Source organism: Pseudundibacterium arcticum, assembly GCF_042646465.1.
GTDB classification, from domain to species: Bacteria; Pseudomonadota; Gammaproteobacteria; order Burkholderiales; family Burkholderiaceae_D; genus Undibacterium_A; species Undibacterium_A arcticum.
In genome coordinates, this window is record NZ_JBHRTP010000082.1 from 1 (window position 1) to 56,387 (window position 56,387).

Annotated in this window: 56 protein-coding genes, 1 tRNA gene and 2 pseudogenes (1 of these 59 running past the window's edge); 33 read left to right on the forward strand and 26 right to left on the reverse strand. The window is 60.8% G+C overall.

Features of this window, described 5'->3' with window-relative positions; genetic code table 11:
• Positions 1-133 precede the first annotated feature (133 nt).
• Positions 134-910 (reverse strand): enoyl-CoA hydratase, encoded by a 777-nt coding sequence (locus ACFOFO_RS21630; RefSeq protein ID WP_390327178.1) that lies wholly within the window; start codon positions 908-910, stop codon positions 134-136.
• Between the two features lie 366 nt (positions 911-1,276).
• Here ACFOFO_RS21630 and ACFOFO_RS21635 point away from each other — a divergent pair, with 366 nt between their 5' ends.
• Both ACFOFO_RS21635 and ACFOFO_RS21640 read left to right on the forward strand, forming a co-directional pair.
• Entirely contained in the window at positions 1,277-2,497 is a 1,221-nt protein-coding gene (locus tag ACFOFO_RS21635; protein WP_390327179.1) for an MFS transporter, read from the forward strand.
• A 132-nt stretch (positions 2,498-2,629) separates the two neighbouring features.
• On the forward strand, positions 2,630-3,070 hold the full coding sequence (locus tag ACFOFO_RS21640) for a universal stress protein (protein WP_390327181.1): 441 nt from the start codon (positions 2,630-2,632) through the stop codon (positions 3,068-3,070).
• Positions 3,071-3,096: 26 nt separating this feature from the next.
• On the opposite strand, the gene mltA is transcribed toward ACFOFO_RS21640, so the two are convergent.
• The gene (mltA, locus tag ACFOFO_RS21645) at positions 3,097-4,227 is read right to left on the reverse strand and encodes a murein transglycosylase A (RefSeq protein WP_390327182.1); all 1,131 of its coding nucleotides are present in this window, start codon (positions 4,225-4,227) and stop codon (positions 3,097-3,099) included.
• Positions 4,228-4,289: 62 nt separating this feature from the next.
• Here mltA and ACFOFO_RS21650 point away from each other — a divergent pair, with 62 nt between their 5' ends.
• Positions 4,290-4,451, forward strand: a complete 162-nt coding sequence (locus ACFOFO_RS21650; protein ID WP_390327184.1) for a hypothetical protein — start codon at positions 4,290-4,292, stop codon at positions 4,449-4,451.
• A gap of 24 nt (positions 4,452-4,475) precedes the next feature.
• On the opposite strand, the gene apaG is transcribed toward ACFOFO_RS21650, so the two are convergent.
• On the reverse strand, positions 4,476-4,850 hold the full coding sequence (gene apaG / locus ACFOFO_RS21655) for a Co2+/Mg2+ efflux protein ApaG (RefSeq protein ID WP_390327185.1): 375 nt from the start codon (positions 4,848-4,850) through the stop codon (positions 4,476-4,478).
• Between the two features lie 271 nt (positions 4,851-5,121).
• On the opposite strand from apaG, the gene rpe reads away from it, so the two are divergent.
• The 7 genes from rpe (at position 5,122) to trpC (ending at position 11,120) form a co-directional block, all read left to right on the forward strand.
• Positions 5,122-5,793 (forward strand): ribulose-phosphate 3-epimerase, encoded by a 672-nt coding sequence (gene rpe / locus ACFOFO_RS21660; protein WP_390327187.1) that lies wholly within the window; start codon positions 5,122-5,124, stop codon positions 5,791-5,793.
• A 7-nt stretch (positions 5,794-5,800) separates the two neighbouring features.
• Entirely contained in the window at positions 5,801-6,535 is a 735-nt protein-coding gene (locus ACFOFO_RS21665) for a phosphoglycolate phosphatase (RefSeq protein WP_390332837.1), read from the forward strand.
• Positions 6,536-6,746: 211 nt separating this feature from the next.
• Complete coding sequence (gene trpE, locus ACFOFO_RS21670) at positions 6,747-8,243, forward strand: anthranilate synthase component I (RefSeq protein ID WP_390327189.1); 1,497 nt, start codon at positions 6,747-6,749, stop codon at positions 8,241-8,243.
• Positions 8,244-8,813: an aminodeoxychorismate/anthranilate synthase component II gene (locus tag ACFOFO_RS21675; RefSeq protein WP_390327191.1), complete on the forward strand. Its 570-nt coding sequence runs from the start codon at positions 8,244-8,246 to the stop codon at positions 8,811-8,813.
• Positions 8,776-9,183, forward strand: coding sequence for a hypothetical protein (locus ACFOFO_RS21680; RefSeq protein ID WP_390327192.1), 408 nt, complete (start codon positions 8,776-8,778; stop codon positions 9,181-9,183). Before ACFOFO_RS21675 ends, ACFOFO_RS21680 begins: the two co-directional genes overlap by 38 nt.
• Positions 9,184-9,217: 34 nt before the next feature.
• Positions 9,218-10,255, forward strand: a complete 1,038-nt coding sequence (gene trpD, locus ACFOFO_RS21685) for an anthranilate phosphoribosyltransferase (protein WP_390327194.1) — start codon at positions 9,218-9,220, stop codon at positions 10,253-10,255.
• A gap of 61 nt (positions 10,256-10,316) precedes the next feature.
• Positions 10,317-11,120, forward strand: a complete 804-nt coding sequence (gene trpC / locus ACFOFO_RS21690; RefSeq protein WP_390327196.1) for an indole-3-glycerol phosphate synthase TrpC — start codon at positions 10,317-10,319, stop codon at positions 11,118-11,120.
• 162 nt (positions 11,121-11,282) lie between these two features.
• On the opposite strand, the gene ACFOFO_RS21695 is transcribed toward trpC, so the two are convergent.
• From ACFOFO_RS21695 to ACFOFO_RS21725, 7 genes are all read right to left on the reverse strand, one after another.
• On the reverse strand, positions 11,283-13,160 hold the full coding sequence (locus ACFOFO_RS21695) for a M61 family metallopeptidase (RefSeq protein WP_390327198.1): 1,878 nt from the start codon (positions 13,158-13,160) through the stop codon (positions 11,283-11,285).
• Position 13,161: 1 nt separating this feature from the next.
• Positions 13,162-13,623 carry a DUF3429 domain-containing protein gene (locus ACFOFO_RS21700; protein ID WP_390327199.1) on the reverse strand — a complete coding sequence of 154 codons (462 nt, stop codon included), beginning with the start codon at positions 13,621-13,623 and terminating at the stop codon, positions 13,162-13,164.
• A 107-nt stretch (positions 13,624-13,730) separates the two neighbouring features.
• Positions 13,731-14,351 carry a nucleotidyltransferase family protein gene (locus ACFOFO_RS21705; protein WP_390327201.1) on the reverse strand — a complete coding sequence of 207 codons (621 nt, stop codon included), beginning with the start codon at positions 14,349-14,351 and terminating at the stop codon, positions 13,731-13,733.
• A gap of 46 nt (positions 14,352-14,397) precedes the next feature.
• The gene (locus tag ACFOFO_RS21710; RefSeq protein WP_390327202.1) at positions 14,398-16,620 is read right to left on the reverse strand and encodes a xanthine dehydrogenase family protein molybdopterin-binding subunit; all 2,223 of its coding nucleotides are present in this window, start codon (positions 16,618-16,620) and stop codon (positions 14,398-14,400) included.
• Between the two features lie 91 nt (positions 16,621-16,711).
• Entirely contained in the window at positions 16,712-17,170 is a 459-nt protein-coding gene (locus ACFOFO_RS21715; protein ID WP_390327204.1) for a (2Fe-2S)-binding protein, read from the reverse strand.
• A gap of 354 nt (positions 17,171-17,524) precedes the next feature.
• A complete protein-coding gene (locus ACFOFO_RS21720) occupies positions 17,525-18,262 on the reverse strand; it encodes a DsbC family protein (protein ID WP_390327205.1) in 738 nt (245 codons plus the stop codon).
• Positions 18,263-18,316: 54 nt separating this feature from the next.
• Positions 18,317-19,549, reverse strand: coding sequence for an FAD-dependent monooxygenase (locus ACFOFO_RS21725; protein WP_390327207.1), 1,233 nt, complete (start codon positions 19,547-19,549; stop codon positions 18,317-18,319).
• A gap of 139 nt (positions 19,550-19,688) precedes the next feature.
• Here ACFOFO_RS21725 and ACFOFO_RS21730 point away from each other — a divergent pair.
• Both ACFOFO_RS21730 and ACFOFO_RS21735 read left to right on the forward strand, forming a co-directional pair.
• Positions 19,689-19,764 (forward strand) — tRNA-Phe (locus ACFOFO_RS21730).
• Positions 19,765-20,119: 355 nt separating this feature from the next.
• Positions 20,120-20,488, forward strand: a complete 369-nt coding sequence (locus tag ACFOFO_RS21735; protein ID WP_390327209.1) for a cupin domain-containing protein — start codon at positions 20,120-20,122, stop codon at positions 20,486-20,488.
• Between the two features lie 130 nt (positions 20,489-20,618).
• On the opposite strand, the pseudogene ACFOFO_RS21740 reads toward ACFOFO_RS21735, so the two are convergent.
• Positions 20,619-20,711, reverse strand: a pseudogene (locus tag ACFOFO_RS21740) (transposase); the annotation flags it as partial.
• Between the two features lie 230 nt (positions 20,712-20,941).
• On the opposite strand from ACFOFO_RS21740, the gene ACFOFO_RS21745 reads away from it, so the two are divergent.
• The gene (locus tag ACFOFO_RS21745) at positions 20,942-21,307 is read left to right on the forward strand and encodes a hypothetical protein (RefSeq protein ID WP_390327211.1); all 366 of its coding nucleotides are present in this window, start codon (positions 20,942-20,944) and stop codon (positions 21,305-21,307) included.
• Between the two features lie 155 nt (positions 21,308-21,462).
• On the opposite strand, the gene ACFOFO_RS21750 is transcribed toward ACFOFO_RS21745, so the two are convergent.
• The 8 genes from ACFOFO_RS21750 to ACFOFO_RS21785 form a co-directional block, all read right to left on the reverse strand.
• Positions 21,463-21,855: a RidA family protein gene (locus ACFOFO_RS21750; RefSeq protein ID WP_390327213.1), complete on the reverse strand. Its 393-nt coding sequence runs from the start codon at positions 21,853-21,855 to the stop codon at positions 21,463-21,465.
• Positions 21,856-21,893: 38 nt separating this feature from the next.
• A complete protein-coding gene (locus ACFOFO_RS21755) occupies positions 21,894-23,075 on the reverse strand; it encodes an acyl-CoA dehydrogenase family protein (RefSeq protein ID WP_390327215.1) in 1,182 nt (393 codons plus the stop codon).
• A gap of 28 nt (positions 23,076-23,103) precedes the next feature.
• Positions 23,104-23,964 carry an enoyl-CoA hydratase family protein gene (locus ACFOFO_RS21760; RefSeq protein ID WP_390327216.1) on the reverse strand — a complete coding sequence of 287 codons (861 nt, stop codon included), beginning with the start codon at positions 23,962-23,964 and terminating at the stop codon, positions 23,104-23,106.
• Between the two features lie 179 nt (positions 23,965-24,143).
• Positions 24,144-24,743, reverse strand: a complete 600-nt coding sequence (locus ACFOFO_RS21765; protein ID WP_390327218.1) for a MarR family winged helix-turn-helix transcriptional regulator — start codon at positions 24,741-24,743, stop codon at positions 24,144-24,146.
• Between the two features lie 10 nt (positions 24,744-24,753).
• Complete coding sequence (locus ACFOFO_RS21770; protein WP_390327220.1) at positions 24,754-25,536, reverse strand: SDR family NAD(P)-dependent oxidoreductase; 783 nt, start codon at positions 25,534-25,536, stop codon at positions 24,754-24,756.
• A 2-nt stretch (positions 25,537-25,538) separates the two neighbouring features.
• Entirely contained in the window at positions 25,539-27,935 is a 2,397-nt protein-coding gene (locus ACFOFO_RS21775) for a bifunctional salicylyl-CoA 5-hydroxylase/oxidoreductase (RefSeq protein ID WP_390327222.1), read from the reverse strand.
• 95 nt (positions 27,936-28,030) lie between these two features.
• Positions 28,031-29,188, reverse strand: a complete 1,158-nt coding sequence (locus ACFOFO_RS21780; protein ID WP_390332881.1) for an ABC transporter substrate-binding protein — start codon at positions 29,186-29,188, stop codon at positions 28,031-28,033.
• A gap of 99 nt (positions 29,189-29,287) precedes the next feature.
• A complete protein-coding gene (locus ACFOFO_RS21785) occupies positions 29,288-30,901 on the reverse strand; it encodes a benzoate-CoA ligase family protein (protein ID WP_390327224.1) in 1,614 nt (537 codons plus the stop codon).
• A gap of 346 nt (positions 30,902-31,247) precedes the next feature.
• Between ACFOFO_RS21785 and ACFOFO_RS21790 the strand changes: the two genes are divergently transcribed.
• The 10 genes from ACFOFO_RS21790 (at position 31,248) to prfA (ending at position 40,820) form a co-directional block, all read left to right on the forward strand.
• Positions 31,248-32,168, forward strand: coding sequence for a branched-chain amino acid ABC transporter permease (locus ACFOFO_RS21790; RefSeq protein WP_390327226.1), 921 nt, complete (start codon positions 31,248-31,250; stop codon positions 32,166-32,168).
• A gap of 31 nt (positions 32,169-32,199) precedes the next feature.
• Positions 32,200-33,177 carry a branched-chain amino acid ABC transporter permease gene (locus ACFOFO_RS21795; RefSeq protein ID WP_390328255.1) on the forward strand — a complete coding sequence of 326 codons (978 nt, stop codon included), beginning with the start codon at positions 32,200-32,202 and terminating at the stop codon, positions 33,175-33,177.
• Entirely contained in the window at positions 33,174-34,040 is an 867-nt protein-coding gene (locus ACFOFO_RS21800) for an ABC transporter ATP-binding protein (RefSeq protein WP_390332839.1), read from the forward strand. The genes ACFOFO_RS21795 and ACFOFO_RS21800 overlap by 4 nt, the downstream gene beginning before the upstream one ends.
• On the forward strand, positions 34,037-34,750 hold the full coding sequence (locus tag ACFOFO_RS21805; RefSeq protein WP_390327230.1) for an ABC transporter ATP-binding protein: 714 nt from the start codon (positions 34,037-34,039) through the stop codon (positions 34,748-34,750). Before ACFOFO_RS21800 ends, ACFOFO_RS21805 begins: the two co-directional genes overlap by 4 nt.
• Before the next feature lie 555 nt (positions 34,751-35,305).
• A complete protein-coding gene (gene minC, locus ACFOFO_RS21810) occupies positions 35,306-36,064 on the forward strand; it encodes a septum site-determining protein MinC (protein WP_390332841.1) in 759 nt (252 codons plus the stop codon).
• Positions 36,065-36,113: 49 nt separating this feature from the next.
• Positions 36,114-36,929, forward strand: a complete 816-nt coding sequence (gene minD, locus ACFOFO_RS21815; protein WP_390327231.1) for a septum site-determining protein MinD — start codon at positions 36,114-36,116, stop codon at positions 36,927-36,929.
• 1 nt (position 36,930) lies between these two features.
• Positions 36,931-37,194, forward strand: coding sequence for a cell division topological specificity factor MinE (gene minE / locus ACFOFO_RS21820; RefSeq protein ID WP_390327233.1), 264 nt, complete (start codon positions 36,931-36,933; stop codon positions 37,192-37,194).
• Positions 37,195-37,277: 83 nt separating this feature from the next.
• Complete coding sequence (locus ACFOFO_RS21825) at positions 37,278-37,976, forward strand: response regulator transcription factor (protein WP_390327235.1); 699 nt, start codon at positions 37,278-37,280, stop codon at positions 37,974-37,976.
• Positions 37,977-38,324: 348 nt separating this feature from the next.
• Positions 38,325-39,614, forward strand: coding sequence for a glutamyl-tRNA reductase (gene hemA / locus ACFOFO_RS21830; protein ID WP_390327236.1), 1,290 nt, complete (start codon positions 38,325-38,327; stop codon positions 39,612-39,614).
• A gap of 123 nt (positions 39,615-39,737) precedes the next feature.
• The gene (gene prfA / locus ACFOFO_RS21835; protein ID WP_390327237.1) at positions 39,738-40,820 is read left to right on the forward strand and encodes a peptide chain release factor 1; all 1,083 of its coding nucleotides are present in this window, start codon (positions 39,738-39,740) and stop codon (positions 40,818-40,820) included.
• Positions 40,821-40,958: 138 nt separating this feature from the next.
• On the opposite strand, the pseudogene ACFOFO_RS21840 reads toward prfA, so the two are convergent.
• Both ACFOFO_RS21840 and ACFOFO_RS21845 read right to left on the reverse strand, forming a co-directional pair.
• Positions 40,959-41,432 (reverse strand): annotated as a pseudogene (locus tag ACFOFO_RS21840) (GNAT family N-acetyltransferase); the annotation flags it as partial.
• Between the two features lie 288 nt (positions 41,433-41,720).
• Positions 41,721-42,197: a MarR family winged helix-turn-helix transcriptional regulator gene (locus ACFOFO_RS21845; protein ID WP_390332843.1), complete on the reverse strand. Its 477-nt coding sequence runs from the start codon at positions 42,195-42,197 to the stop codon at positions 41,721-41,723.
• Between the two features lie 64 nt (positions 42,198-42,261).
• On the opposite strand from ACFOFO_RS21845, the gene ACFOFO_RS21850 reads away from it, so the two are divergent.
• From ACFOFO_RS21850 to ACFOFO_RS21865, 4 genes are all read left to right on the forward strand, one after another.
• Positions 42,262-42,759 (forward strand): carboxymuconolactone decarboxylase family protein, encoded by a 498-nt coding sequence (locus ACFOFO_RS21850; protein WP_390327240.1) that lies wholly within the window; start codon positions 42,262-42,264, stop codon positions 42,757-42,759.
• Complete coding sequence (locus tag ACFOFO_RS21855) at positions 42,756-43,199, forward strand: GNAT family N-acetyltransferase (protein WP_390327242.1); 444 nt, start codon at positions 42,756-42,758, stop codon at positions 43,197-43,199. Before ACFOFO_RS21850 ends, ACFOFO_RS21855 begins: the two co-directional genes overlap by 4 nt.
• Positions 43,200-43,205: 6 nt before the next feature.
• Positions 43,206-43,829: an FMN-dependent NADH-azoreductase gene (locus ACFOFO_RS21860; RefSeq protein WP_390332845.1), complete on the forward strand. Its 624-nt coding sequence runs from the start codon at positions 43,206-43,208 to the stop codon at positions 43,827-43,829.
• 395 nt (positions 43,830-44,224) lie between these two features.
• On the forward strand, positions 44,225-44,512 hold the full coding sequence (locus ACFOFO_RS21865) for a hypothetical protein (protein ID WP_390322522.1): 288 nt from the start codon (positions 44,225-44,227) through the stop codon (positions 44,510-44,512).
• A 126-nt stretch (positions 44,513-44,638) separates the two neighbouring features.
• On the opposite strand, the gene ACFOFO_RS21870 is transcribed toward ACFOFO_RS21865, so the two are convergent.
• The gene (locus ACFOFO_RS21870) at positions 44,639-45,196 is read right to left on the reverse strand and encodes a hypothetical protein (RefSeq protein ID WP_390332847.1); all 558 of its coding nucleotides are present in this window, start codon (positions 45,194-45,196) and stop codon (positions 44,639-44,641) included.
• A 581-nt stretch (positions 45,197-45,777) separates the two neighbouring features.
• Between ACFOFO_RS21870 and ACFOFO_RS21875 the strand changes: the two genes are divergently transcribed.
• Positions 45,778-46,827 (forward strand): ABC transporter substrate-binding protein, encoded by a 1,050-nt coding sequence (locus ACFOFO_RS21875; protein ID WP_390332850.1) that lies wholly within the window; start codon positions 45,778-45,780, stop codon positions 46,825-46,827.
• 113 nt (positions 46,828-46,940) lie between these two features.
• On the forward strand, positions 46,941-48,362 hold the full coding sequence (locus tag ACFOFO_RS21880; protein ID WP_390327251.1) for a pyridoxal phosphate-dependent decarboxylase family protein: 1,422 nt from the start codon (positions 46,941-46,943) through the stop codon (positions 48,360-48,362).
• 461 nt (positions 48,363-48,823) lie between these two features.
• Here ACFOFO_RS21880 and ACFOFO_RS21885 read toward each other — a convergent pair whose 3' ends face one another.
• Positions 48,824-49,471 carry a hypothetical protein gene (locus ACFOFO_RS21885; protein ID WP_390332852.1) on the reverse strand — a complete coding sequence of 216 codons (648 nt, stop codon included), beginning with the start codon at positions 49,469-49,471 and terminating at the stop codon, positions 48,824-48,826.
• A 480-nt stretch (positions 49,472-49,951) separates the two neighbouring features.
• The gene (locus tag ACFOFO_RS21890) at positions 49,952-50,557 is read right to left on the reverse strand and encodes a DUF4337 domain-containing protein (protein WP_390332854.1); all 606 of its coding nucleotides are present in this window, start codon (positions 50,555-50,557) and stop codon (positions 49,952-49,954) included.
• On the opposite strand from ACFOFO_RS21890, the gene ACFOFO_RS21895 reads away from it, so the two are divergent.
• Positions 50,439-50,702, forward strand: coding sequence for a hypothetical protein (locus ACFOFO_RS21895; RefSeq protein WP_390332885.1), 264 nt, complete (start codon positions 50,439-50,441; stop codon positions 50,700-50,702). The genes ACFOFO_RS21890 and ACFOFO_RS21895 overlap by 119 nt on opposite strands.
• A 46-nt stretch (positions 50,703-50,748) precedes the next feature.
• Entirely contained in the window at positions 50,749-52,650 is a 1,902-nt protein-coding gene (locus ACFOFO_RS21900; protein ID WP_390327254.1) for a SagB/ThcOx family dehydrogenase, read from the forward strand.
• A 142-nt stretch (positions 52,651-52,792) separates the two neighbouring features.
• Here the strand turns inward: ACFOFO_RS21900 and ACFOFO_RS21905 are convergent, their stop codons facing one another.
• A complete protein-coding gene (locus tag ACFOFO_RS21905; RefSeq protein WP_390327256.1) occupies positions 52,793-54,307 on the reverse strand; it encodes an AMP nucleosidase in 1,515 nt (504 codons plus the stop codon).
• Between the two features lie 278 nt (positions 54,308-54,585).
• Here ACFOFO_RS21905 and ACFOFO_RS21910 point away from each other — a divergent pair, with 278 nt between their 5' ends.
• Entirely contained in the window at positions 54,586-55,050 is a 465-nt protein-coding gene (locus ACFOFO_RS21910; RefSeq protein WP_390327257.1) for a disulfide bond formation protein B, read from the forward strand.
• A gap of 40 nt (positions 55,051-55,090) precedes the next feature.
• Positions 55,091-55,942, forward strand: a complete 852-nt coding sequence (gene prmC / locus ACFOFO_RS21915) for a peptide chain release factor N(5)-glutamine methyltransferase (protein ID WP_390327258.1) — start codon at positions 55,091-55,093, stop codon at positions 55,940-55,942.
• Positions 55,943-56,065: 123 nt separating this feature from the next.
• On the opposite strand, the gene ACFOFO_RS21920 is transcribed toward prmC, so the two are convergent.
• Positions 56,066-56,387, reverse strand: the final stretch of a protein-coding gene (locus ACFOFO_RS21920) for a PQQ-dependent sugar dehydrogenase (protein WP_390332856.1). Its footprint extends 755 nt past the window's final position; the window shows 322 of its 1,077 coding nt (coding positions 756-1,077); its start codon lies off the right edge, out of view; its stop codon occupies positions 56,066-56,068.

Genomic DNA, 56,387 nt, shown 5'->3' on the forward strand with positions numbered 1-56,387 from the left:
TTTCTTGCTGCACTGCTTTATTTTTCTGCCGTGCCACCCTGCTTCCGTCTTGCTTTTCCAGGCCGCGCATCGCTGCGCCGGCCGCTTGCACCGGGCGCTGTTTCCGCCCCTGCTCAACGGGAGCCGAACTATATCAAAGGTTGCGGAAGATTGGCAAGCGTTTATCGACGAAAGCTTTCATTCCCTCTTTCTGGTCCTCGGTCGCGAAGGTGCTGTGGAACATGCGGCGCTCGTACTGCACGCCTTCCGCCAGCGTGCTTTCATAGGCGCGATTGATCGATTCCTTGACCATCATTACCACCGGCAGCGACATCGCGGCGATGGTGGCCGCAGCGGCCAGCGCTTCGTCCAGCAATTTGTCGGCCGGCACAATGCGCGACACCAAGCCGGCGCGCTCCGCTTCCGCCGCGTCCATCATGCGTGCGGTCAGGCACATGTCCATCGCCTTCGATTTCGATACCGCGCGCGGCAGGCGTTGCGTACCGCCGGCGCCGGGCATGGTACCGAGCTTGATCTCCGGCTGTCCAAACTTGGCGCTGTCGGCCGCGATGATGAAGTCGCACATCATGGCCAACTCGCAGCCGCCGCCCAGCGCATAGCCTGCGACCGCGGCGATCACCGGCTTGCGAACGTGGCGGATCTGCTCCCAGTTGCGCGTGATGTAGTCGCCCTTGAACGCGTCCATATAGGTGTAATTGGCCATCGCGCCGATATCGGCGCCGGCAGCGAACGCTTTTTCGCTGCCGGTGATGACTATGCAGCCGATGTTTTCGTCGGCATCGAATTTGAGCATCGCGTCGCCGAGCTCATCCATCAACTGATCGTTCAACGCATTCAGGGCCTTGGGCCGGTTCAGGCGGATCAGCCCTACTTTGCCGTTGGTTTCGACGAGGATGTTTTCATATTGCATGCGGCCTCCTGGCAACTGATGGTGAGCAAAAGAATAATTGTATCCGCTAGCCGGCATTTGGCGTCCATTCGCACCGAAATTGACTGACCAGGAGCCTGTTTTTAATTACAATCAACGCTCGCAAAGCATGGAGCAACCGCGGCATCGCAACGGCGCCCGCCGCACCCTTGCCACATATACTCCATTAAACACATTCAGTATCCGCACGAAATTATTAGATAATTTAGGCATACTCCAAAAGAGTATGCCTAATGCGGCAAAGAACCGACACTCTGGCCCCTTTGTCTTCACCTTGATTACCTATCGAGCGCCATCATCGCCAGCACCTTCCGCCTTTACCTGTCGCGCAAATTGTCGGCCGATCCGATGTTGCGCAATTACGATTTCCGCCGTTTCTGGTTGACTTGTGCGATTGCCGGTTTCGGCGAACAAATCAGCAATCTCGCGATCCCGCTCACCGCAGTGCTGCTGCTGCACGCGACGCCGAGCCAGATGGGCATGCTGATCGCGTTGCAAATGGCACCGTTTGCACTGTTTGCGTTGCCATCGGGAGTCTGGCTCGATCGCCGTAGCAAGTTCCCGGTCGTGCTGTGGACCGAGTTCCTGTTCGCCTTCGTGCTGGCGATCATTCCGCTAGCCTACTGGCTCGGCTTGCTGTCGATGCCGCTGCTGTATGCGGTCGGCTTCCTGCTCGGCATCGGCTTCGTGCTGGGCGGCAGTGCGGCCCAGGTATTCCTGACCCACCTGGTCGGACGCGAACATCTGATGGACGCGCAGAGCAAGTTCGCCGCCACTGACTCGGTGTCGCGCCTGATTGGGCCCGGCATCGCGGGCCTGCTGGTGCAATGGCTGACTGCGCCGTTTGCCATCTTGATCAATGCCGCCGGATTTCTGCTGTCGTGGTGGAATCTGGGCTATCTGCGCAATCACGATCCGCGTCCGGCACCGTCCGATACGCATCCGCTGCGCGACATGGTCGGCGGCATTGTGATGATTAAAACCCACCCGATATTGTGGCCGCTGGCCTGGGGCACCGCGCTGTGGCACGTGCTGTTTAATGGTTATCAGGCGCTGCAGATCCTGTTTGCGACGCGCGAGCTGGCGATGTCGCCAGGCGTGCTGGGCATGGCGCAGATGCTGGGCGGCTTCGGCGTACTGGCCAGTTCCATGCTGTTGAAGCCACTGTCGAAAAAATTCGGCACCGGCAGCGCGATCCTGATCGCCATCGGCGGCACCGCGTTCGCGTGGCTGATGCTGCCGCTGATTCCGGCGACGCTGCTTGGATCGTCCCTGCTGAGCGCGATCGCCTACGGTGTCGTGATCTTCCTGTTTGATTGCAGCACGATGCTGTATTTCATGCCTTATCTGGCACTGCGCCTGAAGTTGACGCCGGATGCCTATCTCGGGCGCATGGTGTCGACCATGCGCTTTCTGACCGTCGCCGGGGCGCCAATCGGCGCCTTGTCGGCTGGCTGGATCGCGGAACACTTCGGCCTGCGCAATGGTCTGGCGACCGTCGCGGCGGGCGGCGTGATGCTGACCATGGCCATGTTTTGGCTTTCTCCGTTGCGCACCATCCGCGCTTAATTTTCGGATTTGCTTGGCCGGGCATCCACTTTGGCCATCGATATATGTTGCGCGAGCGCAAAAACCAGGCACATCAAAAAGCAGTAGACTGACGTTTCGCAGGCATGCGCTGCACTTCCAGTGGAGCAAATCATGTTCAAGAATATCCTGGTACCGACCGATGGCTCCCCGTTATCCGATATCGCAGTCAATGCGGCCATCGAGTTTGCACAGGCGATGAGCGGTAGCAAGCTGGTGGCGCTGTCGGTCGCCGAGCCTTATCCGTTTTCACCGCTGACCGAAAGCTCGATCGCCGCTGATTCCGGTATCTACGAAGAAAAGATGCGCGAAGTGGCGGAGCAGCGGGTGCAGAAAGTCGCGGATGCGGCCAGGCAGGTGCAAATCCCGTGTGAAACCGTGGTCGCGCAGTCATTTAGTCCCTACGAAGAAATCATCGCCACCGCTAACAAGTTCGGCTGTGACGTGATTTTCATGTCGTCACACGGACGCAAGGGCCTTAACCGCTTTTTCGTCGGCAGCGAGACGCAAAAGGTGTTGGCGCACACCACGATACCGGTCCTGGTGTTCCGCTAACCGACACCCGCGCCCTGCGCCATACCTCAGGTGCCGCTTTTCGGCAGCAGCACCCACATCATTGCGCGTTGCTTCATTCGGCCGGCCTTCTCGCCGGCTTCCGCACCAAAGCCCCAAAAAACATCGGCGCGCACCGCATTTTTGATCGCGCCGCCGGTATCTTGCGCCATGACCAGCCGCTGCAACGGCAATTCACTGGCGGGCAGCGTGCTCGATAAAAATACCGGCACGCCGAGCGGCACATATTGCGGGTCGACCGCAATCGAGCGCTGCGCAGTCAATGCGACGCCGAGTGCGCCTTTCGGGCCCTTTTTCGGGTCCGCCAGTTTTTCTTCCTTGAAAAACACATAGCTCGGATTGGCGTTCAATAACTCCTGCTGTCGCGTCGGGTTGGCGGCCAGCCAGGCCTTGATGCCTTGCGCTGACGCCTGGTCCAGCTTCAATTCGCCCTTGTCGACCAGGTAGCGGCCGATCGATTTATACGGATACCCATTCTGGTCGGCATAGGCCACGCGCACGGTTTCCTTGCTGTCGGCCAGCTGGACCCGGCCCGAGCCCTGCACTTGCAGGAAGAATGCGTCGATCGCATCGTCGACCCACAGCAATTCCTCGCCGGCCAATAGATTGGACTGGCTCATTTGCTCACGCGACGGGTAAGGGACGATCTTGTTGCCGACCTGCCGACCGCGCAGACGCATGCTCTTCAACTCTGGATAGACGCTGGCCAGATCAACTGTCAGCAGATCGTCCGGCACCCGATGCAGAGCGACCTGATAGCGGCCGCCGCGCTTGCGGGCGCCGTGTAGCAGCGGCTCGTAGTAGCCGGTCGCGAGGCCGGTTTCCGAGCCGTCCGGATTGAATACCTGGTAGGGGGCGAAGAATGACTCGAAAAAGGTCCGCACCGCCTTGCCATCGCTGGCATCGACGTCGCGCGCTATGGTGCAGGGTTCGCGCCAATCGGCCTTCTTGATCATCACCTCGCACGATGCCAGAAACGCCGGCCACGCATCGCGCAGCTCATCCTTGTCCCAACCAGGCAAGGCCGCATAGCTGGTCAGGCGCAGTATTTCAGCCGGCTTCGCAATGGGCGGCAGCACCACCGGTGGCTTTATCGTGCCGGGGACAGTGGGTTGCGTGCTGCAGCCGGTCAACGCCATGGCGACGCATACGCAGGATACGAGTAAACTAGTGCGGGTAATTGACATTGAGGATACGTGATATGTGGTTGTTGATGCTGGAAGCCGGCGGCGCTGGCTTGGTGCTGATTTTTATCGTCTGGTGGACCATGTTTGCCAGTCCGAAGCCGTACCATCCGCCGTCACTGAATGATGCGGAAACGCCGCAGCCCGATGATGAGCAGCGGCAGGAGCCGCACCATTAGCAAGGTCGAGTGCGCCGGCAGCAATCAGTGTAGCGTGCGCGGCAGCGACAGCACGAATTCCGGGATTTTCGCCTCGAACCGCTCGCCGTCTTCGGCGACACAGAAATAATCGCCATACATCGACCCTTGCGGCGTCGGCAACGCGGTGCCGCTGGTGTACTCGAACTGCTCGCCCGGCTGCAGCAACGGCTGATGACCGACCACGCCGAGTCCGCGCACCTCTTCAGTGTGATTGGTGGCGTCGGTGATGACCCAATGACGCGAGATCACCTGCACTGCGATATCCCCGCTATTCTTGATAGTGACCGAGTACGTGAACACGTAATTGTCGCGGTCCGGTGCGGATTGTTCCGGCAGATACTGGGTTCTGACAGAGACGGTAAGTTCGTAAGTTGCCATGAATAGCCCTTATATGGAATCCGCGCTCGCTCCCGTCCGCCAGACGCTAACAATGTTGCCGATGTCGGACCTGACAGCGCGTCGATAGTGCTCTGAAATTCTGTAAAAACGGGTGATTCGATATTGCGATTGTATCGAATCATTGCACACAAAATCAGTTCGCGACACAAGGGCGGACATGGATCAGGGGTTAAAATAGCGCACTTTCTGCATTTTTCCCTGCAATTCTTAAACGCTGGTTCTTAGTCGCCATTTCTCTCGAGCAATTTTCATGACCACTTTTCGTATCGCGCCCAGCATCCTGTCCGCCGACTTCGCTCGCCTGGGGGAAGAAGTGCGCAATGTCGTCACCGCCGGCGCCGACATCATCCATTTCGACGTCATGGATAACCATTACGTTCCCAACCTGACCATCGGCCCGCTGGTGTGCCAGGCCATTCGTCCGCATGTGCAAGTGCCGATCGACGTGCATCTGATGGTCAAGCCGGTCGATCGGATCATTCCCGACTTCGCCAAGGCCGGCGCCGATATCATCACCTTCCATCCGGAAGCATCGGAACATATCGACCGTACGCTGCAATTGATTCGCGATAACGGCTGCAAGGCCGGGCTGGTATTCAATCCCGGTACACCATTGCATTTTCTGGAGCACGTCATGGACAAGCTCGACATGATCCTGATCATGTCGGTCAACCCCGGCTTCGGCGGACAATCCTTCATCCCGCAAGCGCTCGACAAGATCGCCGCCGTGCGTCAGCTCATCGACGCGTCCGGCCGCGAGATCCTGCTGGAAGTCGATGGCGGCATCAAGATCGAGAACATCGCCGCGGCAGCCAAGGCGGGTGCCGATACCTTTGTCGCGGGATCGGCGATTTTCGGCCAACCCGATTACAAGGTGGTGATCGATGCGATGCGGCGCGAACTGGCGTCGGCGCGCGCGTGAACGCACCATGAGCGCACCCACCATGAGCGCACCGGAACGCAGGCCGATTGCTGGAATGCTGAGCGGCATCCGCGCCGCCATCATCGATCTGGACGGCACCATGCTCGACACCGCACCCGATTTCCTGGTCGCGATCAATCGCATGCGGGACGAACTCTCGCTCGCGCCGCTGGCGCTGGACTGCATCACGCTGTTCGTCGGCAAGGGTTCGGAAAACCTGATCCGGCGCGTGCTGGCCGTCGATTTCGACGCGCCGCAGGTGGAACAGCATTTCGACGCCGCGCTGGCCTCCTACCAACGTCATTACCACGCGATCAATGGCGATCACAGCAGCATCTATCCCGGTGTCCATGAGGGACTGCGCGCCATGCAAAACAAAGGGCTGCGGCTGGCTTGCGTGACCAACAAGCCAATCGCGTTCGCGCGGCCGCTGCTGGAAAAGGCCGGATTGCGCCACTATTTCGAGCTGGTTTATGGTGGAGATTGCCTGCCGAACAAAAAGCCGCACCCGCTGCCACTGCTGCAGGTATGCCGCGATTTTGCGCTGCAGCCGCGACAGGTGGTGGCGATCGGCGACTCATCGAACGATGCGCAGGCGGCGCGTGCAGCCGGCTGCAAGGTGCTGAACGTACCGTATGGCTACAACCACGGGCAATCTATACAAGAGGTCGATTCCGATGGTATAGTCGACACGCTGCTCGATGCAGCCGCACTGATCTCCATAGATAATTGCGCGTCTTAAATACAACTACAAGCAGCTTCCTCTACACAGATAATGTTTCTCGATAATAAACGCAACCTCGTACAACCGGGCTCGATTGAGGCCTGGCTATGGCGACGCTGGCAAAGCTGGGCTAAGTAACCCGTGATTTGCTGCCGGCTGCTCCTGTGCAATCGGCAACGTTTTTTTAAACCCACACCGCTCGTTCTACAATGACGGCCTGGAGAGAAACATGACTGAACTCGAATTCAAATCGCTGGCCGCGCAGGGCTATAACCGCATCCCGTTGATCGCCGAAGCCCTCGCCGATCTCGAAACCCCGCTCTCGCTGTACCTGAAGCTGGCGCAAACCCAGAACGCGGGCAAGAACACCTTCCTGCTCGAATCGGTGGTTGGCGGCGAGCGATTTGGCCGCTACTCCTTTATCGGCCTGCCGGCCAACACCTTATTGCGCAGCGTCGGTACGCGCTCTGAAGTATTGCGCAGTGGTGAGGTGATTGAGCAGCACCAGGGCAATCCGCTCGAATTCATCGCCGAGTTCCAGGCGCGTTATCACGTCGCCGTGCGCCCCGGCATGCCGCGCTTCTGCGGCGGCCTGGCCGGTTATTTCGGCTACGACACGGTGCGCCATATCGAACACAAGCTGGCCCATTCGATGCCGAAGGATGATCTCGGTCTGCCCGACATCCAGTTGCTGGTCACGGAAGAACTGGCCGTGATCGACAACCTGTCCGGCAAACTGTATCTGATCGTGTATGCCGATCCGACCCAGCCGGAAGCATTCTCCAAGGGACGGCAGCGGCTGCAAGACCTGCGTGCGATGCTGCGCCGCGGCGTCGAGACGCCGGTAACGTCGGCCTCGGTCCGCACCAAAGTCGTTCGCGAGTTTGCCAAGGATGATTACCTGAAGGCGGTCGCACGCGCCCACGAATACGTGATGGCCGGCGACGTGATGCAGGTCCAGATCGGCCAGCGCATCAAGAAGCCCTACGTCGATTCGCCGCTGTCGCTGTACCGCGCATTACGTTCGCTGAATCCGTCGCCATATATGTACTATTATAATTTCGGCGACCTGCAGATCGTCGGCGCCTCGCCCGAGATCCTGGTGCGCAATGAAAGCAGCGCCGACGGCAGCAAGAAGATCACGCTGCGCCCGATTGCCGGCACGCGCCCGCGCGGTGCGACACCGGAACGCGACGAGCAATTGTCGAAGGAATTGCTGGCCGATCCGAAGGAGATTGCCGAGCATGTGATGCTGATCGACCTGGCGCGCAACGACATTGGCCGCATCGCCGAAACCGGCAGCGTGAAAGTCACCGATCGGCTCGTGATCGAAAAGTATTCCCATGTGCAGCACATCGTCTCGAATGTCGAAGGCCGGCTGAAAGCGGGCCTGTCGAATCTCGACGTGCTGAAGGCGACTTTCCCGGCCGGCACCCTGACCGGCGCACCGAAAGTGCGCGCGATGGAAATCATCGACGAACTGGAACCGGTCAAGCGCGGCATCTACGGCGGCGCCTGCGGCTACTTGTCGTTTGGCGGCGAAATGGATGTCGCGATTGCGATCCGCACCGGCGTGATCAAGGACGGCATGCTGTATGTGCAAGCAGCGGCCGGCATCGTCGCCGACTCGATCCCCGAGATGGAATGGCAGGAGACCGAGGCCAAGGCGCGCGCCGTGCTGCGGGCGGCAGAACAGGTGCAGGATGGTCTGGACGGAGAAATTTAAATGCTGCTGATGATCGACAACTATGATTCATTCACCTATAACCTGGTGCAGTATTTCGGCGAGCTGGGCGAAGAGGTGCGCACCTTCCGCAACGACGAAATCACGCTGGAACAGATCGCGGAACTGAAACCGGCGCGCATCTGCATCTCGCCCGGGCCGAAGACGCCGCTGGAAGCAGGCATCTCGGTGCCGCTGCTGCAGCATTTTGCCGGCCAAATACCGATCCTCGGGGTCTGCCTCGGTCACCAGAGCATCGGCGCGGCGTTCGGCGGCAAGGTCATTCGCGCCAAACATGTGATGCACGGCAAGACCTCGCTGATCGCACACACCGGGATTGGCGTGTTCAAGGATTTGCCGAGCCCGTTCACCGTGATTCGCTACCACTCGCTGGCGATCGAACGGGCATCGCTGCCCGATTGCCTGGAAGTGACCGCCTGGACCGACGACGGCGAAATCATGGGCGTGCGCCACAAGCAATTCAATATCCAGGGCGTGCAATTCCATCCTGAATCCATCCTGTCGGAGCACGGCCATGCCTTACTCAAGAATTTCATCGAAGATCGCGTTTAGTTTGCTGTCAGCGGCGCTGGCCGCGGGCGTAGCCCACAGCAGCGTGTTGCAGGACTGCGGTCAGCAGGAAAAGACGGCGTCCGGGTACGACAGCTGCATCGTCGCAGCGCAGCAGCGCTCGTTGCGCGCACTGCGCCTGATCGACAGTGCGATCACTGCGAAATTTCAGTCGAACACGAAAGACAAGCATGCGTTCCGCCAGTACGCCACTACCGAATCGCATTATGTGCGCGAACGCAAGGCGCGCTGCGGCGCTGCGGCCAGCGAAGCGGCAAAGAACCGGATGGACCGTCAGCAGGCACAGCTGGTGTGCGAAGCGGAAGCCAATTTCGCGCATGTCGCCCAGCTCACGCAGCGCTATCCCCAATAAGCAATAGTCATAGCAAGCCCAATCAGGAAACATCATGCCGATCACCCCACAGGAAGCGCTGCTGCGCTGTATCGAACACCGCGAAATTTTTCACGATGAAATGCTGTCGCTGTTCCGCCAGATCATGAAGGGTGAAATGTCGCCACCGATGATGGCGGCGCTGATCATGGGCCTGCGGGTCAAGAAAGAAACCATCGGCGAGATCGCGGCGGCGGCGCAGGTGATGCGCGAATTTTCGACCAAGGTACCGATGGCCGACACCCACAACCTGCTCGACATCGTCGGCACCGGCGGCGACGGCGCCCATACCTTCAATATCTCGACCGCATCGATGTTCGTCGCGGCGGCAGCCGGCGCGCGGGTCGCCAAGCACGGCGGGCGCAGCGTATCCTCGTCGTCCGGCAGCGCCGACGTGCTGGAGGCGCTCGGTGCCGACATCAACCTGAAGCCCGAGCAGGTCGCGCAATCGATCGCACAAACCGGCATCGGCTTCATGTTCGCGCCGAATCATCACGCCGCGATGAAGCACGCGGCGCCGGTGCGCAAGGAGCTGGGCGTGCGCACGATTTTCAATATCCTGGGGCCGCTGACCAACCCGGCCGGTGCCGACAATATCCTGATGGGTGTATTTCATCCCGATCTGGTCGGGATCCAGGTACGGGTATTGCAGCGGCTGGGGACCCAGCGCGCGATGGTAGTCTGGGGCCGCGATAACATGGACGAAGTGTCGCTGGGTGCGGCCACCATGGTCGGTGAACTGGTCAACGGCGAAATCCGCGAGTACGAAATCCATCCGGAAGACTTCGGCCTGCAGATGGTCGCCAGCCGCAACCTGAAGGTCGCAAACGCGGCGGAATCGAAGGAAAAGATTTTCGAGGCCCTGCAGGGAACGCCGGGAGCGGTATTCGATATCGTCGCGCTCAATGCCGGCGCCGCACTGTATGCCGCGGGCAAGGTTGGCTCGATCGGCGACGGCTTGCTGAAGGCGCGCGAAACCATCGCGTCCGGCGCGGCGCGCGCCAAGCTCGACCAGTTCGTGCAAGTCACGCGCCAACTCGGTGGTCAAGCTTAGGGCGTGAAGAGGCGCCATACGCTCCACCAATAATCACGCAGCACTACACCAAGAAGAAAGCATGTCGGACATACTGAATAAAATTCTCGACGTCAAAGTCGACGAAATCGCAGCCGCGAAAAAATACCGTTCACTCAACAGCCTGCGCGACGAGGTCGAACGCGACAAGGATGCGCGTGCGGCGATTCGCGGCTTTGAGGCCAGCCTGCGCAGCACGATCGCTGCCGGCCGGGCCGGGGTGATCGCCGAGGTGAAGAAGGCGTCGCCATCGAAAGGCGTGCTGCGTGCAGATTTCAATCCGGCCAGCATCGCGGCCGATTATGCGACGCATGGTGCGGCCTGTTTATCGGTACTCACCGACGTGCAATTTTTCCAGGGCGCGCCGGAATACCTGCAGCAGGCGCGTGCCGCCTGCGCGATTCCTGCATTGCGCAAGGACTTCATGATCGATCCGTACCAGGTGTACCAGGCACGGGCCTGGGGTGCCGATGCGATTCTGTTGATCGTCGCCGCACTCGATCACGGCCTGATGGCTGAAATGGAAGCCTGTGCGCATGAACTGGGCATGGGCGTGCTGGTCGAGGTGCATGACGGTATCGAACTGGACGCCGCGCTGAAATTGAAGACTGCGCTGCTGGGGATCAACAACCGCAATCTGCGTACCTTTGAGACTTCGCTACAGACCACGCTCGACTTGCTGCCGCGCATTGCGCCGGACAAGCTGGTGGTGACCGAATCGGGCATTCTCGCCGCCGATGACGTGAAGCGCATGCGCGACGCGAACGTGCACGCGTTCCTGGTCGGCGAAGCGTTCATGCGGGCGCCGAGTCCGGGCGCCGAACTGCGCCGTCTGTTTGATCACTGAGATACTTGATTTGCCCGCACGATCGCGTTGAACGGCCAGTTGGGTTGCATCAACCTGACACGCGAGCGGCCCAAACAAGGCATTGCCGCACAGGCGGGAATCGAGGTTGATGAAACATCGACCCGGCTCCCCGCCTGCAGCGAAAAACCTGGCGGCCGGAGTTTAACGCTGCATGCTCGGCCGCGGCAGCAGCTTTACCGCAGCGGCACCGGTTTTCTTGCCTGGCGCCGGCGTGGCCAACGTGAAGCCGAGCGCCGGTGCTTGATCCGCTTGCAGTTTTGCGCTGAAACGCAGCAGCTCGTCGCGCCGAAACGCATGCACCTCGACCGCAGCGCCGACCCGGTAGCGCGACAGCAGCGACTCCAGATTGCCGGATCCGCCGGCCATCGAGACCCGCAGACCATCGAGCGCGACCAGCAGGTCGCCGGCCGACAAACCGGCACGATGCGCCGCGCCGCCTTCATACACATTGGCCAGCTTGCAGTCATTACCATCGCGCACGGTGCGCACATCGAGGCTGGCCTTGGCTGGCGGCCGGTTGTCGCTCAAAGTGACGCCGAACGGCGCCAGCAGCTTGGCCAGCGGCAGATCGCCGGTGCCGTGCACATAGCGCTGGAAGAAGGAGTTCAGTTTGAGGCCGGACACTTCATCGAACACGGCTTCCGCCTCGGCCTCGGTCACGCCGCGCTGCTTCTTGCCGGGTGTATAAAAATCACGGCCATAGCGTTGCCACAGCGCGCGCATCACGTCGTCCAGCGATTTCTTGCCGTCGGTTTTTGCGCGTATCGTCAGATCCAGCGCCAATGCGACCAGCGAGCCCTTGGCGTAATAGCTGACGATCGCGTTCGGCGCATTTTCGTCCTGCCGGTAATACTTGGTCCAGGCGTCAAAGCTCGATTCGGCCACGCTCTGCTTGTTGCGCCCACTGCCGCGCAGCACCGCATTGGCGGTCTTCGCGACCAGCTTGAAATAGGCTGGCTCGTCGATCAGGCCGCTGCGTACCAGCATCAGGTCGTCGTAGTAACTGGTGAAGCCCTCAAACAGCCATAACAACGAGGTGTGGCTTTCACTGTCCAACGCATACGGCGCAAACGCGGCCGGCTTGATACGCTTGACGTTCCAGGTATGAAAATATTCGTGGCTGCACAGGCCGAGGAAAGTGCGATAACCGTCGCTCATCTCGGCCGCAGCCGCCACAGCGGACGCCTTCGCCGGCAGATCGGCGCGCGAACAGATCAGCGCGGTCGATGCGCGATGCTCCAGGCCGCCGTAACCGTCGCCGACCGCCATGGTGAGAAACAGATAGCGATCCATCGGCGCGCGTTTGGTCTTCGGTTCGAAGAACGCGATCTGCGCCTCGCAGATCCGCTTCAGGTCGGCCGTCAGCCGCGCCATGTCGAGGTTCGGCACCCGACCGGTGACCACGATGTCGTGCGGTACGCCATGCGCATTGAAGGTGGCCAGCTCGAATGCGCCGGTCTCGACCGGATGATCGATCAGCTCGTCGTAATTGGCCGCGATGTAGGTGCCAAAACCGTAGCGCTTGGCCTTCAGCTCCGGCAGCGCTGTGGCGACGCGCCAGTTGCGGTAATCGGCGCCATCGGGACGCTGGATATCGATCACATGCGGCGCATCGTCCTGGCCGTGGACGCGCAGGAACACACTGCTGCCGTTGAAAAATCCGTGACTCTGGTCGAGATGGGCGGCGCGCACCGACAGGTCCCACGCATAAACCAGATAATGCAGCATCAGCGCGCCGTCGCACGGTGCGGCCTGCCAGCTGTGCTTGTCGAGCTTGCGCAACGCGACCGCGCGGCCACCGGATTCGGCCTGTATCTGCACGATATTGCGCGCGAATTCACGGATCATGTAGCTGCCGGGGATCCACGCCGGCAAGGAAAATATCTGGCCGTCGGGGTCCGGTGCCGCGACCGTCAGCGTGACTTCGTACAGATGCGCGGCCGGATCCCTGGCGGCGATGCTGTATTGCACTGCATGTTTGGTATCCGCGTTGGTGTAGTCTCTGATAGTCACTCTCATCTCACACTCTCATGTTAGCGGCGATAAACGTCATGGCCAGCGCCGCGACGACCACGCAGGTCAATTGAAAACGCAGCGTCAGAAACCAGTCCGGCATCCGATACCACCGATACAAGCGCTTATCGACCTGATACGCGGCGACAAAACCGAACATCAGCGCTGCGAAGCCGAAACCCATTTCCAGCGAGCGCGCGAACCAGGCCAACGCGGCCGGCACCACGCCCCAGATCATGGCCTTCTTGGTTTGTTCGACCGTAAAATGTTCACTGGCGAGTGCCGCGCCCCAATGGATGCCGCCGAGGAAGGACAGGATCGCGATGCCATAGCCGATCTGCGCGCGAATGCAGACGCCGAGCCAGTCTGGATGCACCAGCCAGCACGCGAGTGACAGGACGACGAAGGGAAGCAGGCCGGCAATGCCGAGGATGCGCGCGAGGCGCTTGTTCAGGAAATGCGTGTTCATCGAGTGAAGCGCCATCGCCGACGCGCGGCCGGGCGCTGATAAAAAACGCATAGTGTAACGGATGTGCGGCGATTGACCGTTGTCGTGCGGACACACCCGACCATCGGCTAGGTCAGATCGGCCGGTGTATCGATATCGTGCAGGATGCCGGGATCATCGACTTCCACTTCGGTCACGGCACATGCCTTGAGCAGGCTGCGCGCGCCCTGATCGCCCTGCAATTGCAGCAGTCGGGGCAGGTGCCGACAGCTGAAACCGACCGGATTGCCGCGTTGACCGTGATGCACCGGGGCGGCGATATCGGCGCCGGCCTCGAGCGCCGCCAGCAAGGCCTGAAGTGTCGCCGGCCGCAGATACGGCATGTCGGCCAACGCGATCAAGCAGCCCTTGGCGTCGGGCGTATGCGCGAGTGCGTGCCGCAGTCCGTGCGCCAGCGACATGGCCATGCCATCACCCGGGTTGGGACAGGTGGTGACCACACACCCCTGGCTCTGTAATATCGCAGCGAGTTGATCTGCACCGGGGCGCAGCACCGCAACCACGGTCGGCACGGCGGCCAGCAAATGGCTGGCGCTGGCACCGGCGACTGTTACCCCGCTCGGCAAGACTTGCAGCAGCTTGTCTTGCAATCCGCTCGGATCGAAACGCGCGCCTTGGCCGGCGGCCAGCAATATGGCCGGGTATTTGGCCATGCGCAGCCGGGCGCCCTGGTCCGTCCGGTCGTTCATTGCGGCCGGCAGACGCAACGCAATGACCGCATCGGCCACACTCCGATCAGGCCGATGCCAGGTCGAACGGCAGCTTGCGCAGACGCTTGCCGCTCAGTTTCGCGATCGCGTTGGCAAATGCCGGCGCCAGCGGCGGCAGGCCAGGCTCGCCCATCCCGGTCGGGGGATCGTTCGACGCGACGATATGCACGTCGACCTGCGGCATGTCGGTCATCCGCGCCATCGTGTACTCGCTGAAATTTTTCTGCTGCACCACGCCATCCTTGAGCGTAATCGCGGCGCCAGGCAAGGTGGTGCCGAGCGCCATCAGGACCGCGCCCTGCACCTGTGCTTCGACCGTCATCGGATTGACCGCGCGATTGCAGTGGACGCCGGCCGTGACCTTGCGCAGTTTCGGCGTGCCATCCTTGATCGACGCCTCAACCACATAGGCCACCACCGAATTGAACGATTCGTGCAGCGCGACGCCCCACGCGTGACCGGCCGGCAAGGCCCTCTTGCCATAGCCGGATTTATCCACCGCCAGATTCAGCGCCGCCAGGTGGCGCGGGTGCTTGTTGCCGATCAGTTGCTTGCGGTAGGCGACCGGATCGATGCCGGCCTGCTGCGCCGCCTCGTCGATCAGGGTTTCCATCACGAACGCGGTGTGGGTCGAACCGACCGAGCGCCACCACAACACCGGCACGTTGACCTCGGCGTTGTGGACCGACAGCTTCATCGGCACCTGATATGGCTCGCCCATGCCTTCGGTCATCGTGCTGTCGATGCCGTTCTTGACCATCATCGACTCGAAGGGCGTGCCTTTCAGGATCGACTGGCCGACGATGGTGTGGTTCCACGCGACGATCTTACCCTTGGCGTCGAGCCCGATTTCGGCGCGGTGCAGGTGTGCCGGCCGGTAATAACCGCCACGGATATCGTCCTCGCGACTCCAGATTACCTTGAGCGGGCCCTGCTTGCCACTGGCGTGGTACGCCTTCGCGACATTGACCGCTTCGACGATGTAATCCGAGGTCGGCACCGCGCGCCGGCCAAAGCCGCCGCCAGCCATCATGGTGTGCAGCGTCACCTGTTCCGGCTTCAGTCCGGCAGTGCGTGCGATCGCGCCCTGGTCGATGGTCTGGAACTGGGTGCCGGCCCAGACCGTGCAGCCGTCCGCCCGCAAGTCGACCACGCAGTTGAGCGGCTCCATCGGCGCGTGTGCCAGATACGGAAATTCGTATTCGGCGACGATTTTCTTTGCGGCCGTGTCCAGTTTCGAGATATCGGCGTCGCGCGCCACGATGCCGGGCTGCCCGGCCAGCGCACGGTAGTTCGCCATTTGCTGGTCGCTGCTGACTTTGCCGAGACCCGTGCTGTCCCAGTCCAGCAGCAGCGCGTCGCGTCCCTGTTTGGCCGGCCAGTAGCCATCGGCGATCACGGCCACACCCTTGCCACCGCGGTCCGTTGCCACCTCCAGCACGTCGACTACGCCGCGGATCGCCTTCGCCTTGCTGGCGTCGATCTTGGTGACCTTGGCGCCGAACACCGGCGGCCGCGCCACCACCGCCACTTTCATGCCTGGCAGATGGTGATCGATACCGAATTCCTGCTTGCCACTGGATTTGGCGCGGGCATCGAGGCGCCGCGTCGGTTTGCCGATAATGCGAAAATTCTTCGCGTCTTTCAGCGCAACCTGGTCCGGCAGCGGCTGCTGCATCGCGGCCTCGGCCAACGCACCGTAGCTGGCTTTTTGGCCCTTCGGCCCGTGTACCACGCCCAACGCAGTCCTGCATTGCGCCGGTTGGACCAGCCATTGCTGGGCGGCGGCGGCGATCAGCATCGCGCGCGCCCGTGCACCGATTTCGCGATACTGCTGATACGAGTGGGCGACCGAACCGGAGCCGCCGGTCATCTGGATCCCGAACAACGGGTCCTTGTAGGCGTCGCCGGCCGGTGCCAGCTCGCCGCGCATCTGCGACCAGTCGACATCGAGCTCTTCGGCGATCAGCATCGGCAGGCTGGTGTGCACGCCCTGGCCGAATTCCAGTCGGTTAACCGCGACCGTGATGGTGTTATCGGGTGCAATGCGCAGGAACGCATTGGGCGTCGACACTGGCTTGGCCGCCGCCTGCGCATTGGCAAACTTGTTCGCGCCCGGCACCACAAAGCCGAGTACCAGACCGCCGCCGAGGACGCCGGACACTTTCATGAAGTTACGGCGCGACAGACCGGTCTTGCCGTTATCGACGAGGCCTTGTGCTGCTGCATTGATCCATTCGATTCGCATGATGCGCTCCTGGTGGGACAAGTGATCGGTCAAACTGGGGAGATAACGGGATGCCTGTGCGTGGACGGCCGCGCTGATCGCGGCGGTCGCTTCAGGCCAGCGCTTTGGCCGCGTCCTTGATCGCCGCGCGTATCCGCTGATAGGTGCCGCAGCGGCAGATATTGCCGCTCATCGCGCCGTCGATATCGGCATCCGATGGATTCCGGTTGGCCTTGAGTAGCGCGGTGGCGCTCATCACCTGGCCGCTCTGGCAATAACCGCATTGCGGTACGTCGTGCTTGACCCAGGCGTCCTGCACCGCTTTGCCAACCTTGTCGGCTTCCATCGCTTCGATGGTGGTGATCTTCTGGCCGCTCGCGGCCGAAATCGGCGTCACGCAGGAGCGGATCGGCTGGCCGTTCAGATGCACGGTGCAGGCGCCACAGAGTGCCGCGCCACAGCCGAACTTGGTGCCGGTCAGATTCAGATTATCGCGCAGCGCCCACAGGATCGGCGTCGATGGATCGGCATCGACTTGCATGTCGCGACCGTTGATATTCAATGTGACCATGTGGACTCCTTGAGGGCCTGCGTTGGCACGCACGGCGAATTGTCGAACCGCCAATATAACGGAATTTTGACGCCGCTGTCAGCACATTGCGGCCAGACAATCGCCCGTTGACCACAGCGCCAAACGGCAGCGACGAAGTGGCGCGCGGACCGCATCGGGATGCCGCTGGTTTGGAATTGGCGGGAGTATAGGGCAAAACAATGTGGGAAGCCCCCGATTTAACTCGGGCTCAAAAAATACTGCGTCCAGTATTTTTATTGCACGCGGACCGAAAAAACAACAGGGAGCGCGCTGCCGATGGCGCCATGCAGGCGGGGTGCCGTCGCAAGCCATGGACGGCACCGGCAACACGGTTTATTTCAGTGAAGCGAATTTCTCTTCCAGCGCGTTGGCGTCGACCGCGCCCGGGATGCGGGTGCCATCGGCGAAGAAGATCGCCGGCGTGCCGGTGATTTTCAGCTTCCGCCCGAGCGCAAACACCTTATCATTCGGCGTGTTGCAACTGGCCGCCGCGGTGGGCGCCGCCTTGCCGTCCAGCATCCAGTCGTCCCACGCCTTGTTGCGATCCGGCGAACACCAGACGTTCTTCGACTTCACTGCGGAATCCTCGGCCAGGATATTGAACAGGAAGGTGTAAATCGTGACGTTGTCGACATCCTTGAGGGTATGGCGGAAGCGCTTGCAGTAACCGCAGTTCGGGTCCTCGAACACCGCGATCACGCGCTTGCCGTTACCCTTGACGGTCTTCAGCGCCGACTCCAGTGGCAGATCCGAGAACTTGATCTTGCTGATCTCGTCGATCCGGGCGCGGGTGAAATCCTTGTGGGTCTTGGCATCGATCACGCGGCCGACGAACAAATACTGCGCTTTATCATCGGTATAGATGATGTCGCCGCCGGTGCGCACCTCATACAGGCCAGAATACGGGGTCTTGGTCACGGACTCGACGATCGCGCCCTCGCCCAGACGCGCCGCGACCAGCTTCCTGATCGCAGCTTCCTGCGTGGTTTCCGCGCTGGCGGCGACCGCAGCGAGCGACAACAGGCCGGCGATGGCATAGTGGGCGGAGCGGGAGGTGAAACCTGTATTCATGGTCTGTTTTCCTTGGTTATTCTTGGTCGTTATTAGTGCCTAGTGCCGCGCGCCCTATCGGAGCTTGCCCAGCGCATGCGAAATCAGCCGCCGCTTTAAGACCGGCATTTTGTCGAGTAAGTTCAATCCGGCGTTGCGCGCCAGCCGCAGCGGCTCGAAATCGGTGCCGAACAAGCGCGCCAGACCGTCGGTCGCCAGCTGCATCAGCAATACCTCTTCCTTGCGCGCCCGCGCATAACGCGCCAGCACCCGCGCATCGCCAGGGTCGCGCTGCGGCTCGCGTTCAGCCACCACCTTGAGCAACGCAGCGACGTCGGCAAAACCCAGATTCATGCCATGCCCGGCCAAGGGGTGCACCACGTGTGCGGCGTCGCCGACCAGCGCCACGCGTGCGGCCGTCATCGCGTGCGGACGGATCAGCATCAAGGGCACCGCCTTGACCACTTCCGGCTGCAGCGCGCTTAACTGTCCCAGCTGCGCGCCGGCCAGCGCTGTCAATCGCTGCGCCAGCTGCGCCGGCGCCTCGCGCAGCAAGGTCTCGGCCAGCGCGTCCGGCGCCGACCACACCAGCGACACGCGCTGCCCCGGCAATGGCAGCAGCGCGACGATGCCCTCGGTCGCGGTAAACCATTGATAGGCGACGCCGTGATGCGGCTTCTCGCAATCGAAATTGGCGACCACTGCGCGCTGGCCGTAAGGCCGGTAATCGAGGCCGATATCGCATTGCCCGCGCACCCAGGATTGGCCACCATCGGCGCCGACCAGCAGCGACGCTCTTAGCATTTCGCCATGCTCGAGCCGCACCGTCGCCGCCGCGCCATCGTGGCACAAGGCGGTCGCGCGACCCGACACCAGCCGCACGTTCGGCGCAAAGCGCAGCGCCGCATCGAGCGCCTGATTCAGATTGCTGTCCTCGACGATCCACGCCAGCGCGCCGACACGCGCACCGTACGCATCGAATCCCAGCGCCCCCGCATGCTGCGCATCGTCGCCGATGACCTGCATCGCATCGACCGCCGCCACCCGCGACGCATCCAGCGCATCCCACACCCGCACCGACGACAGCAAGGCCCGCGCCACATGATTGAGTGCATACACCCGCACATCCCATCCAGCCGCAGCGGCCACTGGCGCGCCCGGCGGACACAGCAAAGTAACGCTGTGCCCGGCCTGCGCAAAACCGAGGGCCGCCACTTTGCCGATCGCGCCATTGCCAACGATGCAAACATCGCTTTGCTGCCGCACCGGATGCGAAACAGCCGGAGAAACCGTGCTTGAACTATTCATTCCTGCATTATAGCGTTTGCAAATACGCCAGTTTGCTATTGAGAATGCGCCCCGCCGCACCGGTCATAATCGGCTTTCGCGAAATCTTCGCAGAAACCCTCTTGCATAATAAATTTCTTTTGCTATAATCTTGCCTCTTGGCCTGGTAGCTCAGTCGGTAGAGCAGAGGATTGAAAATCCTTGTGTCGGTGGTTCGATTCCGCCCCGGGCCACCAAGAATGTACGTTACAGAACGCCAACCTTCACCGGTTGGCGTTTTCGTTTGCGGGATTCGCAGTCCTCGTGTCCGGTCTATTTCCGGTTTGCGGTCGGTTCCAGAAATCTTGCCCCCACTGATCTCTACCCCTTAACGGTTATGCGCGACATTGCGGGCGGTAAGAACTCTTGAGGCGTCTTATCCGGCACTGCGTCTTGCACTCACAATGCGCCGACCTATAATATTTCGTATGAGGTCTAGCCTCAAAGCCGATTTGTTGGTATCAGCGCGTCTGGTCCACCCCTTCTTAACTGCTCAAATACCCTGACTCGCCAATACTATATCCGCCCACCATTTTTTTGGAGGATCATGCCATGAGTGCGACGTTAGAGAAAAAATCTTTGGACAAGCCGGACGAAGTCCGACCATTCAAAGACGGCAAAGGCAAGGTAGCTGTGTTTACACTCGGCAACCACACAATGGGCCGTGCCGAGTTCGAACCTGGTTGGCGCTGGAGTCTGCATGTGAAACCGATAGCAGGAACGGATTCTTGCCAGGCCGCTCATACCGGCATCATCCTTGAGGGTCGGATGGTCGTTAAGATGGATGATGGATCTGAGATGGAATACGGGCCGGGCGACGTCTTTTATATGCCACCTGGGCATGATGCCTGGGTAGTCGGAAACCAGCGTTGTGTGGCGTTCGATGTAACAGGCGTCGCAAAATACGCCAAACCCCAATAAGACGGCTCTTGGCCCTGAATCAGCGGTTCTACAATTCCACCCCTTGAACCATTGTGAAATTCAAGGGCTTGGAGGATCCTTGGGTCGGTGGTTCGATTCCGCCCTGGACCACCAAGAACATCGATGGGTTACGCAACTGCCGCAATTCTGACGGACCTGGCCCGCCATACTTCTTCGTCCAGTTCGAAAACGTCGCATCCGAAATCCCGATTCTGCGGCACACTCCTTCCCTGCCACCTTTTTAATTCTGTGTACGTTAGCGCACAGAAAGAACCTATTTTTCTCTATATCTTTGCAACACGAGTTCTACATATCGCAGGTCAAGCAACGGATTTTCCTGCGTTGCCTACTCAAGCACATCGGCAAATGCACTGATGAACCGATTAGCTTGATCGAGTCCTCGCGCATTGGCGATCGCGCTTCGTCCTTGATTACAATCGGAAAGGATTTACCATGAAAAATATTCGCACTGTTCTGATCGCTGTTTCGGCACTGGTATTAGTCAATGTCGCTCAAGCACAAACGCCACCTGCCACTGACCCTTCTGCCGCCGTTACTGCTCCTAAGGCAACCGATAGCGCGAACGCCGCCTCCTCCGCTGATCCATTTGTACAAAAGCGCCAGGCTGACAGTATCGCCAAAAAGGAATACAAGGCGCGTAAAAAAGCCGCCAAAAAGCAAATGAGCGCGGAACAGAAGGAAGCAAAATCCGAGTTGAAGGCGGAGAAATCAGAATCGACTGATATCCGCAACAAAGCATTAACAGAAACACCAGCGATCAAGTCAACAGGAGAGGCAGCAGAGCCAAAATCCAAATAAGTGTGTCGGCCGCTGGCCGCTAGTGCACTGCTAACGTTCATGTCGCAATGAGCGGCGCTACTGGCCGATGTTTTCCGCTGAGATGATTGAGCAGTCATGGTGCGGTCGGCCGGCGGGATGCATCGCTTGCGTTCCGGCGCCAGACGATATTGCAACTAGACCGGCACGATGGCGGTGACTTCAATTTCGAGCCGGGCCTGGTCTTCTATCAGTCCCGCCACCTGCACCGCGGTCATGGTCGGGTAATGCCGGCCGATGACCTCGCGGTAGGCGATCCCGATTTCCTTGTAGGCAGCGACGTATTCCTTCTTGTCGAGTACATACCAGGTCATGCGCACGATGTGTTCCGGGCCGGCCTCGGCTTCGGCCAGCACCGCGACGATGTTCTGCAGCGCTTGCCGGGTCTGCCCCGCGAAATCGCTGGTATGGAAGCGCCCTTGCGCGTCCCATCCGATCGTGCCGCTGACGCAGATGGTGCGGCCAGTGGCGGCGATGCCGTTGCTGTAGCCCTTGGGGGTGATCCAGCCGGGCGGTTGCAGGATATGCATTTTCTGTGTTCCTCTTATCTGTCAATTCGGCTGCGCGGTCAGGCGCCTTTGGGCTTGGAATCGGATCCACGCAGCAGCTCGCGCGCGATGATCAGCTGTTGCACTTCGCTCGCGCCTTCATAGATCCGCAAGGCGCGGATCTCACGATACAGACGCTCGACCGGCTGTTCGCTGACCACCCCCAGCCCACCGAACATCTGCAGCGCGGCATCGATCACTTGTTGTGCGGTTTCGGTCGCGGTCAGCTTGGCCATCGCCGCTTCCTTGGTGATGCGCTGACCCTGATCGCGCATCCATGCGGCGCGATAAGTCAGCAATGCGGCGGCGTCGATGCCGGTCGCCATTTGCGCCAGCTTGGCCTGGGTCAGCTGGAAGTCGGCCAAGGTCTGACCGAACATCTTGCGCGTGGTCGCGCGCTGCAAAGCCTCGTCCAGCGCACGGCGCGCGAAGCCAAGCGCGGCGGCGGCGACCGAGGTGCGGAAGATATCGAGGGTTGCCATCGCCACCTTGAAACCCTGCCCGGCGTCGCCCAGGCGCTGGCTGGCGGGAATCCGGCAATTGTCGAACTTCAGCCTGGCCAGCGGATGCGGCGCGATCAGATCTATCCGTTCGGCGATCAACAAACCCGGCGTCTCGGCGTCGACGATGAAGGCCGAAATGCCGCGCGCGCCGGGCGCTTCGCCGGACCGTGCGAACAGCACGTAAAAATCGGCAATGCCACCGTTCGAGATCCAGGTCTTCTCGCCGTTCAGGATGACATGCTCGCCATCGACCGTGGCCGCGCACTGCATCGCGGCGACGTCGGAGCCGGCGTCCGGCTCGGACAAGGCGAAGGCGGCGATCGCGGCGCCCTGTGCAACGCGCGGCAGGTAATCGCGCTTCTGCTGCGCGCTGCCGAACAGCGTGATCGCGCCGGAACCGAGTCCCTGCATTGCGAATGCAAAATCGGCCAGGCCGGAATGGCGCGCCAGCGTCTCGCGGATCAGGCACACGGCGCGGGTATCGATGGCATCGCCGCTGGCGCCATAGGCGGTGCCGCCGATCGCGTATTTGAGCCAGCCGGCCGCGCCGAGCTGGCGCACCAGATGGCGGCAGGCGGCGTCGACGTTGTCGTCGTGCTGCTGCGCAATATGCTGGCCGGCCCAGGCGTCCAGCGCCTGCGCCAGTTCACGATGCTGCGCCGCCAGGAACGGCCAGTCGAGGTAGGAGGTATCTGCCATGTCTATTGTCTCAGTCGCCTTAATCGCCTTAATCGCCTTCAAAGACCGGCTTTTGCTTGGCCACGAAGGCATGATAAGCACGGTGGAAATCATTGGTCGCCATGCAGATCGCCTGCGCCTGCGCCTGCGCCTCGGCCTCGATCGCTTCATCGACGCCCATATTCCATTCCTGTTGCAGCATTTTCTTGGTCACGCCGTGTGCAAAATTAGGGCCCTGCGCCAGCTCCAAAGCGAAGCCTTGCGCGTCGGCCTGCAAGGTTTCCGGTGCGCACAGGCGATTCAGAAAACCCCAGCGCTCGGCTTCTTCGCCGCCCAAAGCACGGCCGCTGTACAGCAGCTCGGCGGCACGACCCTGCCCGATCACGCGCGGCAGCAGCGCGCAGGCGCCCATGTCGCAGCCGGCCAACCCGACCCGCGTAAACAGGAAGGCGGTCTTGCTGCGCGCAGTGCCGTAGCGGAGGTCGGACGCCAGCGCCAGCAGCGCGCCGGCGCCGGCGCAGATGCCGTCGATCGCCGCCACGATCGGCTGCGGGCAGGCGCGCATCGCTTTCACCAGATCGCCAGTCATGCGGGTGAACGCCAGCAGGCCGGGCATGTCGAGCTTGGTCAGCGGTCCGATGATGTCGTGCACGTCGCCGCCCGAACAAAAATTGTCGCCGGCGCCGGTCACCACGACCGCCTTGATATCGTCGGCATAGGCCATCGCGCGGAACAGGTCGCGCAGTTCGGCGTAGGAATCAAAGGTCAGCGGATTCTTGCGCTCGGGCCGGTTGAGCGTGACGGTCGCGACGCCAGCGGCGACCTCGAGGCAAAAATGCTGGGCCTGGTAGTCCGACAACTGCTGGCGATTGCCTGGCAGCTGGTGCGGTTGGCCGGGAAGATAACGCATGATATTTCCTTATTGACTTGATTGTTTGCGATTGCTACTGGTGCCGATTTGGTGCCGCTCGCTTGGCGCCGGCAGGATGGGTGAAACCCATCTCGTTGGCGCCGGCCAATGATGGGTTGCACCCATCCTACGGGTGCCGGTTATCCGGCTGTTGTGCTTCTCGACCTTACGCCTTGACCTTACGATTTGTCCTGCGCCTTGTTGTCGCTCAATGCCTGATTCAACTGCCCCTTCATTTGCGACAGCAGCTGCAGCAACTGGCCCTTGTCCTGCACCGCCAAGCCGCCCATCAATTCCACGATCCAGCCCTCGTGTTCTGCCGCCATCTGTTCGAACGCGCGGCGCCCGGCCGGCGTCAGCCTGACGCTGTAGGCCCGGCGGTCGGTCGGGTCGGCGACGCGCACCACCAGCCTTTCCAGTTCCAGCTGGTCGGTCAGGCCGGTAATATTGCCGCCGGTGACCATCATGCGTTTCGACAACTCGCCCATGCGCAGGCCCTTGGGATAGCGCTCCAGTTGCGCCATCAGGTCGAAGCGCGGCAGTGAAATATCGAAGTTGTTGCGCAGACGGGTGCGAATTTCATTCTCGATGATCAGGGTGCAGGACAGCATGCGCAGCCACAGCTTCAGCGACTGGTGATGGTCCTGCGTCAGCCGGGTTTCCCGGTCGACCGACGCTAGCGGCGTGTCGTCCGGGGTATCGACCGCGGTATTGTTCCGGATTGCAGCCAATTTGCGGCCGTTCTTGCCCGTTGCACTTGCCGGGATCTTGTTGCTCATTGCGCCGCCCTCACATCACTTCGCCGCCGGCCACGGCAAGGGCCTGACCGTTCATCGCGCTCGATCCGGGCAGACATAGCCAGACCACCGCGTCGGCGACTTCGTCCGGTTGCACCAGCCGCTTTTGTGGATTGCGCGCCGCCAGTTCGGCGCGCGCCTGCTCGGCGCTGCGGCCAGTCTTGCTGACGATGTTGGCGATTGCGTCATGCACGATGTCAGTCTCGGTATAGCCTGGACACACCGCATTGACGGTCACGCCCTTGCTCGCCACTTCCAGCGCCAGCGCACGCGTCAGGCCCACCACGCCATGCTTGGCGGCGCAGTAGGCAGTCACATAGCCATAGCCGGCCAAGCCGGCGGTACTGGCGACATTGACGATGCGGCCCCAGCCCGCCTGCAGCATCGCAGGCAAGGCCAGCTGGGTGCAATGGAAGGTGCCGTTCAGGTTCACCGCGATCATCTGCTGCCATAGCGCGGCATCGGTCTTGCCGAACGGCGCCGACACGGCTTGGCCGGCATTGTTGATCAAGATGTCGACCGCGCCGAAGGCGTTCACCGCCTGCACCCACGCCGCCTCCAATGCGGCGCGCTCGGTGACGTCGGCGCTCACCGCCTGGATCTGGCCTTGCGCCTGTAACTGCGCGACCGTTTGCTGCAGCGCTGCCAGGCTGCGGCCGAGCACGGTAACCCGCGCGCCCTGCGCCAATAGCGCGCGCACAATCGCGGCGCCAATGCCGCGGCCGCCGCCGGTGACCAGCGCGTGTCGTCCTGCCAGTTGCTGATGGCTGTCCATGCTTAACCCTCCAGCAATTTAGCGGCGATCTGCTGCGGACTCAGGCCGCTGTTGGCGGCGGCGAGCTGCTTTTCCCGCTCCAGATTGCGCTCGAGCTGGTCCTTGCCGGCGCGGTATTGCTTGGGCCACTCGATCTCGTGATAACCAATCTTGGCCGCTTCAGTCAGTGTCCAGGCCGGGTTCGCCAGATGTGGCCGCGCCAGCGCGCACAGATCGGCGCGGCCGGACGCGATGATGCTGTTGACGTGATCGGCCTCGAAAATGGCGCCCACCGCAATGGTGGGGATGCCGACTTCGTTGCGGATACGGTCGGCAAATGGCGTCTGGAACATGCGGCCGTAGACCGGCTTTTGCTGTTTGCTGACCTGGCCGGAAGAGCAGTCGATCATGTCGGCGCCGGCCGCCTTGAACAGGCGCGCAATCGCGACCGCGTCATCCGGCGTGATCCCGCCCTCGACCCAATCGTGGGCCGAGATGCGTATGCTGATCGGCTTGTCCTGGGGCCACACCGCACGCATCGCAGCGAATACTTCGAGCGGGAAACGACAGCGGTTTTCCAGGGAACCGCCGTACTGGTCGGTGCGGTGGTTGGTCAGCGGCGAGATGAAACACGACAGCAGGTAACCATGCGCGCAATGCAGCTCCAGCCAGTCGAATCCGGCCTTGGCCGCCTCCTGTGTGGCCTGCACGAAATCGGCCCGAATACGCAACATGTCCTGCACCGTCGCGGCGCGTGCATGCTGCGATATGCCAGCCAGATATTGCTGCTCCGATGCAGCGACCAGCGGCCAGTTGCCGTCGTCCAGCGGCAGGTCGATGCCGTCCCATTCGGGCCTGGTCGAGCCTTTCGGTCCGGCATGCCCGAGCTGCATCGCGATCTTCGCGTCGGTGTTGTGGTGCACGAAATCGACAATCCGCTTCCACGCCTGGGTGTGCTCCGGCCGGTACATGCCGGGGCAGGCCGGGGTGATGCGGGCGTCGGCCGACACGCAGGTCATCTCGGCAAATACCAGTCCGGCGCCGCCCATCGCGCGCGCGCCCAGGTGTACCAGGTGGTAGTCGCCGGGCGTACCGTCGAGCGCGGAATACTGCGCCATCGGCGACACCACGACACGGTTCTTCAGCACCGTGCCGCGCAGCCGGAACGGCGTAAACATCGGCGGGATGCTGTGCCGGTCGTGCGCCGGTCGCGGCAGGTCGGCCTGCGCGAATGCGTGATCGGCGATCCATGTTTCAAAATTCTCGACATAACGCTGGTCGCGCAGCCGCAGGTTCTCGTGCGACAGGCGCTGGCTGCGGGTCAGCATCGAATAGGCAAACTGCTCGGCCTCCATCGCGGTGTAACGCTCGACGTTTTCAAACCATTCCATCGAATTGCGTGCCGCGCTCTGGATCTTCAGCACCTCGAGCTCACGTGCCTGCTGGTAGACCTGCATCACTTTCTCCGCGCCTTGCTCGCCGTGCTGCGCAAAGCAGCGCGCCAGTTCGATCGCGTCTTCCAGCGCCAGCTTGGTGCCGGAACCGATCGAAAAATGCGCGGTATGGGCGGCGTCCCCCATCAACACCACCGGCACCCGCCTGCCGTCGATCTCGTTCCAGTGCACCCATTCCTTGCAGACGATGCGCGGGAACTTGATCCACAGCGCCGAGCCGCGCAGGTGGCTGGCATTGCTCAGCAAGGGATTGCCGTCGAGGTATTTGGCGAACAGCTTCTCGCAGTAGGCGATGCCCTCCTGCTGGGTCATCTGGTCGATGCCGGCTTTCAGCCAGACTTCTTCCGGCGTCTCGACAATGAAGGTCGCGGTATCGCCATCGTATTGATAGGCGTGGGCCTGGAACCAGCCGTGCTCGTTCTTCTCGAACGCAAAGGTGAAGGCCGGGAACAGCTTTTTGGTGCCGAGCCACACAAAGCGGCACTTGCGTGGCTCGATGTCGGGCTGGAAGGTGGCAGCATAGCGGGTACGGACCCGACTGTTCAGGCCGTCGCAGGCAATCACCAGGTCGGCGTTGTATTGGCGCGCGATTGCTTGATCGTCGGTGACGTCGGTTTCAAACACCAGTCGCACGCCGAGTTCTTCGCAGCGTTCCTGCAAGATGTTCAACAGCCGCTTGCGGCCGATGCCGCAGAAGCCATGGCCGCCGGAGGTCACCGTGCGTCCCTTGAAATGAACGTCGATATCGTCCCAGTGATTGAACGATTGCAAAATGGTGCGCGCGGTCTGCTCGTCGGCATTGACCAGATTGCCCAGCGTCTGGTCGGAAAACACCACGCCCCAGCCGAAGGTATCATACGGCCGGTTGCGCTCGATCACCGTAATCCGGTGCGCCGGATTCTGCTTTTTCATCAGCAGGCCGAAATACAGGCCAGCCGGGCCGCCGCCGATACAAACTATATTCATTCCCATTCCTGGCTTCTTTTCACTTTGTTGCGCAAATTTCGCAGGCCGTCCTGGCGCCATGCCTCGGCCGCAGGACAACCACAATGCTGACTGCTTTACTGCATCTTGCAAGCCGCCGCATAGGCGTCGCTATGGTTGGTAAATACCGGACTCAACAGCCGGTTCGTGATGCGGCCCTGGCTATCCTTGCCGATCACGCGCAAGTAGTAGTTCTGTATCGGGTACTGGTTGTGATTGAACCTGAAGTCGCCACGCACCGACTTGAAGTTGGCCGCCCGCAAGGCTTTGCCCAGGGCCGCCTTGTCGTCGATCTTGCCTTTCACGCCGCGCACCGCCGAGTCCATCAGCATCGCTGCGTCGTAGCCCTGCGATGCATACAGGGACGGCAGGCGGCCATAATCCTTCAGGAAATCGGCGACGAAGCGCTTGTTTTGTGGATTGTCCATGTCGTGTCCCCATTGCGAGCTGTTGAACATGCCGAGCATCGGTGCGCCGACCGCCTTGATCACGTCTTCGTCGGCCGAGAAGCCGGGACCGAACAGCTGGATGTTTTTCGACAGGCCGGCGTCGACGAATTGCTTGATGAAGTTGATACCCATGCCACCCGGCAGGAAGATGTAGAGTGCATCCGGCTTCTGGGCGCGGATCTGCGCCAGTTCGGTGGCGTAATCGAGCTGGCCGAGCTTGGTATAGATTTCATCGGTGACGTGGCCCTTGTAATAGCGCTTGAAGCCGGTCAGCGCATCCTTGCCGGCCGGATAATTGGGCGCCACCAGCGCGACATTTTTGAAGCCCTTGTCGTTGACCGTCTTGCCGACCGCCTCATGCAGATTGTCATTCTGCCATGCGACGTTGAAGAAGTATGGGTTGCATTGTTCACCTGCATATTGCGACGGGCCGGCGTTGGCGCTGACATAGTAAGTCTTGGAATTGAAGATGGTCGGACCGACCGCCAGCATCAGGTTCGAAAAAACGATGCCGGTCATCAGGTCGACCTTGTCCTTCTTGAGCATCTTGTCGACCAGCTGCTTGGCCGCATCTGGATTCTGCTGATCGTCGCCGCTGATCACTTCGACCGGCAGATTGCCGAATTTGTTGCCGAGATGTTTCAAGCCCAGATTGAATCCATCGCGGATATCGACACCGAGACTGGCGCCGGGGCCGGACAGCGTGGTCACCATGCCGACTTTCACGCCGGCCTTGACCTCGTCGGCGGCGTGGGCAGTCCAGCCGACCGACAGCGCCAGCAACATCGCAGAAATTCTTGTTATTTTCACGTTCGTCCCCTCGGTCGACAAATACATCAAAATCGGTTCAATCTGGGCTGCTTAGTTGCCTACTTATGCGCTTGGCTACGCAGCCTGCCGGAGTTTAAAGCGCTGCAGCTTGCCGGTCTCGGTGCGCGGCAGCGCGCTGCAGAAATTGATCGCGCGCGGGTATTTGTACGGCGCAATCGATTGCTTGACGAATTCCTGCAGCTGCTTGATGGTCGCGGCATCACCTTCGACACCCGGCTTCAGCACCACATAGGCGGTCACGATCTGGCCGCGCTCCTCGTCCGGCAGTCCGACCACACCGCACTCGGCGACGTCGGGATGCTGCAACAACGCGTCTTCCACTTCGGGCCCGGCGATGTTGTATCCGGCCGAGATAATCATGTCGTCGGTGCGGGCGCGATACCAGAAATAGCCGTCGGCATCCATCTCGTAGGCGTCGCCGGTCAGGTTCCAGCCTTCATGCACATAGTCGGCCTGACGCGGGTCGTTCAGATAACGGCAACCGGTCGGCCCTTTCACCGCCAGCCGCCCGACCACGCCGGCCGGCACCGGTTGGCCCTGGTCGTCCAGAATGCAGGCCTGATAGCCGGGGATCGGTTTGCCGGTGGCACCGGGCCGAATATCGTCGCCCGCCGCCGAGATAAAAATGTGCAGCAGCTCCGTCGAGCCGATGCCGTCGATCATCGCCAGCCCGGTGGCCTGGCGCCACAGTTCGCGCGTTGCCCGCGGCAATGCCTCGCCGGCCGACACGGTTTTTTTCAGGCTCAACAGATCATATTTTGCGGCCAGCGGCGCCATCTGGCGGTAGAACGTCGGCGCGGTAAAGCAGATCGTCGCCTGAAAATCCTGGATGTTTTTCAGCAGCGCTTCCGGTGTCATTTTTTCGAGCAGCACGGTGGCAGCGCCTGCCCGCAGCGGAAACAGCAGCAGGCCGCCCAGGCCGAAGGTGAACGCCAGCGGCGGGGTGCCGATGAAAATGTCGTCGGCATGTGATCGCAAGATCGAGCGCGGGAAGCAATCGCAGATGGCCAGCACGTCGCGATGCGTGTGCATGGTGCCCTTCGGCTTGCCGGTGGTGCCTGAGGTAAATGCGATCAGCGCGATGTCGTCGGCGGCGGTATCGCAAGCCTTGAACTCGGTCGGCTTGGCCGCCATCAGCTGCTCCAGCGCGGTGGGTGCGTCGCCGTTGAAGTACACCACCTGTGCCAGTTGCGGCGCGCCACTGCGCGCGGCATCCATCTCGACGCGCAGATCTTCGGCACACAATGCTGCGCTGACCTGCGCCTTGTCCAGAATCACCGTCAATTCCTTGGCCCGCAGCAACGGCATGGTCGGCACCGCGATCAGGCCGGCCTTCAGCACCGCCAGCCAGCAGGCCGCCATCATCCGATTATTGGCGCCACGCAACAGCACCCGATTGCCCGGTACCAGTTGCATGTCATCGCGCAGCACCTGCGCGATCTGATTCACCTTCGCCAGCAGCTGCGCGTACGTCCACACGCCCTGATGGCTATGGATCGCCGGCCGCTGCGCTTGCGCTCCGACCGCCATCCGGTCGAGCAACTCGACCACACAGTTCAGCCGGTCCGGATACTGCAGCTCCGGCAGCTCGAACAATAACTGCGGCCAGTGCGCTCGCGGCGGTAAGTTGTCACGGGCAAAGGTGTCCAGGTAAGCGCTTGCGCTCATGTCGGCTCCGGTCGATCTGTTGCGATCTGTTGTACGGCGGGACGGCGTGCAGGGTGGTATCCCTGCGCGCAAATTATGCACGCAAGTGCGTGCACGAAAATTCACTTAAAACGCTACGATTTCTTTCAACAAAATATACTTTAGATATAAACTATCCAAACCGCAAGTAATTTTGCAAGATTGCTTGCTGTGTTGATTTGTAGCAAATTCACGCAGGACAAGACCGGCCTGCATACCCTGATATGCGGCAGCCGATTGCAGCTTGTTAATATTGCGGATGCAGCACGCTGGCAATATCAAACGTAGCAGACTGGTTGCGTCTCACCTTGCCGCCAAAGGAACCGACATGGATCTCACTGTGCTAATCGAGCATGGTTTGAATGGGCTGCAGTTCGGCCTGATGCTGTTTTTGCTGGCCGCCGGCCTGACGCTTATCTTCGGCATCATGGACTTCATCAATCTGGCGCATGGCTCGCTGTATATGATCGGCGCCTATTGTGCGGCGACCTTCAGCGCGCTGACTGGATCGTTCTGGCTCGGATTGCTGCTGGCGCTGGTCGTCACCGCCCTGGTCGGCGCAGTGCTGGAGATCGCGATCTTGCGCCGGCTATACCGGCGCGATCACATGTCGCAGGTGCTGGCGACGTTCGCGCTGATCCTGATCTTCAATGAGGCGGCGCGCATGATCTGGGGCGTGCAGCCGCTGATGCTGAATACGCCGCCGCAACTGGCGCAACCGGTCGAACTGCTGCCGGGCTTTTTCTATTCATCGTTCCGCCTGTTCATCATCGCCACCGGCTTGGCGGTCGCGGCCTTGCTGTACCTGATCGTGGCCAAAACCCGGCTCGGCATGTGGGTCCGCGCCGGCGCGTCGAACCGCGAGATGGCGACTGCGATGGGTGTCAATATCAAGCTGATCTTCACCTTGCTGTTTGCGTTTGGCGCCGCGTTGTGTGCACTGGCGGGCGCCCTGCTCGGCGCGATCCTGTCGGTGCAGGTGGGCATGGGCGAAAGCATCCTGATCCTGGCCTTTGTCGTGATCGTGATCGGCGGCATCGGCTCGATCCGCGGCGCGCTGGTCGGCGCGTTGCTGGTCGGCGTGGTCGACACCTTGAGCCGAACCCTGTTGCCGAGCCTGTTGCGCGCGCTGATGCCGATCGACGTCGCCGCCAACCTGGGACCGGCGCTGGCGTCGATCCTGATTTACGTGCTGATGGCCGGCGTGCTGTTCTTCAAACCGCAGGGCTTGTTCCCGGCGCGCGGATAGGACCACGATGAATTCATACCCCACCAGCAAAATGCATCATGCCCTGTCGCTGCGCTGGTGCGCCCTGTTGCTGGCCGTGCTGCTGATTTTCCCGCTGGCCGCCAATGTGCTGGGGCAGGCGTTTTATATCGGCCTGGCCAGCCGCCTGCTGATCTTTGCGCTGGCCGCCAGCAGCCTGAACCTGATCCTCGGCTTCGGCGGCATGGTCAGTCTGGGCCATGCCGCCTACTTTGGTGCCGGCGCGTACACGGTCGGCATCCTGATGCAATACGGCGTCGCTTCGGCGTGGCTGGCATGGCCGGCCGCCACCTTGCTGGGCGCCGCGCTGGCGCTGCTGATCGGCGCGGTGTCGCTGCGCACGCGCGGCGTCTATTTCATCATGATCACACTGGCGTTTGCGCAGATGATGTACTACCTGTTCATCTCGTTGAAAGCCTTTGGCGGCGACGACGGCATGAGCCTGGCGGCGCGCTCAAGTATTGGCATTGGCGGCGGCATCGGCGTCGAGCTGGCATCGGATAGCACGTTTTATTACGTGGTGCTCGGCATCATCACTGCCGCTTTGTTTCTGCTGCAACGGCTGATCAATTCCCGTTTCGGTCGCGTGCTGCAGGCTGTGCGCGAGAATGAGGCACGGATGGCAGCGATCGGCTATCCGGTGTTCCGCTACAAGCTGGTCTGCTTCGTGATCGCCGGTGCACTGGCGAGCCTGGCCGGCGCCTTGATGGCGAACCAGAACATGCTGGTCAGCCCGAATCTGGTGCACTGGACCCAATCCGGCAGCCTGATGGTGATGGTGATTCTGGGCGGCAGCGGTTACTTTTTCGGCGGCCTGATCGGGGCCGTGGCGATGCTGCTGCTGGAAGAAATTCTGTCGGGCTATACCGAACACTGGCAGCTGGTGCTGGGCCTGATCCTGCTGGCCGTGGTGTTATTGCTGCCGAACGGCCTGGCCAGCCTGGCCGATCGCTTGCACCGATCGCATCCCAAGCGCGCAGCCGACGTATGACGTCCACCTGCATGAAGCCCGATTCCCCGCGCCCGGCACTGCTGGAATTGCGCAATCTGGTCAAGCGTTACGGCGGCCTGGTCGCGACCGATCACCTGAACCTGACGCTGATGCCGGGTGAAATCCATGCCATCATCGGCCCCAATGGTGCCGGCAAGACCACGCTGATCCAGCAGATTTCGGGCGCCATCACACCCAACCAAGGCAGCATCCTGTTGGACGGGAGTGACATCACGCAGCTGCCGATGCACCGGCGCGTCGCGCTGGGCCTGGCCCGCTCCTACCAGATCACCAATATTTTCAGCGCGTATTCGGTGCTCGACAACTTGGCGCTGGCGGTGCAGGCGCTGTCGGGCGGCAGCATGCGTTTCTGGCGGCCGGTGGTGACCGAGAACGCCTTGTTCGAGCAGGCAGCGGCAATCGCCGCACGGGTCGGATTGGCCGCCCAACTCCACCGTATTGCCGGCAGCCTGGCGCACGGCGAACAGCGCCAGCTGGAAATCGGCCTGGCGCTGGCCACCAATCCGCGCATGCTGTTGCTGGACGAGCCGATGGCCGGCATGGGGCAGGAGGAATCGGCGCGGCTGATTCCGTTGATCACCGACTTGCGCCCCGACATCGCGGTGCTGCTGGTCGAACACGACATGGACGCGGTGTTCCGGATGGCGGACCGGATTTCGGTGCTGGTGGCCGGCCGCATCATCGCGTCCGGCGCGCCGCACCAGATCCGCAGTAATCCTGCTGTCAGGCAAGCCTATTTAGGCGATGAATTAGGCGATGAGTTGAGCGGGGATTCAAGCGGTGAATTGAGCGGTGAAGGGGACGATGAATTGCGCGATAACACCCGCGAGGCCGCGAAATGAGCGCGATCCTGCAACTGCAGCGCGTTGAAACCGCCTACGGCAGCAGCCAGGTGCTGTTCGGCATCGACTTGACGATCGAGCGCGGCCAGGTTGCCACCCTGCTGGGTCGCAACGGCATGGGCAAGAGCACCACGGTGCGCTCGATCCTCGGCCTCGCCCGCATCCTGCCCGGCGGCAGCATCGTATTCAACGGCCAGCGCATCGACCAGCTGGCGCCGGATCGGGTGGCGCGGCTGGGCATCGCGCTGGTGCCCGAAGGCAGGCAGATATTTCCGAACCTGACGGTGCGCGAGAACCTGGTCGCGTTCGCCGCCAACCGCAGCGGCGCCGCCGATCCCTGGACCCTGGACCGGGTCTATGCGCTGTTCCCGCGGCTGCAGGAGCGCGCCGCCAACATGGGCAATCAATTGTCGGGCGGCGAGCAGCAGATGCTGGCGATTGGCCGCGCGCTGATGACCAATCCGCATTTGCTGATCCTGGACGAGGCGACGGAAGGCCTGGCACCGCTGGTCCGCGAAGAAATCTGGCGCTGCCTGGCGCAATTGCGCGCGCTCGGGCAAACCACGCTGGTAATCGACAAGTATGTGCAACGCCTGATCGCGCTGGCTGACCGCCACACCGTGATCGAGCGCGGCAAGGTGGTGTGGGCCGGCGATTCGGACGCCTTGCGGCGGGCGCCTGAAGTGTGGCAAAGGTATGTGGGCGTCTGATCTGGTTCAGGCAACGGATTGGAACACATACTGGCACACATATAACAAATCTTCCGCATATGCATACTAATTAGTTTTTATATACTGGCACTAAATTGCAATTTCCTGGCAATGCCATGCCGTGTGAAAACTTACAATAATTTCTGTCACCCCAGCCCTTCGACAGACTCAGGATAAACTGGCCTTCGGCCACGCTGGGGTCCAGCGGCATCCGTTGCGCGGGGCCGATGCCTTTTCGAATGAATACCTCTAGCACACACTGAAAGACACTCGATCCCAGCGTGGCCGAAGGCCAGTCCATCCTGAGCTTGCCGACGGACTGGGATGACGACCCAATTCATCATCATCTGCATCGAAGTTGACGGCAAATAGCCACACAATAATCACAAATAACGACAAATCAAAACGTAGTAGTACTCCATGCCGCCACCAAGCTTTTGCTTTTGCCTTAATCTTGGTAGGATTCGTTTTGTTCAGGTGCAAGGCCACAACATCCGTTGCCTTGACTTATTTCCCGCTGGAAACCAGGCTTCAGGCCGCAGCACACACGTTCTTATGCCAAAAAGCCAAACCCGCAAGCCGATCGAAATCAAGATATCCACCGTGGTGGCCATTTCCACCATCTTGCACGAAACCGATCCGGCGATACTCGATGCTGCCTTGCAACAGTTGACCGGCGGCGTATCCGATTTTTTCGATGATGAATTTGCGGTCATCGATGTCGGCGCACTCGACCTGCCCAATACCAGGATCGACTGGGCCGCGCTGATCGCCTTGCTCAAGTCCTACCATCTGAACCCGGTCGCGGTGCGCAATGCCGCGCCTGAAATGAGCGCCGCGATCGTGGCGCATGGCTTGAGCCTGGACGTCGTGGCGAAAGCGCGCGACGACATGGTCGCGCCGCCGGCCAAGGCCAGCCCGGCCCCGGCTACCCAGCCTGCGGCCGCCAACCCGGCACCAGGCACGCCGCTGACCACCATGATCATCGACACGCCAGTGCGCGCCGGCCAGCGCATCTATGCGCGCGGCGCCGACCTGATCGTCACCGCAGCAGTCAATAATGGCGCCGAAATCATTGCCGACGGCAGCATCCACGTCTACGCGCCGCTGCGCGGTCGGGCCTTGGCGGGTGCCAGCGGCAACGCCGCCGCGCGGATTTTTTCGTTTGGCATGGAGCCGGAACTGGTCTCAATCGCCGGCATGTACCGCACCTTCGAGAATGGTTTCCCGGCGGAACTGGCGGGCAAGCCGGCGCAGGTGCGGCTGATCGGCGACCGTATCGAGGTCGCGCTGGTCAATCCGGCCGGGCGCTAATCCGATTCATTATTTACAGTTCAATCGCATCGACTAAAGGAGCTTTTTTGTGGCAAAAATCATCGTTGTGACGTCCGGCAAAGGTGGCGTGGGCAAGACCACGTCCAGCGCCAGTTTTTCGTCCGGCCTCGCGCTGCGTGGCCACAAAACGGCGGTGCTCGATTTTGACGTCGGCCTGCGCAATCTCGACCTGATCATGGGTTGCGAGCGGCGCGTGGTGTACGACCTGATCAATGTCATCAACAATGAAGCCAACCTGAACCAGGCGCTGATCAAGGACAAGCACTGCGACAACCTGTTCATCCTGCCGGCCTCGCAAACCCGCGACAAGGATGCGCTGACCGAAGAAGGTGTCGAGCGGGTCCTGAAAAACCTGGTCGACATGGGGTTCGAATACATCATCTGCGATTCGCCGGCCGGCATCGAGCACGGCGCGCTGATGGCGCTCACCTTCGCCGACGAAGCGATCGTGGTCACCAATCCGGAAGTGTCGTCGGTGCGCGACTCCGACCGCATCCTCGGCATCATCCAGGCCAAATCGCGGCGCGCGCTGAACGGCGGCGAACCGGTCAAGGAGCATCTGCTGATCACCCGTTATTCGCCGAAGCGGGTCGATGCCGGCGAGATGCTGTCGCATTCCGACGTGCAGGAAATCCTGCGGATTCCGTTGATCGGCATCATCCCGGAATCGGAAACGGTTCTGCATTCATCCAACCAGGGCCATCCGGCGATTCACCTGAAGGGTAGCGATGTGTCGGAAGCCTACGAAGACGTGGTGTCGCGCTTCCTGGGCCACGATGTGCCGATGCGTTTCACTGCCTACGAAAAACCCGGCCTGCTGCAGCGCATCTTCGGAGGGAAGTAACATGGCCCTGCTCTCATTTCTGTTCACCAACAAACCGAAAAGCGCCAGTGCCGCCAAGGAACGGCTGCAGATCATCATCGCGCGCGAACGCAGCGGTCGCGGCGGTCACGACTTCCTGCCGGCACTGCACAAGGAACTGATCGCGGTCATCTCCAAGTACGCCAAGGTCAATCCTGAGGACATCAAGCTGTCACTGGATCGCCAGGGCAATCTGGAAGTGCTGGATGTGAACGTGGTGCTGCCGGATCCGGAATTCGGAAGCTAAGTGGTAGATACGTTTGTGTTTGTCTATCCGGTCGAGATGAGAATGGCTGTCGCGGCAGCCATTTTCGCCACCTGTCCTGTGCCATGAAAATCGCCCTGCTCGAACCCCAAGCGAGCCAGTCCGTACTGATCTGCGATACGCTGACCGCGTTCGGGTATCAGTGCCAGTCCTTCACCACTGTGAAAGAGCTGCAGCAGCAGTTGCGACGCGGCGACTGCGCGCTGCTGATCATCGCCTGGCCGATGCCGGAGGCGGCCAACGTCGACCTGATCGGCTGGTCGCGCGAAAAATTGGGACATGATTTGCCGCTGCTGCTGATCGGCGACGGCGTCGCGCCCGATGCCTTCGCTGCGGCGCTGGACGCCGGCGCCGACGATTATCTGATGACGCCGATCCGGGCCGCAGAGCTGGCGACCCGGATGCAGGTCCTGTTGTTCCGCCGCTATCCGCTGCCAGATACCAGCCAGCAGGTGCAGTACGGCCATTACCGGTTCGACCTGCGCACCAGCCTGCTAACGCTGAACGGGGAACCGATCGAACTGACCCACAAGGAATTCGCGCTGGCGCTGTTGCTGTTTCGAAACCTGGGACGGCCGCTGTCGCGTGCGACGATCCTGGAAACCGTGTGGGCACGGGATCTGGACGATGACGAGATGCCATCGCGCACCGTCGACACCCACGTGTCGCGGGTCCGCAACAAGCTGCAATTGCGACCGGAACATGGTTACCGGCTGGCACCGGTCTACAGTTACGGCTATCGGCTGGAGCAGGTGACGGAATGATCGGGGTCGCAGCGATCGAGCGGCTCGGGCTGGTTGATTTTTGCAACACCGGTTTGCAAGTGCCGTTCGCACTGAGATCCGCCCGCCCTGAGTAGGTCCGTTCGCCCTGAGTAGCGAAGCGTATCGAAGGGAGCGTATCGAAGGGCGCATTTTGCAGGCAGAAACAGGCTTCGATACGCCGCCGCGCGGCTACTCAGCCCGAATGGCTAACCCTAACTAGTGGGCAACTACAGGGCAACGAGCAATTGACAGCCCGGTAGCGTGACTCACGTAAAACCCGGCACCGCACCGCATCCCTTATAATAGCGGGTGACTATTATCCGGTCTCGCGACCCGAAAACCCCCGAAATGCAACTGCTCGCCGTTGGCCTCAACCACACCACCGCGCCCGTATCGCTGCGCGAGAAGGTCGCCTTTGCGCCGGACCAGCTTGGTCAGGCGGTGGTAGCGGCGCGCGGCTGGTTCCAACGGCTCGAGCCGATTTCCGGTTCGGGCAGCGCCAACGACGAGGCAGCGATCCTGTCGACCTGCAACCGCACTGAACTGTATGCGGCCAGCCAGACCGCCAATCCGCTCGACGCCACCGCGCATTTCCTCGCTGAATATCACAAGCTGCCTTACGCCGAACTGCGCCCACATCTGTACATGTTGCCGCAAGACAATGCAGTGCGCCACGCCTTCCGCGTCGCTTCCGGCCTCGATTCGATGGTGTTGGGCGAGCCACAGATCCTCGGCCAGATGAAGGACGCCGTGCGTCAGGCCGAAGCGGCCGGAGGCCTGGGCACCTATTTGCACCAGATGTTCCAGCGCACCTTCGCGGTCGCGAAGGAAGTGCGCACTACCACCGAGATCGGCGCCCACAGTGTGTCAATGGCTGCGGCGGCGGTACGCCTGTCGCAACGCATCTTTGACCGGGTTGCCGACCAGCACGTGCTGTTCATCGGCGCCGGCGAGATGATCGAACTGTGCGCCACCCATTTTGCCGCCCAGCACCCGAAATCGCTGACCATCGCCAATCGCACGCTGGAACGCGGCGAGGCGCTGGCGCACCGCTTCAACGGCCGCGCGATCCGGCTGGCCGAATTGCCAGAACAACTGGCGCACTTCGACATCGTGGTGTCGTGCACCGCATCGTCGTTGCCGATCATCGGACTCGGGCTGGTCGAGCGCGCAATCAAGACCCGCCGCCACAAGCCGATGTTCATGGTCGATCTGGCGGTGCCGCGCGACATCGAAGCTGAAGTCGGCCGGCTCGACGACGTCTTCCTGTACACCGTCGACGATCTCGGCGCCGTGGTGCAGACCGGCCTCGAAAACCGACAGGCCGCGGTAGCACAGGCCGAGGCGATCATCGAAACCCGGGTGCAATCGTTCATGCACTGGATCGACACCCGCTCGGTGGTGCCGCTGATCCAGGACTTGCAGGAACACGGCGAAGCGATGCGCCTGCTGGAACTGGAGCGCGCGCGCAAGATGCTGGCGCGCGGCGACGATATCGAGCTGGTGCTGGAAGCGCTATCGAAAGGCATCACCGCCAAATTCCTGCACGGCCCGCAACAGGCCCTGCATCAAGCCCAGGGCGACGAGCGCGCCCGGCTGGCGGCATTGCTGCCGCAACTATTCCGCACCAAGCGCTAGCTGCGCTGACCACTATCCCGCGCGGCCGCCCGCGCCGTGCCCGCTTTCAGCGCCCGGCACCTTTGCGGTTCCGAATCGCGAACCCCGCCCGACTTGCTAACACTGACCAACACAGAAGACACCATGAAACCATCAATGCTGGCCAAACTCGACCAACTGGCCAATCGCCTGATCGAACTTGACGCGCTGCTGATGCAGCCGGAGGCCACGTCCAACATGGACCAGTACCGCAAGCAGACGCGCGAGCATGCCGAGCTGGGGCCGCTGGTGGCCCTGTACCGCGATTACCAGCAGGCCGAGGCCGACGTCAGCGATGCGCAGGAGATGTTGTCGGACCCCGAGATGAAGGAGTTTGCCCAGGAAGAAATCAGCGCTGCCAAGGCGCGCATGGAGCAGCTCGAAATCGACCTCCAGAAAATGCTGCTGCCGAAAGATCCGAACGACGAACGCAACATCCTGCTCGAGATCCGCGCCGGCACCGGTGGCGACGAAGCCGCGCTGTTCGCCGGCGACCTGCTGCGCATGTACAGCCGCTACGCCGAGCGCAACCGCTGGCAGGTTGAGATGATGTCGGAGTCACCGTCCGAGCTGGGCGGCTACAAAGAAGTGATCGTGCGCATCGCCGGCGCCGGCGCCTATTCGAAACTGAAGTTCGAGTCCGGCGGCCACCGCGTGCAGCGCGTGCCGGCCACCGAAACGCAAGGACGCATTCACACCTCGGCCTGCACCGTGGCCGTGATGCCGGAAGCCGACGAGCTGGCCGATGTCGTGATCAACAACGCCGACCTGCGCATCGATACCTTCCGTGCCTCCGGTGCCGGCGGCCAGCACATCAACAAGACTGATTCCGCGGTGCGCCTGACCCACCTCCCGACCGGCATCGTGGTCGAATGCCAGGACGGCCGCAGCCAGCACCAGAACAAGGCGCAGGCAATGCGCGTGCTGGCCACCCGCATCATGGACGGCCAGCTACGCGAGAAGCAGGCCAAGGAAGCCGCGACCCGCAAGAGCCTGATCGGCTCCGGCGACCGCAGCGAGCGCATCCGCACCTATAACTTCCCGCAGGGCCGCATGACCGACCACCGCATCAACCTGACGCTGTACAAGCTCGACTTCATCATGGATGGCGAACTGACGGACCTTACCACCGCGCTGGCGGCCGAGCATCAGGCGGAGATGCTGGCGGCGCTGGGGGAGAATGCTTGATTGGCGTGGCCGGCACGGTGACGGATCACGCTTTGGTCGTGCCGGGCGAAATCAAGGGGTAACGGAAGGGCGGCCACCAAGAGACACCCACGATGCGCGCTCGAATGCCCGTCGACCTCAAGGCGGCGCCTCTTGCTTCTAGTCGTTTCCAAACTCCCTGGGCCACTCATGGGCGAGCATCGCGAAGATCACGTCGTCAAACCACTCTCCACGGAAATGATAGCTTTCCACGTGATGAGCCTCTTGACGGAAGCCCAGCGCTCGGAACAGTGTCACGCTCGCCGTGTTGCGAGGGTCGACTGAACAGATCAACCTGCGACAACCCCACTGCCGGAAAGCGAGGTTGATACCGGTCGCGACGACCTCACGTGCGTACCCTTTGCGCTGATGAACTGGCCTGAGCGATAGACCGAACTCGATTGGATCCTCCGTTGTTGCTGGGAACCGTACTTCGAAGTCGCCGATCAACTCGCCGGTTTGCTTGTCGCGGATGGCAAGTTGACACCATTCACCGGCTTGGCCAAATTTTATGTTCGACTGCCTAGAAATGAAATCGGCCGCCTCTTTGGCGTTGGCAGGTTGCCAGCCTTGATACCTAGCCACCTCCGGATCCCCACGATATTCTGCGTGAAATTATATTGGACACGCTGGCACAACCGGCGCATCAATTTCCGACTCGGCACATAGCTGAATGAAATATTCGGACATGCAGACGTGTAGGCTCACTAATGTCGGTTCTTGGCTGGCTTGGAACCGTCGGCGGAAAGTCGCTTTGCGGCCACGAGGATAGTTCGCTACTCTCTGAAAGCGGTCAGCCGTCGCTCGTCTATAAACCACTGTGGCGTGGTCATGGCGCTCATCAGACGATGGACAGTCGAGTTGCGTCGGTCGCTTCGTTATTCAGCGCACGCTGTCGTGCAATGCCACCGTCACCAGCCAACGCCTGATTATTTGTTCATCGCTCTGGGAGATGCCGGCCAGCAGGTCTTTTTCCACTGATTTGACGCGAGCACGACATTTTGCGAGAAGCTGCCGACCAGCCTCGGTCACCTCGATCTGCTGAATGCGCCCATGTATCGCGTGCGCACGACGCGATACAGCACCATTGCGCTCCAGGTTCGACACGATGACGCTCATCGTCTGAGGCGTCAGCAATGACAGACGCGCCAGATCGGCACCGGACGCGCCGGGGTAGGCCGCGAGCATGGTCAGCACCGAGAACTGCGGTAGCGTTACCGCGAGGTCAGAAAGTGCGCGCTCCATTCTGAGCCGATGGGCAGCACCCGCTTGCCGGAGCAGATAACCGATGTGGCCTTGTTCGCCCCGCTTGCCTTCGCCAACGGCTGGTACGGCGGCTTTGCTTCGAGTTTCGTCCATATTGTCAGCATTCGAACATCATGTTAGAGTTGTGACATTATCCCACGTGCAAAGGAACAACACAATGACACTTTTCGACCACCAACCACGCATAGACAGGAGCCGCTACAATCGAACCGCTCCGGCCGTAACCGCTGCCCTCCACGCCCTTGGCAAAGCAGTCGACGATTCGGGACTCGACAGGTCGCTGACCGAACTGATCGAGCTGCGCGCCTCACAAATCAACGGCTGCGCGTTTTGCGTTCAGTACCACTTGAACTTGGCGCGCCAACTCGGGGGGATCCCGGCCAAACTCGATCTGGTAGCCGTATGGCGCGATGCGGGCGTGTTTTCGGCGCGCGAGCGGGCCGCCTTGGCGTGGACCGAAGCACTGACACTCATGGCCGGAAATGGTGTGTCCGACGCCGTCTACGCTGAATTGCAAGGACAGTTTTCGGAGTCTGAGATCTCGTTCCTGACCGCCGCTGTCGGCGCCATCAATGTCTGGAACCGCATTGCCGGCGCGCTGCGCTTCGCACTGCCAACAATCGCCGAGCCGGCCGTTCCGGGAGCCTCGCATTGAATACCTTGACGACAGTCGCACAGTACATAGACGATAAGGACGGCGTCCGTAGTTGCTACCCCGTGATGGCGCAGTTGCGCCCGCATCTGGCATCCGAAGACGACTTCCTCGCACGCTGGAGTCGGCAGGTGGCGGACGGTTACCGCCTGTTGGCACTGCTCAATGGCCCTCGCGTCGTGGCACTGGCAGGCTTTCGTGTGCAAGAGAACCTGGTACACGGTCGCTTCCTGTACGTTGACGATTTAGTGACCGATGAGGCACTACGCGGAGGCGGCCATGGGGAGCAGTTAATGACCCGCCTCAAGCAGGAGGCGCGTGCTCTTGGCTGCGGCAAGCTGGCGCTGGATACGCCGCTGTCCAATGCGCTGGGACACCGCTTCTATTTCCGCAACGGCCTGCTCGCCACGTCGTTGCGCTTCAACATTGCGATCAAGGGGTAGTAGAAAATGACTACGTTACTGCACATCATTGCAAGTGCCAGGGGCGGCCTGTCGCACAGCCGCCAGGCAGCTGAGGCGACGGTCCGACGGTTGATCGAGCAGGATCCGACGCTGACCGTGATCGAGCGCGACTTGGGTTGCACACCGGTAGCGCATCCTGATTTCCAATTCATTCAGGCGAGTCTGATGCGAGAGGCTGAACGCGGTGAACCACAGCGCGCGGCTCTGGCACTATCGGATGCGCTGATCAATGAGCTGGATGCCGCCGACTTCGTTATGCTGTCCATGCCGATGCACAACTTCATGGTGCCGTCTGTGCTTAAGGCGTGGCTGGACTACGTCGTACGCCTAGGGCGGACGTTCCAGATCACGGCTGCCGGCAAAGTTGGCCTGCTTCGCGATCGGCCGATACGCGTACTGATGGCCTGCGGCGGAGCCCTCGGCGACGGCCTTACCGGACAGCCCGATTTCGTGACGCCTTATCTGCGTTACGTTTTCAAGACTATCGGCATTACGGATCTGCAGGTGCTGCCGCTCGAGAATCTTCTTCGAGGCGCAACGGCGCAGGCTGCCACGCAGATGCACTTCGACACTTGGTGTGACGGGCTCAGTTCGGAGTGGCTCACGTAGAGAAATCGCTGAACGCACGACTTTCGATCGGGCGGGGCCGGAACGCTTCTACGCATTTTCGGGTCGCAGATTGCATGAAGTGGTCGGAATGTCTCTCGCTGCAGGGGGCGATGTCGGCGCATCTACTGTCCGCTTTCGCCAGACGTGAAGGTCGGCAGTGGGTCGGGTACGGCCTGTCGTGACCGGCAGAACCCGGCCAAGAACAGGCACACAGTTTTTCTTTAACATGTGTTGTTCGTCAAACGGAGAGCATTCGAAGCCATGCAATATTGACCTACTGGAGTTGGTGCGCAAACCAAAGTTGACCTAAACCGCTACGCGTTGAGGATTTCACTTTATGCCTCAACATCTAGGGCCGCGAGAGGCGGCTTCTTTAACCTGAAAGGAGAACGAAAATGGCATACGGGATCGTGCATTACTTCCCTGGTGGTACGAAGGAGCAGTACGAGGCGTCAATTGCAGCGGTGCATCCCAGCAGAGAGAGCCTGCCGAAAGGCCAAATCTTCCACGCGGCTGGTCCGTCGGCTGGCGGCTGGACGATCGTGGCTGTCCACGACTCCAAGGAGAGTTGGGAGCAGTTCCGCGACGGCATCCTGATGCCACGAATGCAACAGGGCATCAAGGGCGGGTTGACCCCACCACCACAAGAAACGGCGTTTGACGTCCACAACCTGCAGCCGTAACAGCTATCCGGTATTGATAACGGGCTATCGCGACTGTCCGGTAAAGACTAAAACCGCACGGTCAACGCTACAGTTCAGCCGACGCGAAAAGCGCGCAGCGGTTTTCGCGTCGGCTGGAACTGATTGTCAGGTCCGTGTCGTTGTAGTATTAAATCGTGCCTCTGCTTCTCGAAATAGAGACTTGACCTTGTCGATATTCCATGGCCGTTCGATTAATGTTTCGTGGTCCCATTCGCTTCTCGGTTCATCCGGCTCAAAAAAGTCACCGCCATAAACATGTATTGCACACGTCATCTTGCCAATTGGATTAAGGACAGAATGGATAATGTCGCGACCGAGTGTAGCTACGTCGCCGACTCCCAGAGATTTGGCTCCTGCCGCCTCAATGGTCGCTTCTGTTCTTCGCCAAAAAATGTTGTCTTCTCTGCCAGCATATATACCGACAACTGAAAACATCTGGTGATTGTGTGGCATGAGACACATGCACGGTGCCCAGACGAAGTTGATGATGGTTAGATCAGGCGATCTATATATTGGAGTAATACCTGCATGTTCCGGCTCACCAAGCTCAGACATCATCCCCACGCTATCGGCAACCGCTTCTACCACCACCTCGCGAATTGCCCCCTGCCCCTCAGCGACAGCAGTCATGCAGTCCTGGATAAAACGATCCTTATCGAACAAAATTTTGTCCTCTTCCTCTCTTCGTTTATGGCGCTAACGAACAGCGTTTATCTGGCGCGAGGCGACATGCGAAGCAACCACAACTCCTGCTTTGCGGCGGATAAACCTTGATGAACTGAACCGCCGCCTTGGCGGTGGAGTGGGCAGTGTAAGATCCGAGCGCCAGTTCAGTCAATGTTCAAGGGAGGTTGCTGGCATGCGCACGCGAGTGCGGTGGCAATGTCGGGCGCGGCCGGCCAAACCCTGCTCATCGGGGGCCAAATTTCTACTCTCTCGGAATCCCACTCGAATGTTTGTCCTCGACTTCACAAAGATGGCTGGATAGTTGACGGCGCTGCATATAAAAATCCTGAACTGGCAGTATTTGCAAATTTTTCTGATTGGCAAGTTGTTCAGTTGCATATTTTGTATTGACGTTAAAATAAATAAAAATCCTCGTCTATTGACGCAAGCACCTCTGTCCGGACTATCGAATGTTGCCAAATTTATCAAGAACTGCATCGCTATGCTCTTTTTCCGCCATGACAGCCCTGGTTGCGGCGCTGGTTTCGGGTCCTGCGATCGCGCAGACGCAGGATATTGTGATTGGACAAGTAGCGCCGCTTTCCGGCGTGCTCGCTGATACCGGGCGCGAGATGGTACTGGGCGGCCAGATTTATTTTGATTACATAAATGCGAAGGGCGGCATCAAAGGCCGGCGCATAAAACATGTGGTGAAAGATGATGGGTATCAGGTCGAAAAAACTGTTGCGCTGACCCAGGAACTGCTAGACAAAGACAATGCAGTCGCCTTATTTGGCTATGCAGGCACCGGCAATATAGGCCAGCTGCTGCAAGATGGCGTGCTGGCCAAGGCCAACGTGGCGCTCATTGCACCGTACACCGGCAGCGAGACCCTGCGCAGCCCGTTTAATCCCTACATATTCCATTTGCGCGCCGGCTATGCAGACGAGACACGCGTGATGGTGGATTATTTCGTGAACAACGGGATGAAGCGCATCGCGGTGATGTATCAAGACGACGCATTCGGCAAAGCCGGTTTAGCCGGGATCGAAGTGGCGCTCAAACAGCAAGGGTTGAAAGCCGTCGCCCTTGGCAATTATCCGAAAAACACGGATGACGTGGCGCAAGCCGTGAAAACCATTGCGGCAGCAGACCCGCAAGCGATTGCCCTGATCTCGGTCAATAAATCCTCTGCTGCATTTATCAGGCAATACCGCGCTACCGGGAAATCCCCGCTGATGTTCAATATTTCGGTGGTGAATGCGCAAGCGCTGGCGCGCATCAGCGGCGCCGAAATGGTGCGCGGCGTCGCGATCACCCAGGTAGTGCCTTACCCTTTTTCCGACGTCATACCGGTGGTCAAGGAGTATCAGGCGCTGCTGAAACAGTACGGTCCCAAAGATGCAAAACCGTCCTACACCAGCTTTGAAGAATTTTTAGGCGCCAAGGTCTTGGTCGAAGGACTCAAACGCAGCAAGACGATCAGCCGCGAAGGCCTGATGGCTGCTCTGGTCAGCCTCAATTTTGACACTGGCGGATTTCAGGTGACTTTTGAGCCGAAAAACCGGGTGGGGTCGAGTTTTGTTGACATTACCGTCATCGGGCGGGATGGCAAGTTGATGCGCTAGCCGATGTCGCGCCGAGCCCAATGCTGGCTCCGCACCTACGTAAAAGTCTGAAAAATCGTTAAAGTCATCTCATCTCATCGGTGACCCTAACCACATCCATTCGGAAATTTCACATGAACGACACGTCCCCTTTTCGTCTGGCACTTGAGCACGCACTGAGCCACTCGCTCGCCTATTTGGAAAATTTGGAACATAGTCCGGTTGCGGCGGGTGCGAGTCTGCAAACACTGCGCGAACGACTGGCGAAGCCGCTCAACAGCGCGGGCATGCCGGCCGAGCAGGTGATTGATGAGCTGGTCGCCGACACGGCGGGAGGCATCATAGGTAGCGCCGGCGGGCGATTTTTTGGTTGGGTGATCGGCGGCTCGCTGCCCGCCGCACTGGCGGCAGACTGGCTGACCAGCGCCTGGGATCAAAACGCCGCATCGTATTCCTGCGGACCGGCAGAAGCGGTGATTGAAGAAGTGTGCGGCGACTGGCTAAAGGATTTGCTCGGCTTGCCGCGCGATGCCAGTTTTGCACTGACCAGCGGCTGCCAGATGGCGCACGTTACTGCGCTGGCGGCAGCGCGCAACGCACTGCTCGCGAGCCGAGGCTGGCAGGTTGAACGAGACGGCCTGTTCGGCGCACCGAAAATCCGTATCCTGAGCAGCGATCAATTCCACGGCAGCATCACGCGAGCAACACGCTTACTGGGGCTGGGCACGAGTGCGGTGACAGGTCTGCCGGTCAACCAGGCGGGTCAACTGGACGCGGCAACGCTGGAACAGGCGCTGCAGGAGGCCCCCGACACGCTAACGATCGTCCTGCTGCAGGCGGGCGACCTCAACATCGGCGCGTATGACTGTTTCGCCGAATTGATTCCGCTGGCGCATCGCTACGGCGCGTGGGTGCATGTCGACGGCGCTTTCGGCCTTTGGGCGAACGTCAGCGCGCGCCATAGACATTTGCTGGCCGGCGTTGAGCATGCCGACTCATGGGCAACCGATGGACACAAATGGCTGAACGTGCCGTATGACAGCGGCTTTGCTTTCGTCGCGCATCCACAAGCGCATCGCAATGCAATGTCCTACGAGGCAAGCTATATCTCGCACAACGATCAGGTGCGCGAGCAAAAGGACTGGAATCCGGACTGGTCGCGGCGCGGCCGCGGTGTCGCCGCGTATGCCGCGCTACGACAACTCGGCCGCCACGGTGTCGCGGCCCTGATAGACGCTTGTTGCGACGCCGCGCATAGTCTGGTGACCGGCATCGCGGCGCTTCCCGGTGCAGAGCTGATGTGGGAGCCGCGAATCAATCAGGGGCTGGTTCGTTTTCTCGATCAACGGCCTGCCGCGACCGAGAGCGATCACGACCAATGGACCGATGCTGTCACCAGCGCGGTGCTGGCAAGCGGCGAAGCGCTGTTCAGCAACACGACCTGGCGCGGAAAGCGTTGCATGCGGGTATCGGTGTGCAACTGGCAAACCAATGCGCAGGATGTGGCGCGCGCAGTGGCGGCGGTGGCGCGGGTGTTGCAGGAACAGAACAGGTAAGTCTTTCTGCAAGAAAGACAGCTCACCTGCGATCCGCAACATTCAAGGATAGGTATAGCGAGGGGCCTGCACTACTGCCTTTCGCGAATGACGCTGTTCGGCCAATTGGAGCCATTCATGTCAGTGACGCTCACCGTCGGCTTCAGAATGATTCCGGTCATTCAAGTTTTCCGGGTAACAGCCGGCTCCTGTTAAGGGTTGTCCGATGCCTGCCCGCACGCGCAGGACTTCCAGGATATGACGGACCCCAAAGGACAGGCGTTGGACAAGCCTTAACATTTCCGGTCATTTCACCAGAGTAGTAGTGATCTTTTGCGCCTATAACTCATTTACGCACGAATCCTTACCGTCCCCCTATTAAGCTTTTTATGTCCCCGAAATTCCCCACAAGTCTGTGTACTAAAACCGGGGCAGCAGGTTCGTGCCGTTCCTCCACCGTTGCGGTCAGCTTATCCGCGGAGTCAGAAAAAAGAGACCGTCAGCAAAGGCGCTCGGTTGATTGTCGTGTCGTCTATTTCGATAAGTCCCGGGAAAACGAACCCATCATCCTCCAATATGCGGATCTGGAAGTCGGTCAATCCACTGCGCTGGGCTTGTACCATCAACGAGGTTACGTCTACCGTAACATGGCGACTGACGTCGGCTCGGGATATCGGAGGTATGATCGTCGTTAATGCCAAGGCCGGTTGGATAGTGCGGTTAAAATCTGATGCAAGCAATGTCTGGGGTGGAAAGGTGACAAGTTCGATTCGAATTGGAATTGAACTGGCCACCGGTTGGATAGAGATGCTGTCGATGAATATATCGAGTGTCGCCGAATTGATGATTGCGCTACCAGGAACACCGCCTGCACCTGTCAAAGGGAAATCCAGGAAAGCACGGAATTCAGATCCAGTGACAGGATGTACGCCAGCAAACACACTTGGGGTGTTGCCCTGCACTATAGTAAATAGGTTGGGGGGATCAAACTGGATATCACCGTCGAATGCTGCGCGACTGTGTATCTGCGTCACAATCGGGGTCGGTGGGTTGCTGCTATCTCCACCGCCGCACCCTGACATTGTCAGTACGAGGGACATCATAACTGCGGCAAAGAGTATCTTTTTCATAACAACCTACCATTTTTCAATTTACATGCTCGCTTCTCATCTTGCCTGCATATCTATTGCAATAGTGCTGTGAATCAGCTTTAATTTTGACCCGTATCAACAAAAAAAACTTTATTCCATCACGTCCAAAAATTCCGCGCGATCCGGCGTCAGCTTTGCGGCCACCACACCTGTCATGTAAGTCATTCCGCAATTGACCGCCGCGCCAGATGCCACTCCTGTCCCATGCTTGCCTGCTGCATCGACCAGTCCTGACGGTGCCGACTTCTGACGGCACCGACTGTCCGGTATCGCTGCTTGACAGACGTCTAAGAAATCCGACTGACCGGCCGCACTGGGTCGACTTCGGACACTCCCTGTCATCGACTTCATATCCAAAGCGAAGGTCCACGAATATGCTCGCTTGCTATTGTACGGCGCACCACTCGCAGCCAGCGTTGAACCGAGTTGACTCGACCGCACATAACGCGGGTCCACGCATTACGACAACAGCTTAATTAATCCCGTGGGATGGAATGACCATTCCAGCAAACCGGACAATCCCATCACGACTCCCGCACCGGTAGGAATCAGTGCGGCAAAATACAGCCAGCGTTGGTGGGTCAGCGCTGTCACCGCCAGGAGCGCGATCGCGATTGCGATCAAGGCGTCGGACAGGTCAAACTGATCGTCGCGAAAATTGGCCGCATCATAATCTTTTTGATCTTGATCGGCTTGCTGCTTGAGCTCATCTTTCTTCCTGGCCTGCTCGAGCGCAATCGATTCGTAGCTCCGAAGCGCTTCTTCATATGCGGTCCTTTCCTCTGCGCGGCGGCCTATCATTGCCAGTCTGATCTGCACCACGGAGGATTTTGCGATCTCCTCTCGAATGTTTCGCGCCTGGTAAAACGCCCAGTGGTCGATCTTGTTAGCCTGTGCCTGCTGCATGCTTTGGACGATATTGTCATCCTTGACCTTGCAGATGCCCATGAAAGTCGCCAATATCGCAACGGTAATAGCGACCAACATGTTCAGTCGCGCCGACGCGCGATCCTTGGCGCCAGCCGGTTCTGTTGATTCAACTACACTCATAGGGTCGATGTCCATATTCATCCATAATATTTTGAATTTCGCAATCATCGCATATCCGGTGCGCAGACCACGCGGTAACACCGTCAGAACAAGACGCGCAAAACACGTTGCGCCGAATGCGGAAATCGGTCGCATGCGCTATCCGTCCGAACAGGGATAGAATTTAGCATCGCTCGCATTTCCACATTCCTGCAAGGCGTCAGGAGATGGTGCCAAAGATCATCTGGGTGCTGTTGCCGCTGTCGATGTACGCGGTGTACGTTGCTGTGCTGGTGTGGCGCGGGCGGGCGCCGTCGCAGCTTGCGCTCAATGTGCAGACCAGCCTGCTGTTGATTGCCTATCTGCTGACGACCGCGAGTCTGGGCGTGTTCTGGGTGGCCAACCAGCAGTTGCCGGTGTTCGACTGGCACTACCTGTTCGGCTACTCGACGCTGCTGCTGGTCTCGGTGCATCTGGTGTTCAACCTGCCGCTCGTGCTGCGCTGGCTGCGGCACCAGCCGCAGCAGCCGGCCGGCAACGTCAAGCGCGGCGGTGCGTTGACGCTGGGCAAAGCGGCCGCCCTCGTCGCTGCTCTCGGGGCGGCATTCTTCCTCGGCACGCGCCAGGGCGCCAGCGAGTTGTCGTTCCGCTGGACCGAAGCCGCCGACGCAAAATCGGGACCGGCGGATGCGGTGATCCGGTATCACGAGTTCTCGTCGGAGTCGCGCAGCAGCGTGTTCAAGCGCGCACCGGGAGTCGAATGGGGGACGCCGCCGCCGACCTTCAAGCATTACCCCGACGTGCCGCGGGTCGCCCTTGAGCGGGGAAAATCCGGCGCGCACGGTCTGAGCGACGCGCTGCGCGCTGCCGTGCCGCGCGAGCATCGCCTGCGCCTCGCCGAGCTGGGCGAATTGCTGTACCTGACGGCCGGGATTACGGAGCGGCGCGGTGGCACCGCGTTGCGTGCCGCGCCCTCCTCCGGCGCCTTGTTCCCCAGCGAGCTCTACCTGCTGCTGCGCGCGGTCGACGGCTTGCCCGCGGGTCTTTATCACTACGATCCCGAGCACCACCGTCTCGACCTGCTGGGTCCGGTGCCGGCCACCGCAGCTGCCACCGCAAGCGCCACCGCAGTTACCACCGCAGTTACCACATTCGGCGCGCCTCAGGCAGACGACGCCGACGCGGTCGTGGTGCTGACTGCGGTGTTCCGCCGCACCGGCTACAAATACCGCAACCGCGCCTATCGCTATGCGGTGGCGGACGCCGGCCACTTGCTGGAGAACCTGCGGCTGGCGGGGCACAACGCGGGAATGCAGGCCAGGCTCGTGGCGCGCTTCGACGAGGCGCTCGCCGCCAAGACCATCGGGGTCGACGGCGTCGAGGAAGGCGTGCTCGCCATCATGGATCTGCGCCGCGCGGCAGCCCGCGCACCGTCCGATGCCGGGCCATCGCGCGAGCGCTTCGTCGCACCGCCGGCCCCGGCTGACACCTCGATCGGCGTGACCGGCATGGTGCAGCGCGCAACCTCGCTGCGGCTTGCCCCCGATGATGTCGAGGCCAATAGCATTGCGCTGCCGCCACCCGAGCCGGCAGCCCAGGATGTGCATCACACCATCACCCACCGTCGCAGCAAGCGGCGCTTCCTGGCCGAGCCGGTGCCGCTGACCACGCTGTCATCGATGCTGGCCGACATGGCGCTGCCGCCACAACTATCAAACGCGGTCCGCATCAACCTGGTGGTCAATCGCGTCGCGGGCCTGCAACCGGGCGTCTATCGCTACCTGCCGCAACACGCGCTGGTCCGCGTGCGCGACGGCGAGTTCGCCGCAGCGGCGCAGTCGGCGGCCTTGTCCCAGGACGTGATCGGCGACGCTGCGGTGGTGTTGATATTGTCAGCCGACCGCGAGCGCATGCTGGCGGAAGGCCCGCGCGGCTATCGTCATGCCTATCTCGAAGCCGGCATGATCGGGGAACGCTGGCTGCTCGGCGCGGTGGCGCGCGGTTTGGCGGCCTGCCCGGTCGGCGCGTTTTACGACGACGAGGCGGCGGCGCTGATCGGCGTGGATAGTCGGCACCAATGGGCGCTGCACTTTGCGGCGCTGGGCTGGTCGGCGGAAGACAGGAAGTGAGCCGCGGTGGTTCCCAGCTGATGGCAACTGGCTGATGGAGGAAAGCCCTGATGCGACCATCGCGCTGATCGGGAAGTTCCTCGGTAACGGGCGCTAGCGCCGATCGCGTTTGGCGGGTCGGTGGCGGACGCAAACGCCACGCTTACTGAAACGCCACCTCCGCAAAGCTGCGCAACTTGCGACTGTGCAGCTTGTCCACCCCTAGCGCGCGTAACAACTCTACCGCTCGGATGCCGATGCGCAGGTGCTGATCGACCCGCTCACGGTAGAACTGGTTGGCCATGCCAGGCAGCTTGATTTCGCCGTGCAACGGTTTGTCGCTGACACACAACAAGGTGCCATAGGGAACGCGGAAACGGAAACCGTTGGCGGCAATGGTGGCGCTCTCCATGTCGAGTGCAATCGCGCGACTCTGGCTGAAGCGGCGTTCGGGGGTGCGTTGCGGCAACAGCTCCCAGTTGCGGTTGTCGGTACTCGCTACCGTCCCGGTACGCATCACCCGCTTCAGGTCATAACCGGTGAGCTGAGTGACTTCGGCCACGGCGGCTTCAATGGCCACCTGCACCTCGGCCAGTGGCGGAATCGGTACCCACAGCGGCAGGTCCTCATCCAGCACGTGGTCTTCCCGCACATAGCCGTGGGCTAGCACATAGTCGCCCAATTGCTGGGTATTGCGCAGCCCGGCGCAGTGTCCCAGCATCAGCCAGGCGTGCGGACGCAACACCGCGATGTGGTCAGTGATGGTTTTGGCATTGGCCGGCCCCACCCCGATATTGACCATGGTGATGCCGCTGCCGTCGGCGCGCACCAGGTGATAACCCGGCATTTGCGGCAGACGCGGCGGCACTGCGCCCAGGTCGTCACCGGGCTGCGCGCTGTGACCGACGCGTCGCGTGATCATGTTGCCCGGTTCGATAAAGGCGATGTAAGCGTCTTCATCCGCAGGGGCCAGCGGATCGGCGGCGCGGTTCATGATCTCGTGCCCCAGGGACATGAACTCGTCGATATAGAACTGGTAATTGGTAAACAGCACAAAATTCTGAAAATGTTCGGGTGCCGTGCCGGTGTAGTGGCGCAGTCGCTGCAGCGAATAATCGACCCGCGGGCCGGTGAATAGCGCTAAGGGTTGCGCCTCCCCGGGACGCGTCTCGTGGGTGCCGTTGGCAATGCCATCGTCCATGGCGGCCAAGTCGGGCAGGTCGAACAGGTCACGCATCGACAGGCGCCGCTGGGCGCTCATACTGCCTTCAATGTGGTCGTGCTCGGCAAACGAGAAGTGCACCGGGATCGGCTGCGAACTGGTGCCCACTTCCAGCTGCACCTGCTGGTTACGGCCATGGTTCTTCAGCAGCAAGCGAAACTGCTCCAGGTAGTAATTCGAGAACAGGTCCGGTCGCGTGAGCGTGGTTTCAAACGTGCCCGGTCCGGCCACGAAACCGTAGGACAGGCGGGAATCGGCCCGTACCACCGTGTCGGTATGCACCCGCACAAAGGGATAACAGGCGCGTACATGCCCCGCAAGATGGTCGCCGCTGACGAAGCGCTGCAGCGACTCGCGCAGGTAGTTGATGCTGCGCTCGTAGATGACACGCACCTGATCCAGTGCGGCGGCGGGATCGTCAAAGCGGACGGGGGCGATGAAATGGGGGGTCTGCACCGTGCAACTCCTTGAGTTTGAGGGCCTGGACAATCCGGAACGGCCTGTTACGCTATTGTAAGGGTTGCACGTATTTCTGGCGGACATTAGGGCAGTACGCGATGCGATTGACGCGAGTCATTCAAATCGGCTATGACCTGTCATGCGATCAATTCTCTGCAAAGACGCAATGGGCTGCGCGGTCATCAGGGAATCGAACTTGGGAACTTGTCTCGAAGCAATGCGTCATAATGCGGCGTCTTGCGCATTCACCAACAAAACAATCGGATCGCCCCAACATGAAATCACGTCATTTACTGCTCGCCGTCGCCCTGGTCTGCATCGCCCTGCTGGCGGCCGCGATGTACATGCAACTCGGGTTGAACATGCAGCCCTGTCCACTATGCGTGCTGCAGCGCTATGCCTTCGTCGCGATCGCGATCTTTTGCCTGATCGGCGGGCTGGGTGGCTTCACCAAGCCGAATGCCGGGCTGGCGCTGATCGGCGCACTGAGCGGGGTCGGCGTCGCCGGCTACCATTTGTACGTCAAGGCGCATCCGGATTTTTCCTGCGGCATCGATCCGCTGGAAACCTCGCTCAATACGATCCCGACCGCGCGGCTGTTTCCCAGCCTGTTCAAGGCCAACGGTTTTTGCAGCACCGACTATGGCCCGATCCTGGGACTGTCGATTCCGATGTGGGCCATGGTCTGGTTCGTGATCTGCTCCGTGGTGCTGGTGGCCGTGCTGCGCAAGCGCGACTGAGCGCGGCGGCGGCGATGATGGTGACGGTGACGGTGATGCGATGATTTTGCCCTTGTTTTCAGCCGGCGAGACGCTGGCGCACGCGCAGCAGAATTCTCCGCTGTCGCCGCTGGAGACCCGCATCCTGCTAAGCCATGCGCTGGGGCTGACGCGGATCCAGCTGATCACGCAGTCCGAGCGCGTGCTGGATGCGCTTGAGGCGGCGCGGCTGTCGGAGCTGTTCGGGCGGCGCCTGATGGGCGAACCGATCGCCTACCTGGTCGGCCAGCGCGAGTTCTACGGCCTGCCGTTCGAGGTCACGCGCGACGTGCTGATTCCGCGACCGGAAACCGAATTGCTGGTGGAACTGGCGTTGCAACGGCTGCCCGAGAACGGCAGCGTGCTCGACCTCGGCACCGGCTCCGGCGCAGTCGCGATCGCGATTGCGCACAGCCGGCCCGACGCGCAGGTGACCGCAGTCGATGTCAGCGACGCCGCTTTGGCGGTGGCGCGGCGCAATGCGCAGACCAATGCGGTGCGCGTCGATTTTCTGCAGGGCGACTGGTATCAGGCACTGGGCGCGCAAGATGGCCGGCAGCGCAATTACCAGTTCAGCCTGATCGTCGCCAACCCGCCCTACATCGTGGCCGGCGATCCGCACCTGAAGCAAGGCGATCTGCGCTTCGAACCGCTCGGCGCGCTGACCGATCACGGCGACGGCCTTGCGGCGCTGCGCAGCATCGTGGCTGGCGCCGCGCCGCGGCTGAAAAGCGGCGGCTGGCTGTTGATGGAACATGGCTACGACCAGGCAGCATCGGTGCGCGAGTTGCTGATCGCACAGGGTTTTGGCGCGGTCCAAAGCTGGCGCGACCTGGCCGACATCGAACGCGTCAGCGGTGCGCTGCGCACATAATTACTCGTGCATGGGTCCTGATCGGGGCCCGATCTGGTCCTGAGCTTGTCGAAGGGAAAAAAGGGCGAAAAGCCTTAGCCAACCACGATTTTCATGCAATCGCCCGACTATCTTCCCCCAGGCCTATTTCCGAACGATGCGATACACGCTGCCGTTGTCGGATAGCAGGTAAAGCTCCTGCTGCGCATCCTCCCCAAATGACAAAATTAATCCCACGCCTTGATTGCCCCAGTCCATTTGATGAGTGGCAGCGCCATTGAGGTAAGCAAAGCTCTTTAGCCAACCCGCGCATAAATCGGAATACAAATAGCTACCTCGCAATTCCGGAATGGCACTGCCGCGATAGACATAGCCCCCAATAATGGAACAGACGCTGTTGCTGACTGTGTCGTCGTGGGCATATTCCAGCACTGGCAAGCGTAGTCCTTGCTGGTTGCATGCGCCG

Bases quoted from the DNA above. Each gene is read 5' to 3' on its own strand.
- ACFOFO_RS21650 (WP_390327184.1), top strand. From the start codon at position 4,290: ATGTGGTTGTTGATGCTGGAAGCCGGCGGCGCTGGCTTGGTGCTGATT.
- ACFOFO_RS21675 (WP_390327191.1), top strand. From the start codon at position 8,244: ATGCTGCTGATGATCGACAACTATGATTCATTCACCTATAACCTGGTG.
- ACFOFO_RS21850 (WP_390327240.1), top strand. From the start codon at position 42,262: ATGACACTTTTCGACCACCAACCACGCATAGACAGGAGCCGCTACAAT.
- ACFOFO_RS21890 (WP_390332854.1), bottom strand. From the start codon at position 50,557: ATGGACATCGACCCTATGAGTGTAGTTGAATCAACAGAACCGGCTGGC.
- ACFOFO_RS21760 (WP_390327216.1), bottom strand. From the start codon at position 23,964: ATGCGTTATCTTCCCGGCCAACCGCACCAGCTGCCAGGCAATCGCCAG.
- ACFOFO_RS21910 (WP_390327257.1), top strand. From the start codon at position 54,586: ATGAAATCACGTCATTTACTGCTCGCCGTCGCCCTGGTCTGCATCGCC.
- ACFOFO_RS21765 (WP_390327218.1), bottom strand. From the start codon at position 24,743: ATGAGCAACAAGATCCCGGCAAGTGCAACGGGCAAGAACGGCCGCAAA.
- ACFOFO_RS21750 (WP_390327213.1), bottom strand. From the start codon at position 21,855: ATGCATATCCTGCAACCGCCCGGCTGGATCACCCCCAAGGGCTACAGC.
- ACFOFO_RS21695 (WP_390327198.1), bottom strand. From the start codon at position 13,160: ATGAGAGTGACTATCAGAGACTACACCAACGCGGATACCAAACATGCA.
- ACFOFO_RS21665 (WP_390332837.1), top strand. From the start codon at position 5,801: ATGAGCGCACCCACCATGAGCGCACCGGAACGCAGGCCGATTGCTGGA.
- ACFOFO_RS21790 (WP_390327226.1), top strand. From the start codon at position 31,248: ATGGATCTCACTGTGCTAATCGAGCATGGTTTGAATGGGCTGCAGTTC.
- ACFOFO_RS21895 (WP_390332885.1), top strand. From the start codon at position 50,439: ATGAAAGTCGCCAATATCGCAACGGTAATAGCGACCAACATGTTCAGT.
- ACFOFO_RS21705 (WP_390327201.1), bottom strand. From the start codon at position 14,351: ATGAACGACCGGACGGACCAGGGCGCCCGGCTGCGCATGGCCAAATAC.
- ACFOFO_RS21800 (WP_390332839.1), top strand. From the start codon at position 33,174: ATGACGTCCACCTGCATGAAGCCCGATTCCCCGCGCCCGGCACTGCTG.
- ACFOFO_RS21735 (WP_390327209.1), top strand. From the start codon at position 20,120: ATGAGTGCGACGTTAGAGAAAAAATCTTTGGACAAGCCGGACGAAGTC.
- ACFOFO_RS21755 (WP_390327215.1), bottom strand. From the start codon at position 23,075: ATGGCAGATACCTCCTACCTCGACTGGCCGTTCCTGGCGGCGCAGCAT.
- prfA (WP_390327237.1), top strand. From the start codon at position 39,738: ATGAAACCATCAATGCTGGCCAAACTCGACCAACTGGCCAATCGCCTG.
- ACFOFO_RS21860 (WP_390332845.1), top strand. From the start codon at position 43,206: ATGACTACGTTACTGCACATCATTGCAAGTGCCAGGGGCGGCCTGTCG.
- ACFOFO_RS21725 (WP_390327207.1), bottom strand. From the start codon at position 19,549: ATGAATAGTTCAAGCACGGTTTCTCCGGCTGTTTCGCATCCGGTGCGG.
- trpC (WP_390327196.1), top strand. From the start codon at position 10,317: ATGTCGGACATACTGAATAAAATTCTCGACGTCAAAGTCGACGAAATC.
- ACFOFO_RS21885 (WP_390332852.1), bottom strand. From the start codon at position 49,471: ATGAAAAAGATACTCTTTGCCGCAGTTATGATGTCCCTCGTACTGACA.
- minC (WP_390332841.1), top strand. From the start codon at position 35,306: ATGCCAAAAAGCCAAACCCGCAAGCCGATCGAAATCAAGATATCCACC.
- ACFOFO_RS21640 (WP_390327181.1), top strand. From the start codon at position 2,630: ATGTTCAAGAATATCCTGGTACCGACCGATGGCTCCCCGTTATCCGAT.
- ACFOFO_RS21780 (WP_390332881.1), bottom strand. From the start codon at position 29,188: ATGTTGCTGGCGCTGTCGGTCGGCTGGACTGCCCACGCCGCCGACGAG.
- rpe (WP_390327187.1), top strand. From the start codon at position 5,122: ATGACCACTTTTCGTATCGCGCCCAGCATCCTGTCCGCCGACTTCGCT.
- ACFOFO_RS21745 (WP_390327211.1), top strand. From the start codon at position 20,942: ATGAAAAATATTCGCACTGTTCTGATCGCTGTTTCGGCACTGGTATTA.
- ACFOFO_RS21825 (WP_390327235.1), top strand. From the start codon at position 37,278: ATGAAAATCGCCCTGCTCGAACCCCAAGCGAGCCAGTCCGTACTGATC.
- ACFOFO_RS21770 (WP_390327220.1), bottom strand. From the start codon at position 25,536: ATGGACAGCCATCAGCAACTGGCAGGACGACACGCGCTGGTCACCGGC.
- ACFOFO_RS21700 (WP_390327199.1), bottom strand. From the start codon at position 13,623: ATGAACACGCATTTCCTGAACAAGCGCCTCGCGCGCATCCTCGGCATT.
- trpE (WP_390327189.1), top strand. From the start codon at position 6,747: ATGACTGAACTCGAATTCAAATCGCTGGCCGCGCAGGGCTATAACCGC.
- ACFOFO_RS21775 (WP_390327222.1), bottom strand. From the start codon at position 27,935: ATGAATATAGTTTGTATCGGCGGCGGCCCGGCTGGCCTGTATTTCGGC.
- ACFOFO_RS21635 (WP_390327179.1), top strand. From the start codon at position 1,277: ATGTTGCGCAATTACGATTTCCGCCGTTTCTGGTTGACTTGTGCGATT.
- ACFOFO_RS21715 (WP_390327204.1), bottom strand. From the start codon at position 17,170: ATGGTCACATTGAATATCAACGGTCGCGACATGCAAGTCGATGCCGAT.
- ACFOFO_RS21865 (WP_390322522.1), top strand. From the start codon at position 44,225: ATGGCATACGGGATCGTGCATTACTTCCCTGGTGGTACGAAGGAGCAG.
- prmC (WP_390327258.1), top strand. From the start codon at position 55,091: ATGATTTTGCCCTTGTTTTCAGCCGGCGAGACGCTGGCGCACGCGCAG.
- ACFOFO_RS21845 (WP_390332843.1), bottom strand. From the start codon at position 42,197: ATGGACGAAACTCGAAGCAAAGCCGCCGTACCAGCCGTTGGCGAAGGC.
- ACFOFO_RS21880 (WP_390327251.1), top strand. From the start codon at position 46,941: ATGAACGACACGTCCCCTTTTCGTCTGGCACTTGAGCACGCACTGAGC.
- ACFOFO_RS21785 (WP_390327224.1), bottom strand. From the start codon at position 30,901: ATGAGCGCAAGCGCTTACCTGGACACCTTTGCCCGTGACAACTTACCG.
- ACFOFO_RS21710 (WP_390327202.1), bottom strand. From the start codon at position 16,620: ATGCGAATCGAATGGATCAATGCAGCAGCACAAGGCCTCGTCGATAAC.
- ACFOFO_RS21900 (WP_390327254.1), top strand. From the start codon at position 50,749: ATGGTGCCAAAGATCATCTGGGTGCTGTTGCCGCTGTCGATGTACGCG.
- minE (WP_390327233.1), top strand. From the start codon at position 36,931: ATGGCCCTGCTCTCATTTCTGTTCACCAACAAACCGAAAAGCGCCAGT.
- apaG (WP_390327185.1), bottom strand. From the start codon at position 4,850: ATGGCAACTTACGAACTTACCGTCTCTGTCAGAACCCAGTATCTGCCG.
- ACFOFO_RS21630 (WP_390327178.1), bottom strand. From the start codon at position 910: ATGCAATATGAAAACATCCTCGTCGAAACCAACGGCAAAGTAGGGCTG.
- ACFOFO_RS21795 (WP_390328255.1), top strand. From the start codon at position 32,200: ATGCATCATGCCCTGTCGCTGCGCTGGTGCGCCCTGTTGCTGGCCGTG.
- ACFOFO_RS21680 (WP_390327192.1), top strand. From the start codon at position 8,776: ATGCCTTACTCAAGAATTTCATCGAAGATCGCGTTTAGTTTGCTGTCA.
- mltA (WP_390327182.1), bottom strand. From the start codon at position 4,227: ATGGCGTTGACCGGCTGCAGCACGCAACCCACTGTCCCCGGCACGATA.
- ACFOFO_RS21720 (WP_390327205.1), bottom strand. From the start codon at position 18,262: ATGAATACAGGTTTCACCTCCCGCTCCGCCCACTATGCCATCGCCGGC.
- hemA (WP_390327236.1), top strand. From the start codon at position 38,325: ATGCAACTGCTCGCCGTTGGCCTCAACCACACCACCGCGCCCGTATCG.
- trpD (WP_390327194.1), top strand. From the start codon at position 9,218: ATGCCGATCACCCCACAGGAAGCGCTGCTGCGCTGTATCGAACACCGC.
- ACFOFO_RS21805 (WP_390327230.1), top strand. From the start codon at position 34,037: ATGAGCGCGATCCTGCAACTGCAGCGCGTTGAAACCGCCTACGGCAGC.